This window comes from Streptomyces cavernae (assembly GCF_004023625.1).
In the GTDB taxonomy this organism is placed as follows: Bacteria; Actinomycetota; Actinomycetes; order Streptomycetales; family Streptomycetaceae; genus Streptomyces; species Streptomyces cavernae.
Window position 1 is genome coordinate 1 of sequence record NZ_RPDJ01000023.1, and the last position, 57671, is coordinate 57671.

At 70.1% G+C, this 57671-nt stretch carries 46 protein-coding genes and 2 pseudogenes (1 of these 48 running past the window's edge); 21 read left to right on the top strand and 27 right to left on the bottom strand.

The features are described from left to right. Positions 1 to 216: 216 nt before the first annotated feature. The 5 genes from EF387_RS29615 to EF387_RS29635 all read right to left on the bottom strand — a co-directional run bounded on the left by EF387_RS29615 (position 217) and on the right by EF387_RS29635 (position 5211). On the bottom strand, positions 217 to 1164 hold the full coding sequence (locus EF387_RS29615; RefSeq protein ID WP_238431773.1) for a CU044_5270 family protein: 948 nt from the start codon (positions 1162 to 1164) through the stop codon (positions 217 to 219). Position 1165: 1 nt separating this feature from the next. Further along, positions 1166 to 1798, bottom strand: a complete 633-nt coding sequence (locus tag EF387_RS29620) for an RNA polymerase sigma factor (RefSeq protein WP_202918404.1) — start codon at positions 1796 to 1798, stop codon at positions 1166 to 1168. Between the two features lie 277 nt (positions 1799 to 2075). Continuing rightward, positions 2076 to 2825, bottom strand: a complete 750-nt coding sequence (locus EF387_RS49480) for a D-Ala-D-Ala carboxypeptidase family metallohydrolase (RefSeq protein ID WP_162467236.1) — start codon at positions 2823 to 2825, stop codon at positions 2076 to 2078. A gap of 85 nt (positions 2826 to 2910) precedes the next feature. Beyond that, positions 2911 to 4257: a GH25 family lysozyme gene (locus EF387_RS29630; protein WP_128379708.1), complete on the bottom strand. Its 1347-nt coding sequence runs from the start codon at positions 4255 to 4257 to the stop codon at positions 2911 to 2913. A 246-nt stretch (positions 4258 to 4503) separates the two neighbouring features. Then, complete coding sequence (locus EF387_RS29635) at positions 4504 to 5211, bottom strand: hypothetical protein (RefSeq protein ID WP_202918405.1); 708 nt, start codon at positions 5209 to 5211, stop codon at positions 4504 to 4506. A 444-nt stretch (positions 5212 to 5655) separates the two neighbouring features. On the opposite strand from EF387_RS29635, the gene EF387_RS29640 reads away from it, so the two are divergent. After that, positions 5656 to 9216, top strand: coding sequence for an ATP-binding protein (locus tag EF387_RS29640; RefSeq protein ID WP_128379709.1), 3561 nt, complete (start codon positions 5656 to 5658; stop codon positions 9214 to 9216). Between the two features lie 44 nt (positions 9217 to 9260). Here the strand turns inward: EF387_RS29640 and EF387_RS47150 are convergent, their stop codons facing one another. Continuing rightward, a complete protein-coding gene (locus EF387_RS47150; protein WP_162467235.1) occupies positions 9261 to 9701 on the bottom strand; it encodes a hypothetical protein in 441 nt (146 codons plus the stop codon). Between the two features lie 86 nt (positions 9702 to 9787). Between EF387_RS47150 and EF387_RS29645 the strand changes: the two are divergent. Further along, a pseudogene (locus EF387_RS29645) lies at positions 9788 to 9901 on the top strand (DUF1152 domain-containing protein); the annotation flags it as partial. A 738-nt stretch (positions 9902 to 10639) separates the two neighbouring features. Continuing rightward, positions 10640 to 12535 carry a PA domain-containing protein gene (locus tag EF387_RS29650; RefSeq protein WP_128379710.1) on the top strand — a complete coding sequence of 632 codons (1896 nt, stop codon included), beginning with the start codon at positions 10640 to 10642 and terminating at the stop codon, positions 12533 to 12535. 133 nt (positions 12536 to 12668) lie between these two features. On the opposite strand, the pseudogene EF387_RS48655 reads toward EF387_RS29650, so the two are convergent. Further along, positions 12669 to 13024, bottom strand: a pseudogene (locus EF387_RS48655) (DUF6584 family protein); the annotation flags it as partial. Positions 13025 to 13635: 611 nt separating this feature from the next. Between EF387_RS48655 and EF387_RS29660 the strand changes: the two are divergent. Then, positions 13636 to 13857, top strand: coding sequence for a hypothetical protein (locus EF387_RS29660; protein WP_128379711.1), 222 nt, complete (start codon positions 13636 to 13638; stop codon positions 13855 to 13857). Between the two features lie 168 nt (positions 13858 to 14025). Here EF387_RS29660 and EF387_RS29665 read toward each other — a convergent pair whose 3' ends face one another. From EF387_RS29665 to EF387_RS29710, 10 genes are all read right to left on the bottom strand, one after another. After that, complete coding sequence (locus tag EF387_RS29665) at positions 14026 to 15213, bottom strand: ABC transporter permease (RefSeq protein ID WP_128379712.1); 1188 nt, start codon at positions 15211 to 15213, stop codon at positions 14026 to 14028. A 317-nt stretch (positions 15214 to 15530) separates the two neighbouring features. Next, positions 15531 to 16301 carry an ABC transporter ATP-binding protein gene (locus tag EF387_RS29670; RefSeq protein WP_128379713.1) on the bottom strand — a complete coding sequence of 257 codons (771 nt, stop codon included), beginning with the start codon at positions 16299 to 16301 and terminating at the stop codon, positions 15531 to 15533. Then, complete coding sequence (locus tag EF387_RS29675) at positions 16298 to 17821, bottom strand: peptidoglycan-binding protein (protein ID WP_238431774.1); 1524 nt, start codon at positions 17819 to 17821, stop codon at positions 16298 to 16300. The genes EF387_RS29670 and EF387_RS29675 overlap by 4 nt, the downstream gene beginning before the upstream one ends. Positions 17822 to 17983: 162 nt before the next feature. Continuing rightward, entirely contained in the window at positions 17984 to 18742 is a 759-nt protein-coding gene (locus EF387_RS29680; RefSeq protein ID WP_238431775.1) for a hypothetical protein, read from the bottom strand. A 564-nt stretch (positions 18743 to 19306) separates the two neighbouring features. Beyond that, positions 19307 to 20020 (bottom strand): DUF3152 domain-containing protein, encoded by a 714-nt coding sequence (locus EF387_RS29685; protein WP_338058138.1) that lies wholly within the window; start codon positions 20018 to 20020, stop codon positions 19307 to 19309. Positions 20021 to 20534: 514 nt separating this feature from the next. Beyond that, a complete protein-coding gene (locus tag EF387_RS29690; RefSeq protein WP_128379716.1) occupies positions 20535 to 21851 on the bottom strand; it encodes a DUF418 domain-containing protein in 1317 nt (438 codons plus the stop codon). A gap of 150 nt (positions 21852 to 22001) precedes the next feature. Continuing rightward, positions 22002 to 22778, bottom strand: a complete 777-nt coding sequence (locus tag EF387_RS29695; protein WP_128379717.1) for a calcium-binding protein — start codon at positions 22776 to 22778, stop codon at positions 22002 to 22004. A gap of 260 nt (positions 22779 to 23038) precedes the next feature. Continuing rightward, positions 23039 to 24373: a hypothetical protein gene (locus tag EF387_RS29700; RefSeq protein ID WP_238431777.1), complete on the bottom strand. Its 1335-nt coding sequence runs from the start codon at positions 24371 to 24373 to the stop codon at positions 23039 to 23041. 69 nt (positions 24374 to 24442) lie between these two features. Next, entirely contained in the window at positions 24443 to 25645 is a 1203-nt protein-coding gene (locus tag EF387_RS29705) for a CU044_5270 family protein (protein WP_128379718.1), read from the bottom strand. Beyond that, positions 25642 to 26202: an RNA polymerase sigma factor gene (locus EF387_RS29710; protein ID WP_128379719.1), complete on the bottom strand. Its 561-nt coding sequence runs from the start codon at positions 26200 to 26202 to the stop codon at positions 25642 to 25644. Before EF387_RS29710 ends, EF387_RS29705 begins: the two co-directional genes overlap by 4 nt. Before the next feature lie 416 nt (positions 26203 to 26618). Here EF387_RS29710 and EF387_RS29715 point away from each other — a divergent pair, with 416 nt between their 5' ends. Then, the gene (locus EF387_RS29715; protein WP_128379720.1) at positions 26619 to 29291 is read left to right on the top strand and encodes an RICIN domain-containing protein; all 2673 of its coding nucleotides are present in this window, start codon (positions 26619 to 26621) and stop codon (positions 29289 to 29291) included. Positions 29292 to 29513: 222 nt separating this feature from the next. Here EF387_RS29715 and EF387_RS29720 read toward each other — a convergent pair whose 3' ends face one another. Then, complete coding sequence (locus EF387_RS29720) at positions 29514 to 30182, bottom strand: response regulator (RefSeq protein ID WP_128379721.1); 669 nt, start codon at positions 30180 to 30182, stop codon at positions 29514 to 29516. Next, the gene (locus EF387_RS29725; protein ID WP_128379722.1) at positions 30179 to 31462 is read right to left on the bottom strand and encodes a sensor histidine kinase; all 1284 of its coding nucleotides are present in this window, start codon (positions 31460 to 31462) and stop codon (positions 30179 to 30181) included. Before EF387_RS29725 ends, EF387_RS29720 begins: the two co-directional genes overlap by 4 nt. Positions 31463 to 31619: 157 nt before the next feature. Here EF387_RS29725 and EF387_RS29730 point away from each other — a divergent pair, with 157 nt between their 5' ends. Beyond that, entirely contained in the window at positions 31620 to 32261 is a 642-nt protein-coding gene (locus EF387_RS29730) for a VanZ family protein (protein ID WP_128379723.1), read from the top strand. A gap of 85 nt (positions 32262 to 32346) precedes the next feature. Here the strand turns inward: EF387_RS29730 and EF387_RS29735 are convergent, their stop codons facing one another. The 3 genes from EF387_RS29735 to EF387_RS29740 all read right to left on the bottom strand — a co-directional run bounded on the left by EF387_RS29735 (position 32347) and on the right by EF387_RS29740 (position 35471). After that, positions 32347 to 34293: a glycoside hydrolase family 5 protein gene (locus EF387_RS29735; RefSeq protein WP_128379724.1), complete on the bottom strand. Its 1947-nt coding sequence runs from the start codon at positions 34291 to 34293 to the stop codon at positions 32347 to 32349. A 243-nt stretch (positions 34294 to 34536) separates the two neighbouring features. Further along, on the bottom strand, positions 34537 to 34674 hold the full coding sequence (locus tag EF387_RS46780) for a hypothetical protein (protein ID WP_155589791.1): 138 nt from the start codon (positions 34672 to 34674) through the stop codon (positions 34537 to 34539). Positions 34675 to 34730: 56 nt separating this feature from the next. Further along, positions 34731 to 35471 carry a DUF4232 domain-containing protein gene (locus EF387_RS29740; RefSeq protein ID WP_128379725.1) on the bottom strand — a complete coding sequence of 247 codons (741 nt, stop codon included), beginning with the start codon at positions 35469 to 35471 and terminating at the stop codon, positions 34731 to 34733. A gap of 174 nt (positions 35472 to 35645) precedes the next feature. Here EF387_RS29740 and EF387_RS29745 point away from each other — a divergent pair, with 174 nt between their 5' ends. The 9 genes from EF387_RS29745 (at position 35646) to EF387_RS29785 (ending at position 45684) form a co-directional block, all read left to right on the top strand. After that, positions 35646 to 37115 carry a helix-turn-helix domain-containing protein gene (locus tag EF387_RS29745; RefSeq protein ID WP_420802639.1) on the top strand — a complete coding sequence of 490 codons (1470 nt, stop codon included), beginning with the start codon at positions 35646 to 35648 and terminating at the stop codon, positions 37113 to 37115. A 46-nt stretch (positions 37116 to 37161) separates the two neighbouring features. Then, complete coding sequence (locus tag EF387_RS29750; protein WP_128379727.1) at positions 37162 to 37479, top strand: hypothetical protein; 318 nt, start codon at positions 37162 to 37164, stop codon at positions 37477 to 37479. A gap of 104 nt (positions 37480 to 37583) precedes the next feature. After that, complete coding sequence (locus tag EF387_RS29755; protein WP_238431778.1) at positions 37584 to 38084, top strand: DUF5994 family protein; 501 nt, start codon at positions 37584 to 37586, stop codon at positions 38082 to 38084. Positions 38085 to 38596: 512 nt separating this feature from the next. Then, the gene (locus EF387_RS29760) at positions 38597 to 38932 is read left to right on the top strand and encodes a helix-turn-helix domain-containing protein (protein WP_128379728.1); all 336 of its coding nucleotides are present in this window, start codon (positions 38597 to 38599) and stop codon (positions 38930 to 38932) included. Positions 38933 to 39162: 230 nt separating this feature from the next. Then, entirely contained in the window at positions 39163 to 39366 is a 204-nt protein-coding gene (locus tag EF387_RS29765) for a cold-shock protein (RefSeq protein WP_128379729.1), read from the top strand. Positions 39367 to 39615: 249 nt separating this feature from the next. After that, positions 39616 to 41151, top strand: coding sequence for a DEAD/DEAH box helicase (locus EF387_RS29770; RefSeq protein ID WP_128379730.1), 1536 nt, complete (start codon positions 39616 to 39618; stop codon positions 41149 to 41151). Between the two features lie 77 nt (positions 41152 to 41228). After that, a complete protein-coding gene (locus EF387_RS29775) occupies positions 41229 to 41636 on the top strand; it encodes a CBS domain-containing protein (RefSeq protein WP_202918407.1) in 408 nt (135 codons plus the stop codon). A gap of 56 nt (positions 41637 to 41692) precedes the next feature. Further along, entirely contained in the window at positions 41693 to 41980 is a 288-nt protein-coding gene (locus EF387_RS29780) for an SCO5918 family protein (protein WP_128379731.1), read from the top strand. A 485-nt stretch (positions 41981 to 42465) separates the two neighbouring features. Then, positions 42466 to 45684: an alpha-L-rhamnosidase gene (locus EF387_RS29785; RefSeq protein WP_128379732.1), complete on the top strand. Its 3219-nt coding sequence runs from the start codon at positions 42466 to 42468 to the stop codon at positions 45682 to 45684. 184 nt (positions 45685 to 45868) lie between these two features. Here EF387_RS29785 and EF387_RS29790 read toward each other — a convergent pair whose 3' ends face one another. The 4 genes from EF387_RS29790 to sigJ all read right to left on the bottom strand — a co-directional run bounded on the left by EF387_RS29790 (position 45869) and on the right by sigJ (position 51284). Beyond that, positions 45869 to 47542: a vWA domain-containing protein gene (locus tag EF387_RS29790; protein WP_128379733.1), complete on the bottom strand. Its 1674-nt coding sequence runs from the start codon at positions 47540 to 47542 to the stop codon at positions 45869 to 45871. Positions 47543 to 47606: 64 nt separating this feature from the next. After that, positions 47607 to 48836 carry an AAA family ATPase gene (locus tag EF387_RS29795; RefSeq protein ID WP_128379887.1) on the bottom strand — a complete coding sequence of 410 codons (1230 nt, stop codon included), beginning with the start codon at positions 48834 to 48836 and terminating at the stop codon, positions 47607 to 47609. A 166-nt stretch (positions 48837 to 49002) separates the two neighbouring features. Further along, positions 49003 to 50238: an NAD(P)/FAD-dependent oxidoreductase gene (locus EF387_RS29800; RefSeq protein ID WP_128379734.1), complete on the bottom strand. Its 1236-nt coding sequence runs from the start codon at positions 50236 to 50238 to the stop codon at positions 49003 to 49005. A gap of 101 nt (positions 50239 to 50339) precedes the next feature. Continuing rightward, on the bottom strand, positions 50340 to 51284 hold the full coding sequence (sigJ, locus tag EF387_RS29805) for an RNA polymerase sigma factor SigJ (protein WP_128379735.1): 945 nt from the start codon (positions 51282 to 51284) through the stop codon (positions 50340 to 50342). Between the two features lie 45 nt (positions 51285 to 51329). Here sigJ and EF387_RS49485 point away from each other — a divergent pair, with 45 nt between their 5' ends. The 6 genes from EF387_RS49485 to EF387_RS29830 all read left to right on the top strand — a co-directional run bounded on the left by EF387_RS49485 (position 51330) and on the right by EF387_RS29830 (position 57010). Continuing rightward, positions 51330 to 51461 carry a hypothetical protein gene (locus EF387_RS49485; RefSeq protein WP_274388962.1) on the top strand — a complete coding sequence of 44 codons (132 nt, stop codon included), beginning with the start codon at positions 51330 to 51332 and terminating at the stop codon, positions 51459 to 51461. Beyond that, positions 51458 to 51721, top strand: coding sequence for a DUF7660 family protein (locus tag EF387_RS29810; RefSeq protein ID WP_128379736.1), 264 nt, complete (start codon positions 51458 to 51460; stop codon positions 51719 to 51721). The genes EF387_RS49485 and EF387_RS29810 overlap by 4 nt, the downstream gene beginning before the upstream one ends. Positions 51722 to 52288: 567 nt before the next feature. Further along, complete coding sequence (locus EF387_RS29815; protein ID WP_128379737.1) at positions 52289 to 54388, top strand: bifunctional polysaccharide deacetylase/glycosyltransferase family 2 protein; 2100 nt, start codon at positions 52289 to 52291, stop codon at positions 54386 to 54388. A gap of 14 nt (positions 54389 to 54402) precedes the next feature. After that, a complete protein-coding gene (locus tag EF387_RS29820) occupies positions 54403 to 55683 on the top strand; it encodes an LCP family protein (RefSeq protein WP_128379738.1) in 1281 nt (426 codons plus the stop codon). A gap of 145 nt (positions 55684 to 55828) precedes the next feature. Beyond that, on the top strand, positions 55829 to 56020 hold the full coding sequence (gene tgmA / locus EF387_RS29825; protein ID WP_128379739.1) for a putative ATP-grasp-modified RiPP: 192 nt from the start codon (positions 55829 to 55831) through the stop codon (positions 56018 to 56020). Positions 56021 to 56035: 15 nt separating this feature from the next. Then, positions 56036 to 57010, top strand: coding sequence for an MvdC/MvdD family ATP grasp protein (locus EF387_RS29830; RefSeq protein WP_128379740.1), 975 nt, complete (start codon positions 56036 to 56038; stop codon positions 57008 to 57010). 54 nt (positions 57011 to 57064) lie between these two features. Here EF387_RS29830 and EF387_RS29835 read toward each other — a convergent pair whose 3' ends face one another. Next, a protein-coding gene (locus EF387_RS29835) for an SGNH/GDSL hydrolase family protein (protein ID WP_128379741.1) crosses the window boundary here: on the bottom strand, positions 57065 to 57671 show its 3' portion. The gene runs 197 nt beyond the window's last position; 607 of the gene's 804 nt are visible here — the last part of the coding sequence; its start codon lies beyond the right edge, outside the window; it ends in the stop codon at positions 57065 to 57067.

Sequence of the window (57671 nt, forward strand, 5' to 3'; positions counted from 1 at the left end):
CGCTGACGCAGCCGAACGAGGCATCCAACGCGTCTGCTCCAGCGAGCAACTCCCGTGGTCCTTCCTCACCAACACCGGCCTCACCATCCACCATCAGCCCCCACAGAACTAACGAAAAACTCAGTAGGGCTTGCCGGGAAATAACTTGCGTGCTCCAGGTCTTGACACCGCAGCTCAGGAGCGATGCTCGCCGACGAATTATTTATCGGAGAGCCCTTAGGGCTTCTCGCCGTCCCGGTCGACGAGGGACTGGGTCATCTTCATCTCGCAGAATGTGACCTCGCCCTTCTTGCGCGAGCGCCCAGCCGACGAGCCGTCCTCATACTTCTCCTCGTAGTCGCGCACCGCAACCGACTGGTTCCCCTGGTACTGGAAGGTGTCGGGGTCGAGGAGGTACTCCCGGCGCTGAACGGCCTTGCTGCCCAGGTCCGGGTATATGGCGATGGCGTCATGCCCCATGGGGTCCTTCACCAGGTGCGGGACCACCTCGATCCCGGGGTCCGCGGCCAGGGCCCGGTACAGCTTGGCCATTCCCTGCGGAGGCACGGGATAGGCCTCGTCGAGGGTCGCCAGGAGCGCGAAGGTCTCGCGCTGCTCACCCGTCAAGCCGGTGTCCTTGCCCATGGGGAACATGTCCGCCGCCTGCTTCCGGATCTCGGCGGGGTCGTCCGGCAGTGAGGCGAGCAGGCGATACAGCCGCCGCTGCGAGGGCTCGTTGTCGCCGTCCTTATCGTCCTCCCTCACGGGGCTGTCGTACTGGACCCACTCCTCGCTCACCTCGGGCTTGGCATCGGGCGCCGCGTCCGACGCTCCGTATTGGCACTGCGCGGTCTTCAGGTAGACCCACTGGCCGTCGCGCGGATGCAGATCCGGCTGCTGCGACACCACTTCCGCCGCCTGCTCCAGGAGTGCCGTCGCGGACGTCAGGTCCGGGCTGGCAGGCTGCACGCCGCGCTCGGGTCCATCGCCACCGACGAGCATGGTCACCAGCACCGCGATGGTGATCACCGTCGCGGCGACCCCCGCAGCCGTCACGCGCCAGTCCAGCCGCACCCTGCGGGCAGAGCCCTGCTGCGCTGCTCCCAGCAGCTTTTGGCGGCCGGGAACCAGCCGCACCCGGTCCGGCGTCGGCGCATCGGCGCGCAACTCGTGCATCTTGGTCATGTCATCCATGGGTTACCGCCCCGTTGTGGTCGCTTACGAGGGTGGGGTCGGCGCCGAGCGCCGTACGCATCTTGCGCCGCGCCCGGCTCAGCCGGGAGCGGACCGTGCCGACCGGCACCCCGAGGGCGTCGGCACACTCCTGGTAGGTGAAGTCCGCCCAGGCGACCAGCAGCAGCACATGCCGGTCCTTCCCGGGCAAGGCCGCGATCGCCCCGGCCAGCGCCTGCTGCGAGGCCTCGGCCGTCACCCGCTCGTCGGCCCGTTCCGACCAGGACTCGGCCACCGGGTCGACGCCGGTACGGGCCAGCGCCCGCAGCGCCCGCACTTCGGAGCGGCGGTGGCTGCCGATGAGGTTGCTGGCGATGCCGTAGAGCCACGGCCGGGCACTGGCGCGCGCGACGTCGTAGCGGGCGCGGTTGCGGAAGGCGATGAGGAAGGTCTGCGCCGTGATGTCGTCGGCGTGACTGTCGCCCAGCCGGCGCATCACATACCGGTGGATCTCGGCGGCGTGTCTGTCGTAAAGCCTGGCGAATATCTCCGGCCGCTCCAGGGATTCCTGGATGACCAGCGCGTCGTCGGCGGGTGGATCCCCCACGAGGCCCTCGCTTCTTCGTGCAGTAGGAGTGGAGTGCATTCCACTCCCTGTTGTCCGAAGCGGCCAGGAGGGTTCACGCGCAGGAGATGCGCCAGGGCCCGTGCTTCCGTCGCCGCCGTGTGGCGCCGTATCACCATCCGCATGCCGGCCCCCTCCGCCGCGGGAACACCCCTGCCGGCAGGGTCACCCGACGGGACGGCACACAATCCTCAGGCCCGCCGCTTCAGAGCAAGACCTGAACTCCAGCGGTGGGCCGGCACGCCGAGCGGCCCGGTCAGCCCATCCGGCCGACCGGGCCGATCACCCGAAAGCGGCGTCAGATCGTGCCGCTCTCCCACCACCAGTCGCGGCCGAGGTCAGCCCTGCTGTCGACGTGCTGGTGGTCCACGGTGTACCTCTCCAGTCCGGAGAACCCGCAGGTCTCCGCCTTCTGGTAGACCGTCTTGTTGGACACGCCGGGCACGTCGAGGTCGGCCGCGGTGCCGTACAGGTGCATACTGTCGCTGGCCCCGCCGATGTCGGCGTTGTGCGCGATGCTGCGGAAGCCGGAGGTGACCGTGATGGGCTTGTCGCCCAGCTTCTTGCGCAGCGCCTCCAGCTTGTACATGCAGCGGCGGACGTTCTCCTTCGTCTGCGACGCGCTCAGCCTGCCGCCGTTGAACGTTCCACTCGCCTGGTCCACGAACTCGCTCCAGTTGAAGTGGGTCGTGGAGCCGTCCGACTGCTCCAGCGCGTTGAGCTTCGCCTGGGTGTTGGGTCCTACGATGGCGTCGGCGGTGAGACCGTACGCCGTCTGGAACCGGCGGACGGCCGCCGCCGTGCCGGGGCCGAAGTCCCCGTCGATGCTGACCCGGCTGTGGGCGGCACTGTCCGCCGCCCAGCCCGCGACCCTGATCTGCAACTCGGTCACATCGGCGCCGCGGTCGCCCTGTTTCAGGGTGCGCGACCACGCATAGGCCTGTGCGACGCCCGAGAACAGCAGCTGACCGAACGTGGCGCCGACGCCGGCGGCCAGCGTGCCACGCAGCATGGCGCGGCGGTCGATGGGACGGAAGGAGGAAGTCATCGTCGTCCTTTCGGGGAACGGTGGTGCGGCAAGAGGGCGGTAGGCGATCCGGGACGTGACGTTCTGCTCCTCGGTCCGGCCGTGATCAGCGGTTGGCCAGACGGTCCAGATCGGCCTGGGTGCCGTTGAACACGTCAGCGGTCGCCGGTGCCTGGATGCCCGGGAAAAGCGCGGCGTCGGTGTACTGCCACATCGCCCAGGTCGTCGAGCCGTTCGGCAGCGGCGGCTGGGTGATCGACTGGCGGTAGTCCGCGAGTTGCAGCGGATACCGGGCGAAGGCGGTGGTCGAACCCAGGCAGTCGTCCAGGAAGGACTTCTGGGTGTAGATGATCGGGGTGCGGCCGAAGGCCGCCTCCACCCGGTCGAGCCAGGCCTTGGCGTCGTCCACCGTGCCGTAGGTGGGACACCGTCCGCTGCCGTCGTCCATGCGTTCCAGGTCGAAGATCGGCGGGAGGTCACCCGCACGCCGGCCGGTGTAGCCGGTCGCCCGCACGGCGGCGATGAACCGGTCGGCCTGCGCGGCACCCGTGTCGGGCGACGTGCCCGTGTAGAAGTGGTAGGGCGCGACGGCCAGCCCCGCGGCCCTGGCCGCCTCGAGGTCGGTGGCGAGGTATTCGTCGGTGACGTTCAGCCCCCGGGTCGCCTTGACCGTCGCGAACTCGACACCCGAGGCCCGGACGGCCTTCCAGTCGATGGGCGGGCCACCGGGGTGCTGGTACTTGGCCGTGTCCAGGCCGTCGATCGGGTAGCCGGCGGGGCGCGGTGGCGTGCAGTACGTGTTGCGGCCGGCCCAGTCCGCCAGTTTGGCCCAGGTATTCGGGCCCACGACGCCGTCGGCACTGAGGTTGGCGCAGTGCTGGAACTCGATGACCCGGGCCTCGGTCCCGCCCCCGAAGTCGCCGTCGATCGCCAGCGGCGGGTAGTGGAACGGCTCCATGGCCAGGTTCAGACGGCACTGCGTCTCCTTGACCTCACTGCCCTTCGCACCCCGTCGGAGCGTCGGGCGCGCGTCGGTGTGGCCGCACACGGTCGTCTGCGCCGTGCTCGGAACGCCCTGGTCTGCACAGGCGCGCGGTTGTGCGGCCCAGGTGTTCAGCGCCGCCCAGGTCTGCGGACCGAGCACACCGTCCACGCCCAGCCCGGCGCACCGCTGGAACTCCTTGACCCGGCTCTCCGTCGTCGGCCCGAACGATCCGTCCGTCGCGATCGGCGTGTACCGGCTCGGCTTCGTCGCCAGATTGAGCTCGCACTGCGCCTCGACCGCCGAGGCACCCGTCGATCCCCGCTGCAGCGTTGGCTGTGCGCTCGTGTGCCCACAGACCGCGACCGCGGTGGCTGCGGACTCCGCCGCCTGCACCGCCGTGGGCCCGTACAGGGGCAGGAGCGCTGCCACGGCGAGGGTCAGGCCCCGCAGAAGCGTCCTTCGTCCCATCTGGTGTTCCCCCTCTTGTGAATCGCCGGAAGCCCCGGCGCGGAGCATGCTGGCAGCGGTCGTTCCACGCTGGATCCCCTGCTCCCCGATGGGGACGCCGGGACAGTCACTCGTCTGTGACCTGCGGGGGCGGACCACCGCCGGGGATGAATACGGGATACGGACGGCGGAGCCGGCCGTGGCCCCCCGGGAGACGGCGGGCCACGGAGTGAGCGTGCGGCTCAGCCGTGCGCGTTTCAGGACGGGTCAGGAATCCAGGAACTGGCCGTGGCACGAGGCTTCCGTCACCCAGCGGTGGGAGCTGATCTCGTTGTCCACGTCGTAACCACTGGTGAAGCGTTTGTCCCGGACGAGGTAAGGCACGTACAGGGAAGACAGGTTCGTTGCGGTCTTCTCGATGCGGAACCAGGTCGCGAAGTCGCCGTAGAGCCGGTTCTTGGCGTCGGCCTGGCAACTGTCGCGAGGGGTCTGGACGGTGCCGCCGGCGGGAAGTTCGGCGGTCAGCATGCCGCTGGAGGGACCCCCTTCGAGCGCCGCGTTATAGCGGACGCGCTCTCTTTGCGGGAGTGCGTTGGCGTACGCGTTGTTCGGATCGTCGCGTTGGACGTTCTGGAGCTTGGCCCTGAGCCGGCTGCCGTAACCGTGTTTCCTCGCCCAGCCGACATCGGTGAGCACATATCCCTCGCCCTTGAGGTCGTCGACGGTCGGCAGCCAACCCACCCAGTACTTGAAGCCCTTGCCCTCCATGCACTGCTTCACGAGCAGCACCTCGGCCCGCTGGACGAGAATCTTTTCGGCGTCGGTCAGCTCCCGGCCTTGGGTCTTGGAACTCTGGGCTGTGGTGCCCTTCGGAGCGTGAGGGGCGGACTCGGGCCGGTGGCTCGCGGTGCAGCCGACCGCGGTGACGGCGACGATCAACGCGGAGACGCAGGCGGCAGTGAGCGCTCGCTTCATACTGGTATCCCCCTGACTGCGGCGCCCCCAGGGGCGCATGCTTCCTACGGGCCCACCGCTCGCTTTCCGCGAGCCTGCGGATACGCCGGCTCGTCACCATGACGATGCGCGGCGATCTGCAGGTGTCTCTCCCCGGCCTCGGATCCGGCAGCTCTCTGATCCGGTAGCCCTCCGCCTTTGCACGGGACGCGCGTGGATGCGTGCGTCCGGCTCGGGCCGAGCGGTCCTGCTACCGACACCGCCGGGCGACCTCGCCCCCCGTCGCCGGCCTCCGGACCTGTTCTTCGGCCAGGGGTGCCGGCCCGCTCGGCCGCTCGGCGGTGGATGCGTCGATGGTGGTGCCCCGACCTGGTAAGGATCTTGTCGAGACCTTGTCGGCCTCGCGTGTGCCTGCTGTGATGGACGCGCACCCAAGGTGGTGGGGCACCGATCAGACAGGTTGGCGTGACGGATTTTCGACTGCTGGGCCCGTTGGAGCTGCGGGTGGCCGGCCGGATCGTGGAACCGGGCCCGCCGCAGCGGCGAGCCGTGCTTGCCTCCCTGCTGGCAGAGGCGGGCCGGCCGGTCCCGGTCGACACGCTGATGGACCGGCTGTGGGGTGAGCATCCGCCCGCCGAGGCCCGGGCCTCGCTCTATGCGCACATCGCCCGGATCCGTCGGCTCCTGGAGGCAAGGCCGGGCGCCCCGGTTCCTGAGGACGACGACCTCACGGCGCCACCGACAGTCCTGCGCCGCGCCGACGGATACCTGCTCACCGCCGCCCCGGACCAGGTGGACTTGCACCGCTTCCGGCAGCTGGTCGAGAAGGCCCGCGGATCTGCCCGCACCCAGGGGGAACGCGCACGGGTGCTGCGTCAGGCATGCGCGTTGTGGCGGGGAGAACCCATGGGCGGGCTCCCCGGGCCCTGGGTGGCCCGGACCCGGGAGAGCTGGAAGCAGGAGTACATCGCCGCGCTGGTCGCCTGGGCGGACTGCGAGCTGGAGGCGGGCAACCATGCGGCGGTGGTCGGTCGGCTGCCTGACCTGATCGCCGAACACCCGCTGGTCGAGCCGCTCGCCGCAGCGTTGATGAGGGCGCTGCACATCGGTGGACGCGGTCCGGAAGCTCTTGCCTGTTTCGCCGCGTTACGGGAGCGGCTGGCCGAGGAACTCGGTACCGACCCGGGGCCCGAGGTGCGGCGACTCCACCAGGCGATCCTCCGCGGCGAGGACACCGCACCCAGCCGGGCCGACCGGCGCGAGGGCGTGGTGGGCACGCGCCACACAGCGGCGTCAGCCACCGTTGCGACGCGTCCGGAGGCGCCCGGCCGTCGCGGTGACCGGCTCGTGGGACGTGCCGAAGAGGTGGCGATGTTCGACCGTCTTCTCGGGGACCTGACCACCGGTGGGTCCGGCACCCGGGCGCCGGTGGTGGAGCTCGCCGGTGAACCGGGCATCGGCAAGACACGTCTGCTCGCCGAGTTGGGCGAGCAGGCGAGGAAGCGCGGACTGCTCGTGCTGGCCGGGCGCAGCACGCAGTTCGACCAGACCCCATACGGGGCCTTCGTGGACGCGCTGGACGACCACCTCGCTTCCGTGATCCCGGACGGAGGCCCTGTGGACGTCTTGCCGACGGCGGCGGTGCGACAACTCGGTGCTGTCTTCCCCGCACTGTGGAACGACCGTCTGGCAGCGCAGCCGGCGCGGGCTGAGCGGTACTGGCTCCATCGGGCCGTGCGGTCGTTGCTGGAAGCCATGGCCGGTGGTGGTCAGGGACTGGTGCTCACTCTGGACGATCTGCACTGGGCGGACGACGCGACCGCCGAGTTGGTCGACCACCTGATACGGCATCCGCCGAAGGCGCCGGTGCTGCTCGCGCTCGCCCACCGTCCGCGGCAGATCCCGCCTCGCCTGTCCGCGGCTCTGGCCTGGGCCGGGGCGGCCGGCCGGATGTCCCAGGCGGACCTGGGGCCGCTGTCGTCAACGGACGCGGCGGGACTGTTCGCGGGCGACATGGGGCCGGGGCGCTGGCGGCAGCTGTACGAGGTCAGCGGCGGCAATCCGTTCTACCTGGAGGCGCTGACCCGGATGCCCTCCGAACGGCTCGCTCCGGCCGTCCCTCTGGATCCGACAGCCTCCGTGATCGATGTGCCCCGACCGGTGCGGGACTCACTCCTGGCGGAATTACAGGGCCTGTCGGATCCGGCGCGGCTCTGCGCACGTGTGGCTGCGGTCCTCGGCGACTCCTTCGCGGTGACGATGGTCGCGGCCGTCGCCGGAAGCGATCACGTGCGTGCCCTCGCAGCCCTTGACGAACTCACCGCACACGACGTGGTGCGGCCCATGGGAGCCCCGGGCCAGTTCAGGTTCCGCCATCCGCTGCTGCGAGCCGCCGTTTACGAAGGAGCGGGCGCCGGCTGGCTGATCAGCGCGCACGGCCGCGCCGCTGAGTGCCTCGCGGCGCAGGGGGCCTCGTTGGCCACGCAGGCCTCGCACGTCCAACGATCGGCGCTTCCGGGTGACGAGAAGGCCGCGCATCTGCTCGCGCGGGCCGCCCGGGACGTGCTGACCATCGCTCCGGCCACCGCCGCGCACTGGACAGGGGAGGCCCTACGGCTGCTGGGTGACGAGGCCGGCCTCAAGCCGGAACTGTGGTTGCAGAGGGCCGGCGCGCTCGGCGCGGCCGGACGGTTGCGGGAAAGCCGCGACCTGCTGCGTGCCACGGCTTCGCTGTTGCCTGCTCAGGCCGGGGACATCCGGGTCCGCGTCGTCCTCGCCCAAGCCACGATGGAGTGGATGCTCGGCGACTGCGAGCAGGCGATGCGCTCGCTGCTCCGGGAGTTGGAGGACCGGGGCGGCCGGTCGGCGCACGACACAGCGGAGTTGCAGATGGCGCTTGCCGCCATCGCACAGCGCACGGATGAGTTCCCCACAGCCGTCCGCTGGAGCGAACGGGCACTCGTCTTCGCCGAGAAGGCGGACGATCCGCCACGGCTCGCCCTGGCCCGAGGACTGCTGGCGCTTGCGTACGCTTCGAACGGCGACCAGGCCCGCTCCCGAGTCCACCTGGCTCACCTGCTCAAGACACTCGGTGCGGCGCAGGGTGACCAGCCGGAGTACATCGACGCCCTCTCCGTGATCGGCTGGACGGAGCTGCTGCACGCCCGCTACGACTCGGCCCTGCACCATCTCGACCAGGGACTCGAGTTGTCCCGCCGTACAGGCAACAGCCTGTTGCTCAGTGACCTGTTCGCCGCCTCCGCGCACGTTCATCTGCTCCTCGGACACCTCGACGACGCGAGCAGATGCGCTGAGGAGGCACTGGAAGCCGCATCGTTCGTCGGCAGCGCCGAGGCATCCTCCTTCGCCTCCGCGGTGCTCGCCGCGACGCGCATGTGGCAAGGGGACTACGCCACCGCCCATGCCATCCTCGAGAAGCTGGTCGTCGCCCTGCGCGCGACCGACGATGCCGAGCCGGCACCGGTCAGGTCGGTCGCGCTCGGCATTCTCGGTCAGGTCATGCTCTTCAACGGTGATCCGGACGGCTGCATCCGCACCGTCACCCGGGCGGGCGGCGGTCCTGACCTGCTCAGGTTCGAGGCCCCGACGCGCAATCTGTGGTTCGCGCTGCTGTCCGGTGCCGAACTGGCCAGGGGCGACCGCGCCGCCGCCGACTCCTGGGCAGAGCGAGCCGCGGCCGCGGTGAGTCCTGAAGGACCACGACACCAGCAGGCCTTCGTCGCGCTCTCCCGCGCCGAGATCCATCTCGACCGGCGGGACACGGCGGTTGCGGCGCGGTCCGCACTGGATGCCGCCGAGGCGTTCGGTGCCTGTCGTATGCCGCTCTACGAGGCAATCGCGCGGGTGAAGGCCGGTGTTGCGCTGGCCGCGTCGCCCGAGCGCAGGATCGATGCCCTGGCTCAGCTGGAACAGGCTCAGTCACTGTCCGCGACACGTGGTGCCCACGGTCTGTCTGCGGCGGCCGAGGCCGAGTACCGTCGCATCGCCGAGTCGCCCGGACCCTGACCGGCCGGAACGGTCTGCCCCTCCTGACGGGTCCGACAGGGAAGTCAACGCGACGGCGGGGTCGGCCGGGACCGGCGGGCCGCCGGGCCAGGCTGTGGAGGCAGGGGAAGTGGCCCTGACCATTGATCTTCCATGGCTGCTCGAGCTTGCCCGCCCGCGTTAAGGCCGTACGTGGCAAGCACGGCCGTCGACCAGGGGTGGCCCTGCTGCTCCCCCTCGCGCTGGTCGCTGCCCGCCGCCTGCGCGTAGAAGGGCCGGTCCGCCACCGCCGTGGCCCCGCCCGGCAGTTCGGCGAGCTTCCGCCGTAGCTCCTCAGCGCGCTCCGGTGCCCACGGCGGGTTCTGTGCGAACACTCTCCGTCCGCGTCCCGCCGGGCTCTGCACCAGTACCGGCGCCCCCGCCAGTCGTTCCGGCACCCTCGTGCCGTCCGACAGCAGGACCAGCGCGCTCATGGTCACCACCGCGACGCCCAGCGCCACGGCCACGAAGGACCCCCAGGAAGGAGGTCCACCGTTCCCTTGCGGTCGCCAGGCTGATCACGGCCGTACCTCCAGGGCGGCCGTCCGCGCCCGAAGGCATCACACGCCAACTCGAAGAACGCGTCAGCCACTTGTCCCCGACGTCGATCGCCCTCTTGGACGTCGGCGGAGACATCCTCGCCCGCGGCGACGAACCAACACTGAAGTGGGGATCGCGACGGCCGATCATGGTCACCCTCAACCATCACTGGCTCCGAAGTCTCAAGCATCTCCCGGGACCGGACAACAAGGCCCAGCCGAAGTGTCGAGTCTCAGTTGACGGGTTGACGTCGGGTGATGCTTGACGTCGGCCGAGACAGGCCCTAAGGGGTCCTTGCACTATGCCCGCCCGGGTCGCGCGGCCTGGCACCGCTCCTCCAAGCTCTCGGCTGCGCTCGAGCAGGGGGCACCCCCATCGCCGCGTTGCCGAAAAGCCCAGGTAGCTCCTCCCCCAAGCTCTCGGCTCCGCTCGAGCAGGGGGCACCCCCATCCAGGGCTCTCCGGCGCCTTGCGATGCACGGCACCAGACCACGCGACCTCATCGGACGCTCATAGTGCAAGGACCCCTCAGCAGCTCCGCTGAGGTGTGGGAACCAAAAGTTCCCGAGGGCTTCGCCCGCGACAGCACCCGCGTACCGCCCCCCTACCGCCCCCCTTTGGACAACTCCCTGCCCGCAGCGTGGGGGTAGTCGAACCCGGCAGCAGTCACGCCGGTGGGCCCGCCCGACACGGTCCGCCCGAGCAGAAGTTCCCGGACCGCTACGAGAACTGACACCCCATCCGAAACTGACGATGAATACGATCACGTTAAGGCGGCTCCGCAACCCTTCTCTCACAGGCCACGCAAAGAGTAAATTCCCCTCGCTGCCCCCCGTGCCCTCTTCACTCTCAGACCAAGGAGAGCCATGGGAAGAGCCATGGGCAGAGCAGGGCTCCGCGTGCGCGCCGCAAGCTGTCTCGCCGCAGTGAGCCTCATCTCCGGCGCCTTCGCCGGTGCCGCCCGAGCACATGACGGTGTCTCCGCCGACGACGGCGGTATCGACAACGCCAAAGCCACTCACGATCACCACAGCCACCAGCACGGTGGTGACGAGGGCCACCTCCCCGCCGGCAGCGAGAACGTCCGCCTCGTCAGCAAACTCGGCCTGAAGAACGTCGAGCCGGAGAAGATCGCCGACGTCGGCGTCTTCAAGGGGTACGCCTACCTCGCCGCCTGGGGCGGCGCCACCTGCAAGTACAACGGCGTTCATGTGGTGGACATCCGCAAGCCCGCCGCGCCCAAGGAGGTCGCCTTCATCCAGGCGAAGGAGGGCAGCGCACCGGGCGAGGGCATCCAGACCCTGCACATCGACACCCCGTACTTCAACGGGGACGTGCTGGTCAGCAACAACGAGAAGTGCAAGGAGACCGCCGGCTTCGGCGGCATGAACATCTACGACGTCAGCGACCCGGCCCACCCGACCCCGCTCGCCGAGGGCGTCGGCGACCACACGGTCATGGGGCAGGGCAAGAAGGACGCCAACGAGATCCACAGCGTCTACGCCTGGGACGCGGGCAGCAAGGCGTACGCCGTCATCGTCGACAACGAAGAGGGCCCGGACGTCGACATCGTCGACATCACAAATCCCAAGAAGGCCAAGGTCGTCGCCGAGTACGACCTCGACGAGGCATTCCCGCAGATCGTCCAGGACGCCCCCGCCAACCTCAGCGAGATCTTCCTGCACGACATGGTCGTCAAGGAGATCGGCGGCCGGCAGATCATGCTCGCCTCCTACTGGGACGGCGGCTACGTCACCCTCGACGTGACCGACCCGACGAAGGCCAGCTACCTCGGCGACACCGACTTCGCCGCACTCGACCCCGAGGCGCTGGAGAGCGGATTCGAGGTCGCGCCCGAAGGCAACGCCCACCAGGCCGAGTTCACCCTCGACAACCGTTACGTCATCGGGGCCGACGAGGACTTCGGTCCATACGCTCTCACTGCCCGCAACCTCACCGACGGCACCGAGCTGACGGCGAGCCAGGGCAGCAACACCACGCGCCTGGAAGAAGGCCAGACCATCACCGGCGACTCCGTCTTCGTGGGAGGCGCCTGCATCGGCGACCCGGCGGTCCCCGCCGGCGACCCGAGCGCCGTGGACATCGCCGTCGTCGAACGGGGCGTGTGCACCTTCACTGAGAAGGTTGCGAACGTCATCACGGCCGGCGGCTACGACGCGGTGCTCCTCTTCAACCGCACTGGCACGGACGCCTGCGACCAGACGCTCGGGATGAGTGTCGAGGGCGACATCCCGACCTTCGGAGTCGCACCGCGCGGCCAGGGCTTCGCCATCTTCGGGCAGCCCTACGACGACGCGGCCTGTCTGGCCGGAACGGGCCCCGCGCGGCTGCCGGTGGCACTCGGCACCAAGGGCGACCGGCTCACCTTCTCGTCCTACTTCGACGGCTGGGGCTACGCGCACCTCTACCGCAACGAGAGCGGCAAGCTCACCGAGCTGGACACATACGCCGTTCCCGAGGCGCACGATCCCGCCCACGCGTCGGGTTCCGGCGACCTCTCCATCCATGAGGTGGCCGTCTCCGAGAAGCGCGCCGACCTGCTCTACTTCTCGTACTACGCGGCCGGTCTGCGCGTCGCCAAGATCGTCGACGACGAGATCGTCGAGGTGGGTCACTACATCGACGCGGGCGGCAACAACTTCTGGGGTGCCCAGGTCTTCGAGTCCGGTGGCAAGGAGTACGTCGCTGCCTCCGACCGAGACCACGGGCTCTACATCTTCGAGTACACCGGAGGACTCTGATCAGCGGACGCGGCCGGAAACGGGGCCGCTGACAGCACGGGGCCGCGCCGATGCGAGCGCGGCCCCGCGCGGTCGCGCTTCGAACACGCCGCGAGAAAAGGGATGCATGGCGGCCGTTCCTTACTTCCGGCCCGAGGCCCAGTTCCTCGGCGCAGGCGGTCCGCACCGCGACCAGCTGCTCCTCCGCGCAAGCGGTGGCAGCCATCGCCTCGGGGCCGCGCCAGGCGAGGGCCTTCATCCGCCACCCGGGAGACCCGTACCGCGCCTCGAAGGCGGCGGTCTCGTCGGCACTGCGGTCCTCTTCAAGGTACATCCAGCGTCCAGCCTCGGCGGCGTCGCCGTAGAGCCGGTACACCTCGGCCAGACGTCGGCGGAGCGTCAGGTCGTAGGAAAGGACGAAACGAGACCGCGCAAACGCTGGCGCGCGACGGGAACCCGGCCGGCGGCCAGGTCCGCATCGACTCGGGCAAGCGTCTCCCTCAGGGGCATGAACGCATGATCGGGTACCGCACTGATCTGCGTCGACCTGGTTTTGTCGCTCAGCACCCGCTCGCTCCTGGCAGCGACCGCCGCAGCACGGCGCCGTCGTCACGTTCGGACGCGGCGAGGGCGGCTCACCGAGGGCGGAGGAGACCTGGGTCGCGCCGAGGCATGGTGTCCGTCGCCGGGGACGAAGATCCGTGGTACTGACACAACCGGCCCGTGATCATCGGACACTGCACGCCGTTGAGTAATCTTGCCCGGCGCGCCGGAAGCTTACGGGGCCATGACCACTCGCCCCATAGCAGCCTGCCCAAAGTCGCTACGCCGACCTCTCGACCGTGTGCGGCTTGTACTGAGCTTGAGAAAGTATGTCTTGGCTGGTGTGCAAGATGATTACGCCTACTCAGTTGCATTCCGTTCCCGACGAGGCCTCAGCCGCGCCGTTCGCCCAGATCAGAGCCGCAGTACCTCAGAATGCCCAGCTTCCCAAGCTGAGAGCGCGAGTTCGATTCTCGTCACCCGCTCCATGTGAAACCCCCAGGTCAGGGACCCGGGGGTTCTTTGTTGCCCAGACTGCGGCTCGCTGACCAGGTGACGGCAGGCACTACGCTCAGCCCATGATCGATACTCCGCAGCATGGGGCCGTGCGTCATTTCTCGCAGGCCAACCCCGCCGGCCCGGGCTGCGACAGCGTTCCGGCCCTCCTGCGGCGGCTGGCCGATTCCATTGAGGCGTTGGGGCCCGTTGAGATCCAGGACGTGGTGATCGAGTCGGAGATGACCGAGCATGGCCCTTGGCGGTCGGGAACCGTTTACTTCCATTTGCCCGAAGACGGGTAGAGGTTGACCGGGTATTAGGAGTGGAGTCGGATCACCGGTGCCGCGGCGGTGGTGGAGAGCGCCGACGTCACGTCGATGTTCTTCGCCGGCCACCCCCTCCTGCAGGAAGCGCCCTCCGCCCCGGAGGCGCTCGTACGCCGCGGGGCCACGGGAGTTCGACGACCGGGCCTAGGAGCGCAGGGCGTCGACGGGTTCCATGCGGGAGGCCCGCAGTGACGGGTAGAGACCCGCCAGGAGTCCGACGAGGGCTCCGGCGACCGGGGCTCCGAAAGCGAGACGGACGTCCAGGACCGGAGTCCAGTCCCTGACGGCGGAGACGGCCACCACGACGACCATGCCCAGGACGGCGCCGATGATGCCGCCGAGGAGTCCGATGGTCGTCGACTCCACCAGGAACTGGCCGGCGATCTGTCGTCGCGAGGCGCCGAGGGCGCGGCGCAGCCCGATCTCCCCGATCCTTTCCATGACCGTCACCAGCGTCACGTTGGCGATACCGATGGCTCCGACCACCAGCGAGACCAGTCCGAGTACCAGGAACAGGCCGTTGACGTCGCCCTGCACTCCCTTGCGTGCCCTGACCGGGTCGGGCGGTGCTGTGACGGCGAGGGCGTTCTCGGCTCCGGGTGCCAGCGCGATCGGTGCCTGGTGGGCAACCTGCTTCGCCGCGCCGAGCGCGGTGTTGATCAGTACCCGGGTCACCATTCCGAGGTCCAGTTGGTCCTCGGCTGTCGTGGGCGGCAGGATCACCGAGGTGGAGAGCTGCTGTTCCCGCTCGACTTCGCCGAGAATCCCGATCACGGTGTAGGCCTGGCCCTTCAGGAAGACCGCGGGGGAGTCCCGTATCGAGCTGATGCCGAGGAGTTGTGCGGCCTGGTCGCCGAGCACCGCCACCCGGTCGTGCCGGGCGATGTTGCCGGCGTCGAAGAAGCGCCCGGCGGTCATCCGGCCGCGTACCGCGGCGGGCAGCGTGGGGGACGCGCCGACAACCGCCATGGTCTGGCCGGTGACGTCCCCGGGGGACACCACGTCGTTCGCACGTACCTGGACGCTCGCGGTGTCATCGGAGTCGGCGAGTGCCGCCACCGAAACGACCCCGGCCAGCCGCCGGACCGCGTCGACACCCGACCAGTCGACGAGCGGGACGGGGTCCTGGGACGGGGGTACCACCACCGTGACCGAGGTGGCGGTGAGGGCGTCGAACCGGCCGACGATCTGATTGCCCGCCGTGGCCGAGACCCCGATGGTGATGACCAGGGTGGTGATGCCCAGAACCGTGCCCAGCGTGGTCAGGGCGGAGCGCACCGGACGGGCGAGTACCCCCGCCAGCGCCTCGGTCCACAGATCCCGCACATCCATCCAGGGACGCTCGATCCCCCTGGCCTTCCCGCGGCGCCGTGCACGTCCCCGGCGAGCGGTGAGCCGTCTGCCGCTGTCCCGGTCGGCGAGCGGTGGATCGGCCGGTTCTGCCTGATCCATCCGTTCCGCCTGATCGGTCGGTTCTGCCGGGTCGGCTGATTTTGCCCGATCCACCGGGGCCGTCGGGTCGGCTGATTCTGCCTGATCCACCGATGCCGCCGGATCCACCGGCTTTGCCTGATCCACCGGGGCCGCCGGATCCGCCGGTTCTGTCTGATCCACCGGAGCCGCCGGATCCAGGGCGCGTGAGCGGGCCCTCATCGGCTCTCCTCCGTGAGCCGTCCGTCGCTGATCCTTACCCGCCTGTCGGCCCGCTTGCTGACCGCCTCTTCGTGGGTGATCACGACCAGGGTCATGCCCTGCTGCGACAGTTGGTCGAAGAGGTCCAGCACCGACTCGGTGTTCTCACTGTCGAGGTTGCCGGTGGGCTCGTCGCAGAGCAGCAGAGCCGGCTCGCTCATCAGCGCTCGGGCGATCGCCACACGCTGCCTTTCACCACCGGAGAGCCTGTCCGGCCGGAAGCCGAACCGGTGCGCCAGGCCCACCCGTTCCAGCGCCTCCTCGGCCCTGGCGCGGCGGCCGGCACGGCCGCGCCCGGGGCGCGGCCGACGGTAGGCCTCGGCCAGCATGACGTTCTCGTCCACCGTCCGGTAGGGCAGCAGATGGAAGGACTGGAAGACGAATCCGATCCGGCTGCCGCGCAGCGAGGTGCGCTCCAGGTCGCCGAGCGTGTTGGTCTCCACCCCGTCGAGCCAGTAGGCACCCGAGGTGGGGCGGTCCAGCAGTCCCAGGGTGTTGAGCAGCGTCGACTTGCCGGAACCGGACGGGCCGACGATCGACAGGTGCTCGCCGCGCCGGACGGTCAGGTTCACGTCCCGCAGGGCATGTACCGGCGGTTCGGAGTCGAAGGTCCGGTCGACGGATACCAGTTGGATGACCGTGTCCGCGTCGGGCACGATGACCGCGTCCGCACGGGGCACGATGACCGTGTCGTCGTCGGGCGGGACGGACGTCGGCAGGCCGGTCATTGCCCGATCACCACTTGATCGCCCGCCTTCAGGGCGTCACCGGACGGCTTGACCTCCACCTGCCCCTCCGCGGAGAGACCCGCCTTGACGGGGACATCCACCACTTTGCCGCCGCGCCGGATCTGCACCTTGGCTTGCCCGTCGGCCGCTGTGTGGAGCGCGGCGATGGGGACCGTCAACACCTCACCGTCCGACGAGCCGACCTTGATGGTCACCTTCGCGGATCCGTCGGCGTTCTTGGTCAACTTCCCCGAGGGGATGGCGATCTGCACCGGTACAGGAGCCGACGAGCCATCGCTCGCGCCATCCGATGTCCCCGATGGGGTTTTACCGTCTGCCGACTCGTTCTTCGGCACATCGTTGCCAAGTGCCACCAGTTCCCCCTGCACCTTCTTGCCGTCGGTGGTCTCCACCTGCGCTGCCATGCCCTTGTGGAGCAACTTGGCATCGTTGGCCTGCACCACGGCCTGCACCACGACCTTGGAGCTGGTCACCGTGCCGATAGGTCCGGACGGGGTGTCACCGACCTTCACCGACACCTTGTCCAACCGGGCCGGCAGTTCCGGCAGGAAGACCACCTCACCTGCGGGGATCTTGGTTCCGTAGCCGGCCCGGAAGGCGGAGAGCGCCGCGTTGGCCGCGTCCAACTGCTGCTGTGCCGCCTTGCGTTCCAGCCTTCCTGCTTCGCCACTGGTGTCGGTGCCGCTGCCGGTCCCCTTCGGTTCGCCAGTGGTGTCGGTGCCGCTGCCGGTCCCCTTCGGTTCGCCAGTGGTGTCGGTGCCGCTGCCGGTCCCCTTCGGTTCGCCAGCGGTGTCGGTGCCGCTGCCGGTCCCCTTCGTTCCGCCGCCCGAGTTCTGGGCCGCGAGGAGACCCTGCTGCGCGGCGGTCACACCCGCTTCGAGCGTTCCCAGCTGCTGCTTGTCCGCGACGCTGGGCTCCTGCGCCTGATAGCCCTTGCTCTTGTACCAGCGGCTGACCGCCGCTGCGGTCCCCTGCCCGTACTGCCCGGTGACCCCACCGGAGTTGAAGCCGAGCCGGTTCAGGGCCCGCTGGAGCTGCTTGACATCGTCTCCGGACGTGCCGGGACCCAGCGTGCGGTACATCGGAACGGATCCACGCAGCACGAGCACCGGTCGGCCGCTCAGCTGCATCAGCACGTCGCCCTCCTTCACCACCGAGCCGGCGACCGGTGCCTTGGTGACTCGCTGGGCGACGGCACCGTCGGCCCCGGAACCCCCGGAGCCGGAATCCGGGGCGCCGACGGCCCCGGCCAGGGCCAGATCCTGCGGTGAGGCGAACTCCACCGAGCCCTGGGCCACCACACTCGCGGTCAGGGACCGCTGCTCGACCGCGACGGTGACCGGTCCGGCCTTCGGTGGCTGACGTGCGGCGGCCGCATCCGCCGGCGACTGCATCTGCGATCCGGCGAACCATCCGCCCACGCCCACGAGGGCCACCACGGTGACGATGATCCCCAGCTGCTTGGGGCGGCTGCTCTCACCTTTCCGGGGTTTTCTCACCCGGCACCTCCGTGGAACGAACCCTTCGGGACCACGCGAGTCCCGTCGGGGTTCACCGTGGCGGGGCCCACGGTGCGGGATTCGGACATGCTCTTCCTTCGATCGCGAGACTGGGCGTTGACCCGGTGCCGGGACGGCTGCTCGGCCGGTTCCGGTGCTGAATCACCCGGCACCGGTGGACCCCGGGGCCTTGAAGAACTTCGGGAAGTAGGCGGCCCGGAAGTCCTTGCCGCACTCCAGGTCCTTCATCGCCAGTTCGATTTCCTTGGTGAGTAGCGGCAGCGCCTCCTCCTTGCTCATGGATTTCGGGGAAGGGGCCCCCGCGGGCTTCCCCCCATCCGCGTCGGGTGCCACCTCACCTTCGCCGGCGGCAGCGGAGTCGGCCGACTGGAACTTCACCTCATCCGCGATGTTGGTCGGTTGTGTGGTCGTGACGGAGATGCCTTCCTTCCTCAGGCACGAGGCGTACGACTGCGCCAGGGCGACCAACTCCGGGTCACCGTTGAGTGCCTGCGCGTTCCTCTGGTTCTCTGATGCCTGTGCTTCGCTCCGCTCCTGGACCGACGTGGAGCCGTAAACCTTCTTGTCGGCCGTTCCCGAGCAACCGGTCCAATCCTTCTCGCCGACCTTCGGGTCCGGGGGACCTCCCAGCGCCTTCTCGTAGGCGGCCTGCTGCGCGGGAGTGAGCGTCTCGCGGTACTTCGCGTTGGCCGAGGGCCCGTTCGCCTCCTTGTTCGACAACTGGGGATCGTTGGGGTAGACCGCCCTCGCCGCGTAGCCGAAGCCGTACTTCTGCCGGAACTTCTTGGTGAGCTCGTAGTCCGCCCCGCTGGTGGTGTAGGTGTCCCTGAAATCCGTGGGGGCTTGGGGGGTGTAGGGGAACCCTTGCTCCTTCATGCAGGCAGCGATCGCGTTCTCCACGAGGTACTCCTTCTTGAGGTCCTCGCTGGCGTCGGCGGGAATGTCGAGTTGTCCCGACGACCCGGACGACCCGGACGACCCGGACGACCCGGACGAACCGGCCGACTGCTTCCCGGCGGAGGCACTTTCGCCGCCCGTCCCGCAAGCCGCCAACACGGGCAACAGGCTCAATGCCACGGCAAGTTTCCGAACAGTGCGGGATCCAGACATTTCATTCCGTCCGATCGAATCGAGAAGGTTGAGGTCCCATGACGAGCCAGGGGGAAGCCACGGAGAACCTTGAAAACTTGAGGCGCTGCCCTGCGCTGCCCACTGCTCACATGGGGAGCAGCCGCGTCGCCGCGTCGCCGCGTCGCCGCGTCGGGCACACGGCACCGTGCGAGTCGCCCGACGGCCTTGACGACCACGGGGTTGGTGCTGAGTTCGAGACTGGCGTTCGCAGTTGATGGCCGTTGGCTCGGATGATGACCAAGCTGTAACACCGGTCTTCCGGCCTGCTGCCAGGGTCGCTCCGACCTGGGCCAGACAGTGGCCCGTTCCTGGTGCGCACCGTCAGCGGGCCCACTACGCGCTCGGCCCGGAGACGAGGTTCCCGCTCTTGTCATAGGGCCAGGCGTTGGCGACGCATCCGCGCAGGCCCTTGATCTGCTGCATCATCACGGGGGCCGGCTGCCCGGGACCCGCGCAGGTCTGGTGCGTGTAGTCCAGGAAGTGCCCCATCTCGTGGTTGATGATCAGCGCCCGGTAGTCATGGATGGGACCGTCGAACGTGGGCGAGCCCTCGACCCAGCGCTTGAGGTTCACCACCACCCCGTTGGGAACCTCGCAGTTGTATTCGCCTTGCGTGTCCTGGCGAATGCCCGCCCAGCACAGGGCGTCCGCCGTTCCCGGTGTCGCGATCTTCACCACGAGGTCGTGGGGCTGCCCCGCGCTCACCAACTGGAACGAGGAGACCCCGTTCCGGGTCCAGCCGCGGGGAGCGGCGAGTATGTCGGCGATCTCGTTCGCCGCTTGGGCCGGCGAGATGTCGAGCCCGGTCTCGACCTGCACCACGTAGCGGAGCAGCTTCTTACCCTGACCGACCTTCGCGCCACTGGCCTGCGCGGTGACGAACGTGCCGGGGCCTGTCGAGGGGACGTCGATCTTGGTGGAGGCCGGCGTCGGGGGCGGCGTCGGGGTGGGCGTCAGTTTGGGTGTGGATGTGGATGTGGGTGTGGATGTGGATGTGGGCTTGGGTGTGGGGGTGGGCTTGGGCGTGGGGGTGGGGGTGATGTGCACAGTGCTCCGCGGGCGCGGCGCAGCGCTTGACGCGTCGCTTCGTCCGCCGTCCAGGAAGTACGCCGCGGAGCCGAGCAGGCCGGCGGCCACCAGCGCGCCGACCAGGTAGGTCCGGCCCCGTCGGCCCTGGAGACTCGAACGCCCCCAGAGAGTCGAACGGGCCCGGCGACTCGAACGGCCCCGGCGGCGGGAGGGCCGGTGGCGGCCACCGCCCGGAGAGGGCGGGCGCGTACGGCCATCGCGGTGGGATGCCGCGGCGCTGCCTGTGGGCGGTGCGGATTCCCGCTCTCGTACCGAATGCATGGCAGTTCAAACTGGTCATTCCAAATGATGGCCATGAGCTCGGACGGTCACGAAAAGATAACGAATGATCTCCCGGTGGTTCTGATGCCACGAGGCCGATCGGCCTGGACCCGGCCCGGGCCTCGCGGGACACCCGCCCGTTTCACGTACAAGGCCGACCTGGCTGCTGGTTGCGACTCGGGCTGACCTCCCCGGGGTGCTTGTCCGAGGCTCATCGGACGGAATTCGCCAGCTTGGTGGCGCCGTTGAGCAGGTACTCCAGCGGTCCGCGGCGGAAGAAGCGAGACCAGATCGCCGCGAACAGGGTGGCCCCGGCGATGAACCAGAGCAGCAGCGCGGCGGAGGCGGATTGCGGCGGAGTGGCGGCTTCGCCGGGCAGGGCGAGGATGACGAGGATGTGGCCCACGTAGAGGGTCAGGGACATGGTGCCGACGGCGATGATCGGAGTTGCCGCCCGGCGCAGCCACGGGAGTCGGTCCATCGCCACCGTCAGGCACAGGAGCACGGTGATCGCGATCCCGATACTGCCGATGAGGTCGAACGTGGAACCGCTGTGCGGCTCGGCTGCCAGCAACCCCCATGCGTCGGGGCCCCACAGATCACCACCGACCGGCATGTCGAAGGATCCCGATGCCATGCCGGGGTCCTTCATGGCACCGGGGTCCTCCATGGCAGGTATCGCGGCCATGATCTTCTGAGCGCCGCCGGACAACCGGAGCGCCAGCCACGAGACGCCGTACCCGAACCCGATCATCGCGGGACCGACCACGGCCAGCCGCCGCTGCACCGCGCCGGAGGTCAGATCCAGCCGGCCCAACGTCATGCCGGTGACCACGAACGTCATCCAGGTGATCGCCGGGTAGAGGCCGGTGAGCAGGAGGTCGAGGACGCCCACGCCGGAGAGCCGCGCGATCGGGTCGTACGAGTCGATGGTGTTCACGATCGACTCGGTGAGCAGTGCCCTGAGGCCGAACGCCACCTGCGGCGTCACGAGGGCGAGCGAGACCGCGATGATCGCGAGCGTCCTGGCCCGCAGCCGCAGCAGGGGCAGGGCCAGCAGGAAGTACAACGCGTAGAAGTTGAGGATTCCGGCGCCGCCGAAGTTGGTCATCGCCAACGCGGTGCCCAGCGCCAGCAGGATCACGGCACGGATCACGATCCGGGCCCGCGCCTGCCGGCCGGCCAGTCCGGTCTTCGGCTCGCGGCGGCCGGCGATCAGCATCAACGAGAACCCGGCGAGGGTGGCGAACAGCGCCGATGCCCGGCCGCTCGCCAGGCCCAGTAACCAGTCGTCAACGCCGCCCCCGGGCGTTGGGAAGGGGCCGACGTGCACGGCGAACATTCCGAACACGGCCAGTGCACGGGCGAGGTCCACCCCGACCAGCCGTGCCATCGGCGCCGGGCGTTCCGTCGCCGTGGCGGACCCGGGTGCGGACCCGGGTGCGGAGTCGGGTGCGGAGTCGGGTGCGAGGTCGGGTGCGGGTACGGGCCGGGGAGGCGCCTTCTTGGCGCTTTCGATCTCAGTCACTTGGACAACGTTGCTGAGGCTGGGCCGGTCGACCATCCGGCGAGCTTCGGAAGGTGCCCCTCCGGTCGGCTGACCGACCCCCGCCGATTGGCGGGGGTCGGTCAGCCTTGGACGAACGGGTCAAGCCGGTGCGTGAATCTCGCCCGGCCGCTACGGCGCCTTCACATCGACGAAGTCGCTCGTGGCCTTGACCGGGGCGGTTGTCGTGGTGCCGGGGAAGAAGTAGCGCCAGTAGCCGTCGGTGGAGGCAGTGACTGTGGTCTTCAGGTTGCCGTAGCTGTTCGTGTAGACCGTCTTGACGGTGCTGAAGGTGCTGGCGCCCGCCTTGCGGAACTGCAGTTTGACCGGCTGGTTGGGGTAGGCCCGGTAGTCGAACGTCTCCCAGTCGGCGCGCGTGAGCCTGCCCGTGACGGTGATCGTCTTGCCTCTGGTGACGGGTTCCGGCGAGGCGTTGACCGACAGGCGGGAGTAGCGCTTGACGTGGACGGTCGTGTACGCGTTGACCGCGATGCCGCCGTTGCCCTCGTCGTAGGCGTCGACGGCCACGTACCACTTGCCCGCGACGGAGTTCCCGGGGAGATCCTGGGGGTCGATGGTCGCCGTGATGGCGCACTTGATCGTGGTGGCGTCGATGTCCGTGCAGGTTCGCCCTGCCTGCAACGAGTAGGCCTCGGGCTCGAAGTAGTCCGAACCGTGCCACAGGACCCAGCGGGCGAATGCCATTCCGTCCGGGTCGGTGACCGTCACGGAGCCCTTGATCGTAACGGTGTTCGTCGTACCGACGGCGATGTCCCTGCCACCGTTGACGTTGACATCGACGATGGTGGTGTCACCGCCCCAGATCTCGTCCGCGTGAGCACCCGCGCCGGTCAGGGTGACGAGAGCCAGTGCGCCGGAGAGTGCGGCGCCCACAGCGAGTTTGCGCATGAAGTCCCCAGGAGAATGAGTCCCGCCGTCACCCCCGCGGCAGGCGCCCCAACAGTGCACGCAGTCTAGGGACGCAAAACCAGATCCGTAAATCTGTGCACATGGGTAACTCCGCACCCGGGAATGCGCAGCCGCCGGCCCGGTTGTCGGCCCGGTTGCCGGCCCGCCTGTGTCCCGCGGCGGACGCCGCGGGCCACAGGCGGGTGTTGCGGTGAGGGACGGGGGCCGGTTCGAGTACGCCTTCCCGGGTGCTCGGACCGTCAGCCGGCCTGGCGCGAAACCACCAGACCGCACGCGCCCGTCGTGCTCTCACAGGCGACGTTTCCCGCGGCCAGTACGGCGCGGGTGCCGGGAACGCCGTCGATTCCGGAGAGTGAACTGCCCACGGTGGCCGTGATCTCCTCCGGAAGTTGCTCCTTCGTCCAGGAGACGCCGTCCCAGCGGGAGAGCACCGCATGGCCGCCGCCCGCGGGCCAGCCCGCGATCCACACGGCTCCGGAGCCGTCCGTGCCCGAGGCGCTCACCTCTTCGACGTCGGGCGCGGGGACCGGCCGCCAGGTGCGGCCGTCCCATCGTGCGGCCAGGAGCCCGTCGGACACCACCGGGTCGTTGGTCTTGCCGAACACATGGACCGTTCCGCGCTTCGTCGTCACGACCTTGTTGGCCACCCAGCCGGCGTCGTACTCGTAAGGGACGGGGATGCTGTCCACCGTCCAGCGCCGGCCGTCGAAGTGGTAGAGCAGGGGCGTCACGGTGCCGTCGGCGTCGGCGTCGGCGGTGACCCACACGTCGTCGGGGCCGGTGCCGGTGATGGCCCAGGGCAGTACCGGGCTGCCGTCCGGTGCCGAAGGAAGGGCCGTCCGCCGCCATGTGCGGCCGTCCCAGTGCTCCAGCTGTCCGGTGTACGCGTTCGTCACCGGGTTCCAGTCCATGGTGGTCAGCCACACGGAGTCCCGGCCCAACGAGGTCAGTTCGACGGGCGTGCGGATCCAGCCCTCGGCGGGTGCCGGACGCTGTACCCGCTTCCATCGGGTGCCGTCCCAGTGCTGGAGCACGATGGGGCTGGCGGCCGCGGGACGCGCGTCGCCGCCGCGGGACCGGTCGGCCGGAGAGTCGGCCGGACGGCCCGCAAGGCGGTCCGCCAGGCGGTCCGGCAGCTTCGCCGAGGAGGCGGAGGGGATCCCCACGTCGGTGTACGTCCCGGCGACCCAGACGTCGTCGGGGCCGGAGGCGGCCACCCTCTCCAATTGCGCGGGCCTGCCCCCGGTCGACGCGAGCTGGACGTCGCTCCACCGCGTGCCGTCCCAGCGCTTGGCCACCGGCTCCACCGAGAAGGCCCTCGTCTTCTGGCCGACCGCCCAAGCGTCGGTCCTGCTCCTCGCGTCGACGTCCCAGAAGTGCATGGAAGCCGCCTCGGAAAGCGGTAACGCGAGCTTCCAGGGCGTCTCCGTCTGCGCCTTCGTCCCGGTCTGTGCCTGGGCCTTCGTCCCGGCCTGTGCCTGGGCGGCCCACGGTGTGAGGGCGAGGACGCAGGCCGCGAGTGCGGTGGCCACGCCGATGCCGCGTGAGCTGGACCCTTGTGCGGGGGTTCTCATCAAGTCGCTCCTTCTGGGGGTGTGTTTTCCGTGACGGGCCCGGGCGGTGCCGGGCCCGCGTGGGGGAGTTCAGCGCCGGGCGTTCTGCGGCACGGTGATCTGCCGCTGCGCCCACTCCATCCGGGTGGTCGCCGAGTAGGACACCGTCGTGCCCGCGTCCAGCCCCGCCTGCCGCGCGGTGGCCGACGGTTCGGCCAGGACGGTGAGCTCGGCCAGCAGAGCGCCGGTGGACGCGTCCACGACCAGCCGCTCCTCCACGCTCCCCAGCGGGGTCTCCGGGTTGTCGGGAAGCGTGATGCCGATGCCCTCGCGGCCCAGCGGGTCGGTGACGGAGCCCTGGACCCGGATGCCCGGCAAGTCCGCGAGCAGGCGGTACGCGGCGGCCCGGGTGCCGGGCTTCACCGGCATGGTGATGAGGTTGGCCGCCTGGCGCAGCATCCAGGTCGTACGGTCGCCGCTGTTCTCGGCACCGCGGTCCCGCTCGTACAGCCGCTCGAACTGTCGGCGCAACCCCGCGCTTTCGGTGGGCAGTTGCCGCAGATCCTGGTACGAGACGTTGTCCGGGCCGAGGGCGTAGATCTTGTTGTCGTGGTCGGTGCGCATGACCATGGGCCGCCTGGTTCCGATTGTGAGCCCGACCCTCATCCCACCGTCGGCCCCTGCCGGGCTCACCACTTGCCGCGGTGAACCGGCGTCCCGCCAGCGTTCCTCGTCCGCCGCCGTGCGGGGCTCGGTCACGGCGTCCAGACCGTTGACCATCAGGCTCTGGCTTCCCGGGCGCACCCCCACCGACCACTCCTGCTTCTCGGTGGTCCGCACCGTGAAGCGCCGTCCCGGCTCACCGACGACATCCACGTTCTCCGCCCGCGTGGTCACCTGCCAGTACGTTCCCTCGGCAGCCGCCGCCTCCGCCGCCTTCGCCGCGCCGAGCAGCTCCATACGGCCGTCCAGCCCCGTCGCGGTGGCCGACGGCGGGCGGGTGCCCGGCTGCGCGCTCGTGGTTCCGCGCGATTCCTGCTGGACGACGGTGCCCATGACGATCGCGGACGCCGCCACGGTCGCGACGGCCCCGAGCGGCAGGAGCCGGGGACGCAGCCATGCCAGGGGGCCTCCGGTGGGCCCCTCCTGCATGGCGGCCGTGATCCGGGCCAGGTCCTCGCGCTGCCGACGGGAGCCCGCCAACAGGGACGGGTCCAGCTCGGCGGGCCGGGCGTCCGCGAGCGCCTTCATGACGTCGCGCCGCCGCGCGGACCCTTCGTACGTCTTCCTCATGCGAGTGCTCCTTCGCGGTCGGTGCGGCCGTCAGTGCGGCGCACTGACGGTGCGGGGGGTGCGGACACGGCCTCCATGGCCCGTTCCAGCCGACGACGGGCCCGGTGCAGCCGGACGGTCAGGGTCGCGGTGGTGCATCCCAGGACGTGTGCGGCCTGCGTGCGGCTCAACCCGTGCCAGGCGATCAGGGTCAGCAGTTCCCGGTCGGCGCCGGACAGGCTCGCCAGGGCCTGGAGCGCCGCCTCTCTGTCGGTCACGCCCGTGGCCACGTCCTGCGCCTCGGTCCGGGCGCCGGTACTGATGCGCTGGGCCTCCTCGGCGGCGAGGGCGTACTGGTGGCTGTCCCGGCGACGCAACTCCCGCACGAGGTTGCGGGCCACGCCCAGGAGCCAGGGCAACGCGGGTTGCGGAACGTCGTACATCCGCCGCCACGCGACCGTGAAGGTCTCGCTGGTGATGTCCTCACCGACCTGCCGTCCCACCTGGCTCGTGGCGTAGGCGAGTACACGCGGATAGCACTCCTCGTAGACGTCCCGGAAGCGTTGGACTTGAGTCACGCGCCGTCTCCTCGTATCGGGCTCTGTCACTGAGGAATGCGCGTGACGGCCGGGTTATTACAGGCCGGGCGGAATCCCTGTCACCGAGACGACATCGCGCCGCCCTCGGTCGCCTCGTCACGGAGGTAAGACGTCCCGGACGCGCAGCCGCACACCTGACTTGACCTGCCGCCCGTCGGCCGTCGCGTTCACCGCCTGCCCACGGTGTCCTCGGCCGCCTCCGGCACGGCGTGAACCTGCGTCACCGTCCCAAGGCGCCCGGAGGGGACACCTGTTCATGACCTGCCCGTCAGAAATTTCCCGGCTCGAGGCAACCCTTTGCGGAGCCTGTGACCACAAGGAGTCGGATTCCGGCCAACTCGCTGGCCGGATCCGCCCTTCCTCAGGTGAACGGCATGCAAGGAGAACCCCTCCCCATGAAGAACCCCACGAACGGCGGGCGCCGCGGGCGTCACCGCCGTCGCTGGACCGCCACCGCTCTGCTGCTCGGCGTGCCCCTCGCCGTCGTCCCGTACCTCCTGTTCGCGCAGGAGGACTCCCAGGCCGCGACGGTCGACGGCGATGCCTACTACAGGCTGGTTTCCGTGCGCAGCGGCAAGGTGATGGACGTCAACGGCTTCTCCACCGCCGACGGCACCCGTATCCAGCAGTGGACCGACCAGAACACCGCCAACCAGCAGTGGAAGCTGAGATCCACCGGGGACGGCTATTACGAGCTGGTGAACCGCAACAGCGGCAAACTGCTGGGCATAGCGGGCGACTCGACCGCCCGGGCGGCCGCCGCCGAGCAGCAGACCGACAGCTCCGCCACCTCCCAGGAGTGGCGGATCGACGATGTGAGCGGTGCCGACGCCGTCACCTTCACCTCTCGCAGGAGCGGCCAGGTCCTGGACGTCTCCGGAGGCTCCACGGCCCAGGGCGCCGCAGTCATCCAGTATCCGAGCCACGGCGGCACCAACCAGCAGTGGAAGCTGGTGAAGACGGCCGAGACCCAGTCGTCCGGGACCGGCAGCACGCAGTCCGGGACCGGCAGCGCGCAGACCACGGCCGCGGCCGGACCGTATGTGTGGAAGAACGCCCAGGTGGTGGGCGGCGGTTACGTCACCGGGCTGGTGTTCAACCAGCGGGAGAAGGGGCTGCTGTACGCGCGCACCGACATGGGCGGCGCCTACCGCTGGGACACCGCGGCCGAGCAGTGGATCCCGCTGACCGACTGGGCCGGCGAGCAGGACTGGAACCTGCTGGGCATCGACTCGGTGGCCACCGACCCCGTCGACCCCAATCGGCTCTACCTCGGGGCAGGCACCTACACCAACGAGTGGGCGGGCAACGGCGCGATCCTGCGCTCCACCGACCGGGGCCGCACCTTCCAGCGCACCAACCTGCCCTTCAAGCTGGGCGCCAATGAGCCCGGCCGCGGCGCGGGCGAACGACTCGCGATCAACCCCGCCGACAACGGCACCCTGCTGCTGGGCACCCGCAAGAACGGCCTGTGGCGCAGCACCGACCACGGCGCGACCTGGAACCAGGTCTCCTCGTTCCCGGTCAAGGACGGGGCGAGCAGCGGCGCGGGCATCTCCTTCGTGACCTACGGTCCCTCCGACGGCAAGACGGTCTACGTCGGCGTCAACGACAAGTCCACCTCCCTGTACCGCTCCACCGACGGCGGCGGCACCTGGCAGGCCGTCTCCGGGCAGCCCACCGGCCAGATGCCGCAGCACGGCGTGGTCTCCGGCGACGGCTCGCTGTTCCTGACGTACAGCAACAGCATCGGACCCATGGACGCGACGGCGGGCTCGGTGTGGAAGTACACGCCGGCCGGCGGGGCGTGGAAGAACGTCTCCCCGTCCCAGGGCGGCTACGGGTTCTCCGGTCTGGCCGTCGATCCGCAGAAGCCGTCCACGGTGATGGTCACCACCCTCGACCGCTGGTGGCCCGAGGACGAGATCTACCGGACCACCGACGGCGGTACGACCTGGAAGGCACTGGCCGACAAGTCAGTGCGGGACGCCTCCGCCGCTCCTTACATCGGCACCCACACCGGGCACTGGATGACCGCCCTGGCCATCGACCCCTTCGACTCCGGGCATGTGCTGTACGGCACCGGCAACGGCATCTGGCGCAGCAAGGACGCCAACGCCACCGACAGCGGTGGCACCAGCCACTGGACCGTGGGGGCCCGAGGGCTGGAGGAGACCGCGCTGCTGGACGCCATCGCCCCGCCCGGTGGCGCCAGCGTCGTCACCGCCATGGGCGACCAGGGCGGTTTCCGCCACGACTCCCTGACCGAGGTGCCCGCCGGGCGGCTGAAGAACCCGATGATGACCAACAGCACCGACATCGACTTCGCCCAGTCCAACCCCTCGATGATGGTCCGGGTCGGCCATGGCGGCGATCAGGACGGCGCCTACTCCACCGACGGCGGCAGCACCTGGAACGGCTTCACGGCAGAGCCGGTTGCCGGCGCCCAGGACGGCCATGTCGCGCTCTCGGCGGACGGCTCCACCATCGTCTGGACCGAGGCCGGTCAGGCCCCGTACCGCTCGACCGACAAGGGGGCGAGCTGGTCCAAGGTCAGCGGCCTGGGCACCGACGCCGTGGTCGTCGCCGACCGCTCCTCGGCCGGGACCTTCTACTCCCTGTCCGGCGGCACGCTCTACGCCGGCACCGACGGCGGCGCCACCTTCACCGCCCGCGCCACCAACCTGCCCTCCGGCCGGCTCACGGCCGTCCCCGGAATCGCCGGGGACCTGTGGATCGCCGGCGGTGGCAAGGGGCTGCTGCACTCCACGGACGGCGGCCGCACCTTCACCACGCTCGCCACGGTGCAGTCCGCCTCCGCCCTCGGCTTCGGCAAGGCCGCCTCGGGTGCCTCCTACCAGGCCCTGTACCTGATCGGCACCATCAAGGACGTCACCGGAGTCTTCCGCTCCACCGACAAGGGCGCCACGTGGGTCCGCGTCAACGACGACGCCCACCAGTGGGGCAGCATCGGCGGCAGCGGCGTCATCACCGGCGACCCCGACACGTTCGGCCGGGTCTACGTCGGCACCAACGGACGCGGTCTCCAGTACGGCGACCCGTCCTGACCCCAACGCCCGAGCGGGGCCGCAGGCACCACGGCCTGCGGCCCCGCCATGGCTGATCCCCGCCATGCCTGATGGACTCGCGGAGGCGTGTGCCGCGCCGGTTCACCGGCGGCGGCCGGCACCAGGCGGCCGAAGAGCCGCGCGGGCAGCGCGAGTGGGTACCGGCCGGTGGTCATGAGCCTGGGGCCGCGGTGCCAGGCATGATCAGGGCAGGTCGGGACCTCAGCGGTCGACGATGCCCGAACGCCAGGCCCATGCGGCGATCTCGACGCGGTTGCGGGCGGGGAGCTTGGTCTGCACGTTGCCCAGATGGGTCTTCACCGTGCCCACGGAGATCGACAGTTCTGCGGCGATCTCCGCGTTGGTGAGGCCGTTGGCCACGAGCCGCACCACGTCCGTCTCGCGGGCCGACAGACCGGACGACCGGGCTTCCCGGGTGGCGGGCGCGGTCGGGGCCGGCAGGCCCCGGAGCAGTCGAAGCGTGATGGACGGGCTGACCAGGGCCTCCCCGGACGCCGCGGCTCGGATCGCCTCGACCAGCAGCGCGGGGCCGGAGTCCTTGAGCAGGAAGCCGCAGGCGCCGTCGCGCAGGGCGCGGTGGACGTACTCGTCGTCGTCGAACGTCGTGGCCACGACGACCTTCGGGGGGTCGACCAGGCCGGGACGGGTCAGCCGGCGCAGCGCCTCCAGACCGTCCAGCCGGGGCATGCGGATGTCCATCAGGACGACGTCGGGGCGGTGTCGCTCGGCGAGTTCCACCGCCTCCAGGCCGTCTGCCGCATGTCCGACGACCTCGATGTCGTCCTCGGCGGCCAGGATCATCTCGAAGCCGGTCCGGACCATGGCCTGGTCGTCGGCCAGCAGCACACGGATCTTCGCCCGGCCCGTCATGCCGCGCTTCCCACGGACGCGTCCAGACGTGCGCCCACCGGCAGCGTCGCCTCGACGCGCCAGCCCCCGGCCGCTGCGGGGCCCGACTGGACCCGGCCGCCGATCATGCCCACCCGCTCCGCCAGCCCCTTCAGCCCGAAACCACCGCCGAGTGCCTGGAGGGCCTGGTGGCCGGCGCGGGACCGTCCGTCGTCGCTCACGGTCACGGTGACCCGCGGCCCGGAGCGGACCAGGCGCACCTCCACCTCGGTGAAGTCGCGGGCGTGCTTGCGTATGTTGGTCAGCGCCTCCATGACCACCCGGTGCAGGGTGGTGACCACCTCCACGGGCAGGTCCTCCAAGTCGCCCTCCGTCCGCAGGCTCGCCCTGCCGCCGCCGACCGGAGCGAACTCCTCGACGAGGGAACGCACTTCGGCCATGCCGACGAGCGGGGCGGTGACCGTTTCCCCGGTCTCGCCCGCGTCCGCCGGGGCGGTGTCGCGCAGCATCCCGACCATCGCACGCATCGACTTAAGCGCCTCCGCCCCCGCGTGCTCGATCCGTTCCAGTGCCGGCGGCACCAGGTCCGGGCGGCGGACGGCGATCGAGCGCGCCCCCTGTGCCTGGATGACGATGCCCGTCACATGGTGGGCGACGAAGTCGTGCAGGTCCCGGGCGAACTCCGCGCGTTGCTCCAGCCGTACGGCGGTCTCCCTGCGCTGCCGGTCCGCGACGACCAGACGTATGGTCAGGCCGATGGCCAGGGCGGCTACGGCCGCCAGGGTGAAGAAGAACGCCAGGACCATGCTGCCCAGATCGATCTCGACGGCCAGCGGGCGCAGGACGATCGCCGCGACGCAGGCCGGCGCGGCCACAGCCGCCCACCTCGGCGCGCCGCGCCATGCGGTCAGTGTCAACAACCCCAGCAGCGCCGCCGGTTCGGTGAATCCGACCGGTGGCTCCACGGGCGTGTACCCGTTCTCCTCCCGGACGGACAACACCCGGATGACGTGGACGGAGGCCGTCGTGCCGAGCGACAGCGCCGCCACGGTACCGGTCACGAGCGGCAGGCCCCGGGCGCCCAGCCGGGGCCAGAGCAGGAGAGCGGCGGCCGACAGCATCGCGGAGCCCAGCATCAGCGGACCGGCCGTGTGTGCGTCGACCCTGGTGAAAGCCTGGCCCAGCAGACCGAACGCGCCGATCAGGTAGTCGAATCCACCGAGACAGAGCAGCAGCACGCCCACGACGGGCCACACCGCCGTGCGCACCCACGACCACTGCCAGGATCGCCAGGACCTCATGCCGGGAGCGTAGCCGGGAGGTCGGCCGAAAGTCGTAGTGCTCCACCGAAAGATCTGACTATCGCAAGATCCGCAGCCCGGGTGCGGCGGACGAGAGTTGGCTTCGCCGCCGGACGCCGCCGGCAGTCAATCCCGTCAAACCGAGGAGCAACTCCCCATGGGCGACATCAACTTCGAGATCGGTGCCCCCACCGTGCTGGGGCCGCTGCTGGCCGCGTTCGGCGTGCTGATGGCCGTCCGGCTCCGGCAGGGCAGGCCCGGCTGGAGGGGAGGGCACGCCGTGACCTGCCTGCTGGCGGCCGGATACGCCGCCGGCGTCCTCGCCCTCACGCTCTTCCCGATCGTGGTGACCTACGGCAAGTACGCCAACCTGATGCCCTGGACCAGCCAGATCAACTGGATTCCGGCGCCCAGCCCCGACCCCAGCATCGTCGCCAACGTGATCCTGATGGTCCCGCTCGGCATGCTGCTCCCGTTGATGTCGGCCCGGGCCGGGTCGAAGGGGCGGGTCACGGCCGTCACGGCGGCGGTGAGTCTGTCGATCGAGCTGACCCAGCTCCTCATGTACATCGTGTGCAACAACGCCCGTCTGACCGATGTCACCGACCTCATGGTCAACACGCTCGGCGGGCTCATCGGTTACGTCGTCCTCCAGGGCGCGGCCCGCGTCCCGGCCCTGGCCCGCCTGCTGCACACCCTCGCCCTGCCCGGCTCCGCGTTCGCCGCGCGGGAGCCGGTGGTGCCCCGCCCCGCCGACGCCACCCGTCCCGCGGCCGAGGCCACCGCCGCCGAATCCTGACCACGGCCCGACCTTCCCTGGCCATAGTCCGCGCCGGCCCCGCTCACCGCCCTCGCCGCCACGCTCCGCAGCGAGGTGGGGCGGATCAGCTCCGCTGGCGGCAGTACAGGGCGTCGGGCGTCCGCGACGAGCCCACACGGCCCGTGACGGCGATCCCGGCCGCGTACTCGTCGTCCGCGCACTGGCCCTTGTAGTGGCCGAGCGCGAAGTCGCCGCCCTTGGGGGACGAGCCCCTGTTGTCGCCGCGGTCGAACCAGACGGTGCGGCCGCTCGTGCCGACGATCGAGCCGGGCGGGGCGGCTACGCACAGGGCGGCGGAGACGGCGGCGCCGCGGACGCTGTAGCCGGTCATGAAGTGGCCCTCGGGGCACTGGAGTTTGGTGTATCCGGTCGCCCAGTCCCGGCCCGGCGTGACGTACCGTTCGTCGACGATCACCTTGTGTCCGGCGGCCGGATCCCACACCGGGCCCGCGGACACGTCCGAGCACAGGCCGCGGTTGCCGGTGTGGCTGAGGCCGAGGAGCCGCTGCCCGTCCGGGCAGACGGCCTTGCGGGCTCCGGAGTCCCAGTCGGGCAGGGCACGCATCCGCCTCGATGCGACGAAGTCGCCGTGGTCGGGGCTGAGCATGGACCAGTCCGTCACCGGGCCGACGCGGCCGGTGCGGCCCTGGGCCCCGATGAGCCGGCTCCACGCGGTGGCACGCCAGTCGTCACCGTCGTACACGCCCATCCGGTTGCCCGCCGCGTCCCAGTGCAGCAGCGCCCAGCCGTTGCCGGTGCGGTTCTCGTGCCAGCCGACGAGGGGCCAGTACGCGAAGTCGGCGTCGGTGCGGATCAGGTGGTCGACGAAGTTCTCGAACCAGGCGCGCTGCCGGGCGCCGGTCTCCGCGCGGCCCCCGATGCCGAACTCGCTGATCCAGACGGGGGCGGTGAAGTGCTGGTCCTGTTCCGCGGTGACGAAGAACGCCTGGCGGTTCAGCACGTCGATCAGTTCGGTGGGCGTGAGGTCGCGGTAGCGGGGGTCGGTGGTCTCGCCCGTTCCGGTGGCGCCGCTGTGGTTGGGGCCGGTGTAGTCGTAGAAGTGTGCGGAGTACACGAGCTTGCCCGAGTCGACGAGCGTGTGCGAGAGGCGGCGTACGGGTTCCAGGGTGGGGCGTTCGTGCGGGAGGCCGTCGACGGGGATGCCGGTCCAGTTGATGCCCTCGACGATGATCAGCAGATCGGGATTGGCCTCCGTCAGGATGCGGTCGCCCACGCGCTGTGAGGCGGTGAACCAGTCGTGGTTGTCACCGAGGCCCCAGTTGGGGTCGTTCCAGATGTCGCGGCGCACCTCGTTGTAGAGGTCGGCGCCGACGACCCGCTTGTTGTCCTTGTAGCGACGGGCCATGAAGAGCCAGTCGTTCTCCCAGGTCTGGGTGGAACGGCTCGCGTTCCAGCGTTCGTTGCCGTCGACTCCGCAGCACCAGCGGGTCGTGTTGGTGTGGTTGTTGAGGATCACGGCGAGGCCGGCGGCGGTGAGTTCACGGACGACGACGTCGTACACCTGGAGTGGGGTCTTGCCGCGCAGGGAGCGGTTGGCGGCGACGGCGTCGTCCGTGACGGGGACGCTGTCGTGGATCATCTCGTTGGAGAAGGGCAGTCGAATGCTGTTGATCCCGATCTCCCGGAAACCGGCGATGATCTCGGCCATGGGGGCGCGGTCCAGGCCGAGCGGTATCCGGCCGGAGTTCTCGCCCGCGTGGTGGTTGGCGTCCTCATCAGCGCTTCCTGAACCGTTCCAGGTGCCGCTGGCTCCGTGCCAGTTGCCGGACCGCAGCTTGAAGCGGTCGCCGTCCGCGTCGACGATCCAGCGGCCTCGCGTGCTGAGCGGTGCCGTCCAGTCCGCCGCGGCCGCGGCGGACACGGTGCTGCCGGATGGCATGGCGGTCTCGGGGGCGGGATCCTGCGCGGCCGCGGGGACGGGCGCCAGGGGCACCAGGAGGAACACGGCGGCCAGCGTGGCCCTGACGAAGGATCCGCGCACGGTCACCATCCCGACATTGTTGTCATGGCGGCGTCATCATGGCCGATGGTGCGGCAGCAGTCCAGCCCCGCACGTACCGCATCCGTCACGAACTCGACGAGCTGTGGGCCATGGGGCTGTGGGCCATGGCCCATGGACACCGAGCCGCGTCCGCGGAGTCCTGTCCCCGCTCCATGACGAAGGCCCAGGTCGGAGACCCGGGCCTTTCCGCCGTACGTCGTGATCAGCTGCACGCCGTCACAGTCGTCGTGTTCACGCCGTGTGCCGGCGCCTGCGGACTCCCGCCTCCGCCGACAGGTGGCCCGCGCCGCCCAGGACGATCACCTGGAAAGCCGCGCCGACGTAGGCGGTCACGAAGCGGGAGATCCTGCGTGTGCGGGTGCTGCTCATGGTGGGTCACCTGCCTGCTCGGGTCTGTGGGCTGGTTCTCGACGCGCGCTCAGGCGTCACCAGGCAAGGGCGTCATCCATCGACTGCTGCCAGTACGTGACCTTGAGCGAGTCGTCGACATAGGCACCCTTCGCGGGCAGCGACGGGTGCGCGCCCGCGCCGACGCTCTCGTTGCCGGAGCGGCCGCTGAAGTAGACGGCCAGGGAGTTCACGGTGCGGCCGTTCGAGCCGCTGCCGTCGGTCGCGGACAGGCTCACCGAGGCGTAGCCGGACTCGCCCGGCGCGAGCGTGACGACCGCCTGCGGCTGCGAGTCCTCGATGACCGGAGGCACGGACTGGGCCTCGCCGAACTGGACGGCCGGGTAGCCGTAGAGGAAGCAGGTCTTGCTACCGGTATTGGTCACCGTCAGCAGCATGTGGTTCACGGGGCGGTTCAGCGGGGCCGCCACCGTCTTGGTGTTGGACCCCTCGCAGGTGACCGGTTTGCCGGCCGAGGGCGCCTTCGACTTCGCCGCAGAGGTGCCCGCGGCGTGCCCCGCTGTGCCGGTGGCGGGCTTGGCCTCCGGGGAGGAGGACTTGGAGCCGGAGCCGGAGCCGGAGCCGGAGCCGGAGCCGGCGGACGCAGCGCCGGATGACGAAGCGCCGGAAGCGGAGTTCGCGGTCGACGAGTTGCCCACCGGTGCACCCTCGTCCTGGACGCCTGTGTTGTCGCTGCACGCGGTCAGGGAGAGCGCGGCGAGAAGGACGGTCGCGGTGGCGCCGACGAAACGGGTGCGAGAGGTGCGGAAGTTGAACATGTGGCCAGGCCCCTTCGGTGTTCGGGTGGGGTGGTGATTGGATGACCGAAGCTTGTGGTGCGATCTGTCCCAGCCGCCACGAAAGGCGGGCAGTTGGGGACGCTGGAACACAGAAACGCGCTCTGAACAGGGAGAAGACCGAGGCCCTGGAACGCGGGACTGGAACACGAGGGGATGAGGGAACGGGTGCCAGGGGCAACAGGGGACAGCGGAACGGAGGCGTTCGCGCGGCTGCTGCGGGAGCTCAAGGACCGCTCGGGACTGAGCTACGGGGCGCTCGGCAAGCGGCTGCACATGAGCACGTCGACGCTGCACCGCTACTGCAACGGCACAGCCGTTCCCACCGAGTACGCACCGGTGGAGCGCCTTGCAAGGGTGTGCCGGGCAACGCCGCAGGAACTGGTGGAGTTGCACCGGCGCTGGATCCTGGCGGACGCGGCTCGAGGGAGCAGGACGGACCAGGCTTCGGCGACGGCTTCGGTGCAGGGGGCCGGTTCGGCTGACGCTCCTGATGGCCCTGATGTGCCTGATGCGGCAGTTGCGGATGCTGAGGCCGCTGGCGCCTCTGGTGCCGCTGCTGAGAGGGATGCCAGGGACGCTGAGGCGGCTGCTGCAGCTGAGGCGGCGGAAACGGTCCATACGGTGGATCCGGGGTCGCCGGCATCGCCCGGGCGGGGCGAGGGCGAGAACGGTGAGCTGGTTGTCGTCGGCGTGCCGGGCGAGCCAACACCGTCACGGCGTCGCCGTACCGTGCTGATCGCCTCCGTCGCGGTGGTCGCCGTGCTGGGAGCCGTCGTACTCACCGTCAGTCCGTTCGGCGGAAAGGACACGGGCGACCGACAGGCGGCCGGTGGCACACCCACGATCACCGGCACGGTGGACGCCGGGAAGCCGTCCGCCTCCCCTTCCTCGAGCGCGCGGGGGCGCAAGCCGCCCGCATCGGCCTCCTCCGCCGACCCCACCCGGTCCGAGGGCGCCGGGTCCGGCACTTCGAAGGACGGCGGCAAGCAGGGCGGGGACCAGCGGTCCGACGACAGCGAAAACGGCGCCGCCCCGCTCACTGTCCGCACCCGCCCCTACGTCTACGACAACCCGTGCAGCCAGCACTTCCTCGTCAACAGCGAACCCGAGCAGGTCGGCCCGCCGGCGAACGAGCAGGACGCCCCGCGCTGGGCCGCCGCGTACGGGGCGGTGTCCTCGGGCACACAGGAGATCGCCCTCACGGTCCAGGGCACCGGCGAGGAAACCGTCGTACTGGAGGCGTTGCACATACGCGTCCTCACCAAGGGCGCGCCACTCGCCTGGAACGACTACGCGATGGGCGTCGGCTGCGGCGGTGGCGTCGAGACCAAGTCGTTCGACATCGACCTCGACAACGGCAGTCCCACGGTCACCGTCAAGGGAGGTCAGCGCGACTTCCCGTACAAGGTCAGCGAGTCCGACCCGGAGGTCTTCTACGTCACCGCCCGCACGAAGGCCAACGACGTTCGCTGGGACCTCACCCTGGACTGGTCCAGCGGCAGCCGCCGCGGCACGATCCGCATCGACAACGACGGCACCCCGTTCCGCACCAGTGCGAACGTCAACCGCCCGGGCTACGACTACCCGCTGGGCGGCAGCGAGTGGATCGAACGGATCGGCTGACAGCTCGCGTTCCTATGTCTGGACGAACGCGTCGGCCTCGCACTTCTTGACAGGCACGGGACACGGGGGGGGCGCGCGTAACTCCGAACTGCGGGAGCTGCGGCTCAGGTCCGCGCGTCAGGCACTGGACACGGCGAACACCGCCCTCAGCGCGTTCCAGGCCGGCCACGGGACGAAGGTCCCGGTGGGCGAGGTCGTCTTCCTGCCGGAGCTGCCCGTACGACTGGACAAGGTGACCGTGCGTGCGGGGGACGCCCCGGCCTGGGGGGAGGGCGACCAGAACGCCCAACACCGTTCGGAGCGTTCGGCTGAGCATGCGTCCTGGCAACAGGACTCACTCCCGCTCAGTCTTCAGCAACGGTAGCCTGACCGTACCGAGAGCTTTTCGCGCAGCGCGACCGGCGGTGCCGTTCCCGGCGAGTGACGAAACGGGCGGTCGTCCAACGGCTCCCGGGACGGGACCGCACGATGGAACCCAGAACGCCGGCGGAAAGTGCGTCCGCGGCCGACGCGCACACATACCTGACGTACCGTATGCCCCTGCCCCGCCTGACCCTCACCCCGGGCGTCGGCCACGGCCCGCTGCACGGGGCCTGGTGGCCGCGGTGCGACGCGCTGGAACTCGAACTGCCCTCGCTCCTGGGCTCGTTGGGCCCCGGCTGGGGCTCCCCGATGCGGGTCACCGTGGACCCCGCCGACTGGCCCGACGCCCCGAACACGGTCATGGCACCCGGTCGGGTGATCGCCGTGGAACCGGCCGGGCCCGGAAGCGAGGCACACCTCCTCACCGTGGACTGCGCCGGCGTGGGACGCTGGGTGCTTCTGGTCGTCCCGCCCGAGGAGACCGCCGGAAACGCCGCGCGGCTACTGGCCGCCGCCGCCGACCCCGAGAACCCGCTGACCGCCGCACGGATGCTGACGCTCTCCGAAACCGGTCCCCTCGTAGGCACGGACGGTGACGCGGAATGAGGCACGCGATGCCTCGGGAGTCCACGGCCGGGACGGCTGCCGGGACGGCCGACCGGTCTCACCTGCCATCCAGCGTGCACCGTTGACCGCTCATCAGTAAGCGCGCGTGCTCTTCGACGAGTGCCGTTGTGCCGTAGTGCTGTGGTGCCGTTGTGCCGCGGCGCGGCATTCGTGCCGTAGTGCTTGCTGCATCGTCACCGCGCACGGCGAACCGGACACGCAGCCGTGACGCCGCTGGTCCACGCCCCGGTCGAGGCCCGTGCGGCGGCCCGTTCGGGCGCGGCCGTCGTGGGCCTGGCGGGCAGGACGCGCTCGGCAGCGTCACCGGTGGCCGACGACGACGTACGGCGGCTCGCCGGGCAGGGCCCGGCGGAAATCTGCCCCGGCGACGGCACATGTCCGCGTCTGTCGGAGTTAGGGTTGGGCGGACGGGGCAGACGGTGCTTGATCCTTCACAACGCGGGTGCCACGCACGCCCGGGTCCCTCGCCGCGTCCTCGAAACGAAGGTGCTATGCCCGCTGAGAACGCCCTCGCCGACAACCTCGACGACGACGACTATCCCGCCTACACCATGGGGCGGGCCGCCGACGTTCTCGGTACCACCCCTGCCTTCCTCCGGGCCGTCGGCGAAGCCGGGCTGATCACTCCGTTGCGCTCGGAAGGCGGCCACCGCCGGTACTCCCGCCGCCAGTTGCGCATCGCCGCCCGCGCCCGTGAGCTGGTCGACCAGGGCACCCCCATCGAGGCCGCGTGCCGCATCATCTCCCTCGAGGACCAGCTCGACGACGCCGTGCGGCTGAACCGGGAAATGTGCCGGAAGCTGGACGAGCAGGGTACGGATACCTAGTCTCGCCAGTACAGAAATGCAGACCCCAGCGGGATGAGAATTACCGGGCGATCCCCAAAGCGTTTGGCCGCTTCCGCCCGACCTGTGTTAACGTGATAGCAGTTGCAGTTTTGGTTACCAGAGATTCGTTTCTTTGCAGGCTTTCCGGATCTTTCCGGAGGGGTGATCATCGCGGCGACTCGGGTCCGTAAAAATGCGGAGCCCGGCACTGCCCCCCAAGGGAGATTCATATGGCATCTGGCACCGTGAAGTGGTTCAACGCGGAAAAGGGCTTCGGTTTCATCGAGCAGGACGGCGGCGGCGCTGACGTGTTCGCCCACTACTCGAACATCGCAACCAGCGGCTTCCGCGAGCTTCAGGAAGGCCAGAAGGTTACCTTCGACGTCACCCAGGGCCAGAGGGGCCCGCAGGCGGAGAACATCATTCCCGCCTGATATTGACGCGAACATGTGGCTGGGGCCCGCGCTCTTGGGGTGCGGGTCCCAGCTCATTGCTTCCCCCACTCTTTCCGCTCTCTCGCCCCTCCCTGACCTGTCGGATTCACCGGATCCTTGACAGCTCGGGCTCCGGTATCGAGAGGGCTGGCTTTTGGCATTTTTCTTCGGCTCATTCTTGTGAATCCCCGTGCGGCTGCCCGCCGCTGGCCGGAATTCCTCGATACGCCGCATCGAGGAAGGTTCCCCATGAACCGCACCCGCCGCACCGGCGGCAATTCCGGCCGCTTCCGCGCGGACAGGAACTCCGAGCACTCGACAGGCTCCGCTCGCGGCAGCCGCTTCCGTACGCAGGGGGCGAGCCGGCAAGGGTCTCGTCCGGGCACCGGGCGCAAGAGCGGCCAGGGAGTACGCTCCAGCACCCGCCGGCAGGAGTTCGCCCTGCCGGTCACTCTCACCGAACCGCTGCCGGCTGTCGAGACGTTCGCCGAACTGGACATGCCCGCACGTCTGCTGGCCGCGCTCAGCGCCGAGGGCGTGACCGTGCCCTTCCAGATCCAGGCGGCCACGCTGCCGAACGCGCTGGCCGGCCGGGACGTCCTGGGCCGGGGGCGCACCGGGTCGGGCAAGACGCTCGCCTTCGGGCTGGCTCTGCTGGCCCGCCTGGACGGACAGCGGGCCCAGCCCCGGCAGCCCCTCGCCCTCGTCCTCGTACCCACCAGGGAACTGGCCCAGCAGGTGACCGACGCGCTCACCCCCTACGCCCGCGCCCTGCGGTTGCGGCTCGCCACCGTGGTGGGCGGCATGTCGATCGGCCGTCAGGCGAGCGCGCTGCGCGGCGGCGCCGAGGTCGTCGTCGCGACGCCCGGCCGCCTCAAGGACCTCATCGAGCGGGGCGACTGCCGGCTGGACCAGGTCGCCGTCACCGTTCTGGACGAGGCCGACCAGATGGCCGACATGGGCTTCATGCCGCAGGTGACCGCTCTGCTCGACCAGGTGCCCTCCGGCGGGCAGCGGTTGCTGTTCTCGGCCACCCTGGACCGGAACATCGACCTCCTGGTGCGCCGTTACCTCCACGACCCCGTGGTGCACTCGGTCGACCCGTCAGCGGGAGCCGTCTCCACCATGGAGCACCATCTGCTGCACGTGCAGGACACCGACAAGCACACCGCCGCGACCGAGATCGCCGCCCGCGACGGGCGAGTGATCATGTTCATGGACACCAAGCACGCGGTGGACCGGCTGGCCAGGCACCTGCTGTCCGTCGGTGTGCGTGCCTCGGCCCTGCACGGCGGCAAGTCGCAGCCGCAGCGCAACCGGACGCTCGCGCAGTTCAAGGACGGCCACGTCACCGTCCTGGTGGCCACCAACGTCGCCGCCCGCGGAATCCACGTCGACCACCTCGACCTCGTCGTCAACGTCGACCCGCCCGGCGACCACAAGGACTACCTGCACCGCGGCGGCCGCACCGCCCGCGCCGGCGAGTCCGGCACCGTCGTCACCCTGGTCCTGCCGCACCAGCGGCGCGCGATGGACCGTCTGATGGCCGACGCCGGCATCACTCCGCATACTGTCCGGATCCGACCGGGCGAAACCGAGTTGCATCGCCTAACCGGCGCCCGGACCCCCTCTGGGGTGCCCGTGACCGTCACCCCGCCGGCCGCCGAACGAAGCGAGAGCAGGGGATCCGCCGACCGGAGTCGCAGGCGCCGGGCCGCCGGCCGCGGCGGGAGCGGTCGGACCGCCGCCCGAGCCCGTCGCTCCGCCCCGAAGAACAACCCGTAACCCAGACAGCGGACTCGCTCCCGCCAATCGGGGCGACCTTCACTCGTCCTGCCCGCCCCGACGAAGAGGAGAAGCCATTGACGCCGATTGCGCCGTGCGCACGGCAGGCCGACAGCCCCGACGGCACAGGTCTGACCGCCCGCGACGCCATGCACGCTCCCGGGCCACAGGTGGACGACCACATGTCCGTCGACGTGGCCCGTTCCGTGCTCATCGGTGCCCGGGTCCCGCACCTGCTCCTCCAGGACGAGGACGGGCGGTGCACGGGCCTGGTCACCCGGGCCCAGCTCGCCGCGCACCGCGGCGGCTCGTGGTACAGCGATCGGACGCGACTGCGGGACATCCCGCTGGACCGCGGACCGTTCACCTCGTCCGGGGTCGAACTCAGCGAGGCGGAAGCCGCCATGCGGGTCCGGGCGCTGGACGTTTCCCCCGTGATCGACGAGCACGGTTACGCCCTGGGCATCCTCGCCCTCACTTACTGACCGCCGTAGCGGAGCCGGCTTCTCCGGTGTTCTTCCCCATCCCTGTGGAGGCATCCATGCGCTGTGTCATCGCCCGTTTCCCCTTCGACCTCATCAAGAGCGAGGTCGAGCAGCAGATGAGCGGCATCACGCCCGAACCTGTCACCGGCGTGTCCGTGACCATCGGCCGCCGCGTCTACTCCGTCATGCAGGTAGGCGAAGTGATCACCCGGCAAAATCGCCGCGACTTCACCACGGGTGAGATGCGCCGGGCACTGACCCGACTCGGCTTCACCTGCCACGACGCGCGCCCGGTCGCACCGGCCGGGGACTGGCGAGGCGACGGGAGTGCGCTCGGCTGGTGACGCTTCCGCGGGCGACGGCAGGTGGAGGATCCGCCTGCCACCTGGCTTGTCGAGCTGGTCGGACCCGTGAACCGCCGCTGACTCCTTGCCCTCCGCGTGCCGTGAGAGGGAACGAGGGTCCGTGACGTGCGTACGGCCCACCTCCGCCATCAGGAGGGGGCGCGTCTTCGCGGGTCAGCGCCCGACTACCGGCCCGAGCGCCGTCGCTCCCCGAGCGGACGGCGCGAGTTGCGTCCTCGTCCCCCGCTCCATGTGAAACCCCCAGGTCAGGGACCCGGGGGTTTTTGTGTTGTACGGGCTCCCGATTGAAACGTTCAATCCTCTCGGTCCCACTGCGCATCCCGACTTGGCGCCGGCTGATCACGGATCAGGGCCGTCAGGAATTACCGTGCACAACGATTGACCCTCGCGTCGCACGGCCTTAGGTTACCCACGCCTCTCCTATTTGAATCGATTCATCCATTCCGTGCGAGTGAGGAGTCGTAGTGATCAGCAGGAGGAACATTCTCGCGGGGGCAGCCGCCACAGTCGCCGCAGTGACCACCGACGCGGTACCGGCGACGGCAGCGCCAGGAGCCGGGCATGTCCAGGCGCAGGCGCGGCGCAACGGCCTGCGCGTCACGGCACCGACCGTGGAATACGTCCAGCACCCCCTGGGTCTCGATGCGCAACGCCCCCGGCTGAGCTGGCCGTTGGCTTCCGACAGGCCGGGCATACGGCAGAGCGCCTATCAGGTGCGCGTTGCCACCACCGCCTCGCGCCTGTCCCGGCCGGACGTCTGGGACAGCGGGAAGGTCGCGTCCGGCGAGTCCGTCCTCGTCCCGTACAGGGGGCCTGGGCTCAAGCCCCGGACCCGCTACTTCTGGTCCGTGCGCGTGTGGGACGCCGACGGTCGAGTTTCCGACTGGAGCGCACCCTCCTGGTGGGAGACCGGCCTCATGGATGCCGGCAAGTGGACGGCCGACTGGATCTCGGCTCCCGCGAGCCTCACGGACGCGCCGTCCTTGGAGGGAAGTTCCTGGATCTGGTTCCCCGAGGGCGATCCGACCAACAGCGTTCCGGCAGCCACCCGTTGGTTTCGCCGCACCGCGGACTTACCCGAAGGCATCACGGCGGCGACGCTCGCCATCACCGTGGACAACGTGTACGCCGTCTCCGTGAACGGAGTCGAGGTGGCCCGCACCGACCTCGACTCGGACAACGAGAACTGGCGCCGCCCGGCGGTGATCGACGTACTGAACTGGATACGCGCCGGGAACAACGTTGTCGCACTCTCCGCCACCAACGCGAACCAGGGCCCGGCGGGAGTCATCGCCGTCCTCACGGTCCGTACCGCCTCCGGCGAGCAGAAGGTGGTCACGGACGCCTCCTGGAAGGCGACGGACAAGGAGCCTCCCGCCGGCTGGCGCGGCCTCGGCTTCGACGACGAGGACTGGCCGGCGGCGAAGGTGGCGGCCGAGTGGGGTGGCGGGCCTTGGGGAAGGGTCGTCCCGGTGTCGTACGCCGTCTCCCAGCTGCGGCACGAGTTCCGGCTCCCGCGCAGGAAGGTGTCACGGGCGCGCCTGTATGCCACGGCGCTCGGACTGTACGAGGCCCACCTCAATGGCAGCCGTGTGGGCCGCGACGAACTCGCTCCCGGCTGGACCGACTACCGCACCCGCGTCCAGTACCAGACGTACGACGTCACCACGCTCCTGCGGCCCGGAGCCAACGCCATCGGGGCCTACCTGGCACCCGGCTGGTACGCGGGCAACGTCGGCGTGTTCGGGCCCGGTCAGTACGGCAGGCACCCGGCGCTGCTGGCGCAGCTGGAGGTGGAGTACGCGGACGGGACGAGCGAGCGCATCACGTCGGGCAGCGACTGGCGGGCCGCTTCCGGGCCGATCGTCGCCGCCGATCTCCTGAGCGGTGAGACGTACGACGCGCGCAAGGAGGACCCCGGCTGGACCTCACCCGGCTTCGACGACGAGGGCTGGCTCGGCGTACGCGGCATGGGAGGCGTCGGCGACTTCGGCCCCGGTCTGATCGTCGCGCAGGTGGACGGGCCGGTGCGCGTGGAGCGGGAGCTGAAGCCGAAGAAGGTGACCCAACCCAAGCCCGGTGTCTTCGTGTTCGACCTGGGACAGAACATGGTCGGCTCGGTACGCCTACGGGTGTCGGGCGACGCGGGAACGACCGTCCGGCTCAGACACGCCGAGGTACTCAACCCCGACGGCACCGTCTACACCGCGAACCTGCGGGGTGCGGCGGCGACCGACACGTACACCCTCAAGGGCGGCCGGGAGGAAACGTACGAGCCCCGCTTCACCTTCCACGGCTTCCGATACGTCGAGGTGACCGGATTCCCCGGCACTCCCTCGGCGAAGGCCGTCACCGGCCGCGTCATGCACACGTCTGCCCCCTTCACGCTCGACTTCGAGACCGACGCAGCGATGCTCAACCAGCTGCACAGCAACATCACCTGGGGGCAGCGCGGCAACTTCCTCTCCGTGCCGACCGACACACCCGCCCGCGACGAGCGGCTGGGCTGGACGGGAGACATCAACGTCTTCGCACCCACCGCCGCCTACACGATGGAGTCGGCCCGATTCCTGGCCAAGTGGCTCGTCGACCTCCGGGACGGCCAGACCTCGGCGGGCGCCTTCACGGACGTGGCACCGGTGGTCGGCACGCTCGGCAACGGAACCGCCGGGTGGGGCGACGCGGGCGTCACCGTCCCTTGGGCGCTCTACCGGGCCTACGGCGACCGGCAGATCCTGGCCGACGCCTGGCCGTCCGTGCGGAAGTGGCTGACGTACCTGGAGAAGAACAGCGACCGTCTGCTGCGCCCGGCTGGGGGTTACGGCGACTGGCTCAACGTCGACGACGAGACGCCCAAGGACGTCATCGCCACCGCGTACTTCGCGCACAGCGCCGACCTCGCGGCCCGGACGGCCGAGGTCCTGGGCGAGGATCCCGCCCCCTACCTGGATCTCTTCGGACGGATACGGGACGCCTTCCGCGCCGCCTATGTCGGCTCCGACGGCAGGGTCAGGGGCGATACGCAGACGGCGTACGTCCTCGCGCTGTCGATGAACCTGCTGCCGGACACCCTGCGGAAGGCCGCGGCCGACCGGCTCGTCGCCCTGATCGAGGCGAGGGACTGGCACCTGTCGACGGGTTTCCTCGGCACGCCCCGCCTGCTGCCCGTCCTGACCGACACCGGCCACACCGATGTCGCCTACCGGCTGCTGGAACAGCGCTCCTACCCGAGCTGGGGCTATCCGATCGACCGGGGCTCCACCACCATGTGGGAACGCTGGGACTCCATCCGGCCCGACGGCAGCTTCCAGGACACAGCCATGAACTCCTTCAACCACTACGCCTACGGCTCGGTGGGGGAATGGATGTACACGAACATCGCCGGTATCTCGGCGGCCGGTCCCGGCTATCGCAAGATGGTCATCCGCCCCCGTCCGGGCGGAACCGTCACCTCCGCACGCGCCACCTTCACCTCGGTCTACGGCCCCGTCTCCACGCGATGGCGGCAGCAGGCCGGCCGCTTCACCCTGACCTGCACGGTGCCCCCCAACACTACCGCCGAGGTGTGGATCCCCGCGTCCGCCCCGGAGGCGGTCACCCGCGCTGACGGGACGTTCCTGCGCCACGAGGACGGCAGCGCGGTCTACCGGGTCGGCTCCGGCACACACCACTTCGCAGCCTGACGATTCCACGGAGGCCAGGGGCGAACACGTGTGAACGGGCTCGGCACCCTGCTCATTGCGCAGGAGGCCGAGCCCCGCTCACGTCTGCGACTGCGGCCCGGGGCGGTCGCTCGGCGTCCCCGCCCGGTGACGGTGACGGTGACGGTGACGGCGATGGCGGTTGCGGCTCGGCGGGAAGGCCGGGTCAGATCACGCGGAAGAGGTCGGCGGCTGTGTGGACGTCGGTGAGGTCCTCGACGGAGCGCAGGTTGTCGCACAGGGCGTCCAGTACCGAATCGGCCTCGGCGACGCGCGGGGCGCCGATGGCCAGGCCGAACACGCGGAAGCCCAGCCGGTGCTTGGCGTCGTTCCAGCCGCGCATCCATTCCTCCGTGACGCCGCAGTCGTCGTCCGTGAGCATCACGATGTCGCCGCGTGTGCGGGCGGTGTCGTTGAACTCCTCCTCCAGCAGTTCGCCGGCCGCGGTCAGCGGCCTCTGGTAGCTGGTGCCGCCGCCGAGGAAGGTCTCCGCGAAGTCGATGACCCGGGCTATGCCGGCGGGCCGGTCGGCCGGGAAGCGGAAGACCTGGAGCTTGTCGGCGGCGGAGAACAGGATGCCGACGAAATCGCGCCCCGCGTGGCGGGCCTGATCCAGCAGCGCCAGCGCACACGCCTTGGCCCACGCCTCCCGGGTGATCCCGCCGGGCCCCGCCTCGTACATGGAGTGCGAGGTGTCGACGCACGCGATGATGGCGCCCCGGCCGGTGGTCTGCTCTCCCTGGCTGTCGTAGAGCATCAGCTCCCCGGCGGCGTAGCGCGCGGCGAACACCGCACGCAGCTCGGGCACGCCGAGGCCGGCCAGCTCGGAGGGGATCACGCGGGAGAGGTCATCGCCGAGTGTGACGCCGACCAGTTCCCCGGCGGTGTTCTCCACTTTGCGGGCGCGTTCACCGTCGGCCATCTGCCGGAAGCGGCCGATCAGCTCGGCCCACTGCGCGAGACGGCCGGTGCGCAGCCGCTCGGCGAGCCGGGCACGCCGGTCGTACGGCATCCGCTCCAACTCGCCGGGGCCGACGCCCCACGCCCGCATCAGCGCCGTCTCCTCGCGTACTGCCGCGGCGGCCTTCGCCGCCGCGGTCCGCGCGGTGGCACGGATACCGGGGGTCGCCGCCGCGAGGGCCTGCGCGGCGGTCTGTGCGGCCTGCCGCGCGGCGGCCTCGGCGGCGTCGGCGGCCTCGATCGCGTGATGGACGGCGTCGGCGGCCGGGGCCGGTACGGTACCGCCCCCGTCGGACCAGTCCCCCTCGTCGGCGGCCTGCTGGAGCGCCTCGCCCACGGCGGTCGCCGCGCCTTCGGCGGCTCGCTGAGCATTCTTCGCCTGCTCGGCCTGTTCCTGTGCCTGCCGGGAGTGCTCCAGCATCCGGCGCAGCGCGGTGGCCTGGGCGAGCACGGCCATGGCGGCGGCGTAGGGGTCGCCGGCCGTATCCCGGCGCAGCTCGGCGGAGTCCGGTGACTCCACCAGTGACGCGATGACCTGGTGGTTGACCAGCCGGGACGGGTCCATCTCCGCGCGCTCGCGCAACCGCGGGCGGGCCTTGTAGGCGGCCAGGAACGCGTCGGTCAGGAGGTCGGTGGTGTGGTCGTGGCGTCGGCTCAGCTCCTCGGCCAGCTCGCGCAGTCCGGCGGACTGCGCGTAGGTGTCGCGCCATGTGATCCGGTCGAACCGGTCCGCGACCACGGCCGTGGTGTGCCGCTCGGGGGCGGCGGTGGACAGGCCCAGCCACTTCCCGGCCCGGCTCGTCAGCTCGTCGAGCTTGATCGGTGTCTCCTCCACGGTCCTGCTCAGTGCCTCCACCTGGTCCTGATCCCTTGGTCTCATCCCCTGGTCCTGATCCCCTGGTCGTGATCCCTTGGACGTGGTCCCTGGTCCTGATCCCCTGTGTTCAAAGCTGCGCGGCCTGCACCATGCTCGCGTCCACGCCGAGGGCCTCGGTGAGAACGCGGGCGCGGACGGCGCGTTGGCGGCCGGCGATCCGGTCGATGGCGGCGGTGGAGCGGCCGGCGCCCGCCGCCTCCTCACGCAGCTTCTCCAGCCGCTTCCCCGCCATGGCGAGCTTGTTGTGGGCGTTCTTGATGACCCACTCGCTCAGTGCCTCCCGGGACTGCCCGGCCATGGCGTCGAGCTGGGTCTCCAACTCCTCGATCGTGTCCGCGAGTTCGAGCGCCTCCTTGGCGTCCGGGTTGATCAGTTGCAGCACTTCGCGCTCGACGGTCGGGCGTTCGGCGGGGGAGTTCCACAGCACGTGAGTCAGCACCGAAAGGTCGGTCTCGGCGACCGCCGGACGGCCGTCGAGGTATGCGGACGCCTGGAGCAGGCCCACCGCCTGCCGCCAGCGGCGGTCGGAGGCGACGAGCTCCTTGCGGCGCAGGGCGGCCCGCAGCGTGCACACCGCGTCCACGATCACGTCGGGGACATCCACGGCCGGGACGGTTTCGGTGACGGCGTGCCGCAACGCGGCCAGCTCGATGGTCGTGCGAGTCGGGGCCACCGGGCGGCTGACGGCGGAGCGGACCAGCGCGGCGAAGTTCGAGGGGTCTTCCAGGTATCCGACCTCGATCCGTACCAGCAACCGGTCGTAGATCGCGGCCGAATCCTCTCCGTCGGGCAGTTCGTTGCTCGCCGTGATGGCCCCGATCAGGGGGCAGCGGATCGGCTCGCCGCCGTTCTCGGGATGGTAGATCCGCTCGTTGAGGTAGCCCAACGTCTCGTTCAGCGCCGCCGTGGAGCACTTGAAGATCTCGTCGATGAACGCGACGTGCGCGGTCGTGGCGCGGCCGTCGTAGACCTGGCGGTACTCACCCCGGGCCAGCGCGGCGACGTCGATGGGACCGAACATCCTCGTCGGCGCGGTGAATTTCGACAGGAGGATCTCCCAGTAGGCCGCCCCGGCGATCCTGCCGGTGAGTTCGCGGGCCATCTCGGACTTCGCCGTGCCGGGCGGGCCGAGCACTAACGAGTGCTGTCCGGCCATCAGTGTCACCACCAGTGTCCGCACCACGTCATCCCGCTCGTAGAAACGGTCCGACAGCTCGTCGCTGATCGCCCGCAGTCTCCTGGCCGTGTCCTGCGCGTCCTGTCCGTCCAGTGCGTCCTGTGCGTCCTGTGCGTCCATGGTCAACTCCTTGCGCTCCACGCCCTGATGGGCTGACGAGACGGCCGATTGCCCGAGCAGGACAATCTTCCAGTACGGCACCTCGCGCAGGTCGGCGATCGTGGTCACGTAGACCGATGACGAAGCGGGCGCCCTCGTGTCGAGGGCGCCCGTTCCGCTGTGCGAGTCAGGCCGGCGCCTTGACCGCCGAACTCGGCGAGTCCGCTGAGCCCGCTGAGCCCGCCTGGGCCGGCACCCGCACGACGCGGCGGCGCCGGACAGGTATCCCGAACGTCGGGTTGGCTACGCCCCAGGCCGCGCCTTTGCAGACCAGCTCCTTGTAGACGGCGGCGAACCGTCCTGTCAGGGCCGCGCGGACGGCACGGTCGTCGGCGGTGACGTACTGGATCAGGCCTTCCTTGCGGCCCAGCGAGATGCACTGGTTGAAGTAGCGGAGGGGCACGTTCGGGAGCTTGCCGCCGGTCAGGCGGGCCGCGATGGCTTCGGCGGCCTGCCAGGCCATGGGGGTGCCCGAGGCGCACGACATCCGCAGGGGCTTGTCGCCGGGGCCCGTCGCCATGGCCGTGTCGCCGATGGCGTACACGTCCGGGTGCGAGACCGAGCGCATGGTCCCGTCGACCACGATCTGGCCGGTCTCGGCGACCTCCAGGGTGGTGGCCTCGGCGATCGGGTGGACGGCGAAGCCGGTGGTCCACACGGTGACCGCGGCGGGGATCGTGCTGCCTTCGGCGGTGGTGACGCGGTCGGTCTCGACGGCGGTGACGGCGGTGTGCTCGTGCACGGTGATGCCGAGCCTGTCGAAGACCTTCCGCAGGTGCCGGCGGCCCTTGGGGGAGAGCCAGTCACCGAGACCGCCGCGGACGGCGAGGGCCACGTCGAGGTCCGGGCGGGCCTCGGCGATCTCGGTCGCGGCCTCAATGCCGGTGAGGCCGCCGCCGACCACCAGCACGGGCTGTCCGGCGTCCAGGCGGGCCAGGCGCTCGCGCAGCCGGAGCGCTCCGGGGCGGCCGGCGATCTCGTGGGCGTACTCGGCGGTGCCGGGGACGCCCTGGTCGTTCCAGCCGCTGCCGAGGGCGTACACGAGGGTGTCGTACTCCAGCTCCTCCTCCAGGCCCTCGGCGCCGTGCGCGCCGACGACGGCGACGGTCTTGCGGTCGACGTCGACGCCGGTGACCTTCGCCAGCTTCAGTTCGACACCGGTGCCCGCGAACATCTCACTGAAGGGCCGGGACCTGAGCTCCTGGCCGACCGCGAGCTGGTGCATCCGGACGCGCTCGACGAAGTCGGGCTCGGCGTTGACGAGGGTGATGGCGACGTCTTCGCGGTGCAGCCGCCTGGCGAGGCGCCCGGCGGCGACGGCTCCGGTGTAGCCGGCTCCGAGGACGATGATGCGGTGCTGCATGTCTCGCTCCTGTCTTCAGCGGGTTCGCCCCTTGAACCGGGCGGTCCGCCGTTTCCTGACAGGTGAGCGATGTGAAGCACGTCACATCGGGGTCGGCAGGGTCAGAAGGCGTGGAGCAGGGGGTCGCCGTGGTCGGCTGTCGCCCACCGCTCGGTCGCGCGTTCGAGCTTGTCGGGGTTGACCTGGTTGCGGAACGCGGCGATGCCCTCCTCGGTGATCTCCAGGCACATGACGCCGATGACCCGGCCGTCCAGGACCGCCACGATGGCGGGGTCGCCGTTGGCGGTCGTGGCGTAGATCTCGGGCGATCCGCCGGCCAGGTCGCGCTTGGCCTTGCTGGGCTTGAACAGGCCCCGCATGAACTTCGCGACCGCGAGGGCGCCCTCGAACGCCTTGGCGCGGGCCGGGACCTTCCCGCCGCCGTCGCCGATGGAGACGGCGTCCTGGGTGAGCAACCGCACGAGAGGCTCGGTCCGGCCGCTGGTGGCCGCCGCGAGGAACTCGTCGATGACCCGCCGGGCGGCGGCCTCGTCGATCTCGGTGCGGGCCTTGCCGGCCGCGACGTGCTTCTTGGCGCGGTGGAAGATCTGCTGGCTGGCGGCCTCGGTGATGTCGAGGATCTCGGCGATCTCCCGGTGTGGGTAGTCGAAGGCCTCCTTCAGCACGTACACGGCCCGCTCGTTGGGAGAGAGGCGCTCCAGCAGCGCGAGGACCGCGTACGAGACCGATTCGCGCTGTTCGGCGGTGTCGGCGGGGCCGAGCATCGGGTCTCCGGCGAGGAGCGGCTCGGGGAGCCATTGGCCCACATAGGTCTCGCGCCGCGCGCGGGCCGAGGTGAGCTGGTTGAGGCACAGGTTGGTGAGAACCTTCGTCAGCCAGGCCTCGGGGACCTCGATGTGGTCGACGTCGGCGGCCTGCCAGCGCAGGAACGTCTCCTGCACGGCGTCCTCCGCCTCGCTCGCCGAGCCGAGGAGGCGGTAGGCGATGGCTTCCATACGGGGCCTGGATGCCTCGAACCGGTCCACGTCGTCCATGGTCAGGGCCATGACCCGGATCCTAACTCGCGCGGCGCACGACGGCCGCTGCATAGTGTGGACCTCCCCGTCAACGTCGTGAAGGCGACGCCGCGCGAGGTGGAGCGGGAGCGCGGCGGCCCCAACGGATACAGGACGACGGAGATCCGGGACGGCCTGGAGATCTTCGTACGAGAAGGAAAGGGATGACACCCGTGGACGAGTGGCCGGAGGCCGACCGCTTCAACAGCCGTCAGGACGTGATCGACCTCATCGCGTCGGCGCGCGCCGACCTGGCGGAACACCCGGAGCACTGGAACAACAGTGACCTCGACTCGTTCCTGGAGGCCTGGGGGGCGTTCCTCAACGGGCTCCAGTACGAGTACGCCAACCGCAATGTCGAGGAACCGGCCCAGCCGGACTGGCAGTTGGTGGCCCGCATGATCATCGCCGCTCGCTCCTACGAGTAGCGAAACCACTGAGGGTCCTTGCGATGTGCCCGCGCAGTGCAAGGACATGACTGGCCCGGGTCGCCGCACCCTGACCCACCGGGCGATGGCTGAAAACCATCGGTGAAGTGAGGTTGTGACCGCAGAGGTTCCGCTCCGGAAAGGGCGGTACAGGGACAGACTTCACCGCAGCCCACTACTCCAGCGCACCGGCAGGGCTTGGTGTCACAGTCCCCGTGGTGCGATGGCCGCCCTATCGTTTCGGACACATCAGCGGTACGGGCCGTGGCTACACTCGCCGCCCATGCAAGAGCTCGACCGGAAGAAGAAACCGCGGAAAACCCATGCCCGTTGGGCGGGCGCCGACGCCCCCGACCAGCGCGGCGAGCCCGTGGGGCCCAGGACCGCCCGCGCTGTCCGTACCGCCGGGCCGACGCCCTCCGACGCTCCGTGTGGCGTTGCTCGCAGACCCGGACCGAGCTGGAAGTGGGACCCGGTCATACACCGGACGGCGGCCGCCGTCATCGCCGACTCCCGTCCAACGGCCCCCAACCCGACTGTGATTAACGTCATGCCCGGGATGGCGGCGTGAGCCGCGCGGCAGGACGCCGGCACGCCCGCTCCCGCGATCCCCGCGGGCACTGGCTGCTGCTGGCGCTGATCCTGCCCGTGGTCTTCGCCGCCCTGCTCTTCGAGGGCTGGACGACCCACGCGGTGGACACCGCCAAGACGCGGCGCCCGTGCACCAGACCCGTGCCCGCGGCGGTGGACGAGAGCGGCCCCGTCCTGCGTCGTGTCAACGGGGACCGGGTGTCCTCCGAGGTGGTGCCCGCGCGCACCGTCGCCCTCACCTTCGACGGCGGACCCGATCCCGTCTGGACCCCCCGCCTGCTCGATCTGCTGCGCAGGCACCACGCGCACGCCACCTTCTTCGTGTTCGGCGCCCAGGCGGCACGCCATCCGGAGCTGATCCGCCGGATCCTCGACGAGGGCCACGAAATCGGCTCCAACACCTACACGGGAGCCGACCTCGGCTCCTCGTCGAGCGTCCGTGCCGCGATGGAACTGACGCTCACCCAGAAGACGCTCGCGGGTTCGGCGGGCATCCGCACCAACCTGTTGCGGATGCCCATGACCACCCAGGTGGACACCCTCTGCGGCGCCGAGTGGAAGGCGGCCCGGAGCGCCTCCGCGGACGGCTATGTGCTGGTCGCCGCCGACCGGCCGGACCGTGATCCGGTGCACGGTCTGGTCCGGCAGTTCAGCCAGACGGAACTGGCGTACCAGGAGACGAAGAAGCTGCTCGGCGACCCGCACGCCGACCGGTTCACCACCGTGACGGACGCGGTCGGCATGCCCTCCGCCGAAACCCGGGTGTCCACCGCCGAACGGTGGCAGGGCAGGGCTGTGAACTGGACCGTGAGGGCCGGTCACACGTTCACGCACGCCATGACCTGGGTGCTGGGCGTGGCGGGCACGCTGGGCCTGCTGCGGCTGATGATGCTGACCTTCTTCGCCCGTGCCCATGTCCGGCGCCTCACCCGCCTCCGCCCCGGCGCGCCCTGGCTGCGGGAGGTCAACGCACCGGTGACGGTGCTCGTGCCCGCCTTCAACGAGGAGGCCGGCATCGAGTCCACCGTCCATTCGCTGCTCGCCTCGACGCACCCGTACCTCGAGGTCATCGTCATCGACGACGGCTCGACGGATCAGACGGCGGACCTCGCCACCTGGATCAACGACCCCCGCATACGGGTCATCCGGCAGCCCAACTCGGGCAAGGCGGCCGCCCTCAACACCGGTCTGGCCAACGCGTCGTACGACATCGTGGTGATGGTCGACGCCGACACGGTCTTCGAGACCGACACCCTGCACCGGCTCATCCAGCCCCTCGCGCATCCGGCCGTCGGCGCCGTCAGCGGCAATACCAAGGTCGGCAACCGGCGCGGGCTGCTCGGCAGATGGCAGCACCTGGAGTACGTCTTCGGCTTCAACCTCGACCGGCGGATGTTCGAGGTGCTGGAGTGCATGCCGACGGTTCCGGGAGCCATCGGGGCCTTCCGCCGGGACGCGCTCATGGGCGTCGGCGGGGTCAGTGAGGACACCCTCGCCGAGGACACCGACCTCACGATGGCCCTCTGGCGGGCCGGCTGGCGGGTGGTCTACGAGGAGTCGGCCGTCGCCTGGACCGAAGTTCCGGCGTCCTTGCGGCAGTTGTGGCGTCAGCGTTACCGCTGGTGCTACGGCACGCTCCAGGCGATGTGGAAGCACCGCCGAGCAGTCGTCGAACTGGGTCCGGCGGGACGCTTCGCCCGCCGCGGGCTGTCCTATCTGACCCTGTTCCAAGTGGTCCTGCCGTTGCTCGCGCCGGTCGTCGACCTCTTCGCCCTGTACGGGCTGCTCTTCGCCGATTCCGTGCTGTCGACGGGCGTGTGGCTCGGTTTCCTCACCGCTCAACTTGTCTGCGCGGGTTACGCGTTGAGGCTCGACGGGGAACGCCTGCGGGCCCTGTGGTCCATGCCGCTGCAGCTGTTCGTCTACCGGCAGCTGATGTACCTGGTCGTCATCCAGTCCGTGGTCGCCCTCGTGCTCGGCACCCGGCTGAAGTGGCACCGCATGCACCGATCCGGCACGGCGGCCACCGAGCAGCTCAGGCAGCCGGTCACCGCGCGACAACTGTCATCGAGGTGAGGGTGGTTCAGCCCATGGGCAGTCGGCCGGACGCATGGCTCGACACCAGCCGGCAGCACGGCGACGGGAAGACACCGGGGGCTCTGGTGATCACGGGCCAAGTGTGGCACCGCGGCACCCCCTGGCCGCAACAGGCGCCCGCAGGACCGTACGGCGGCGGCAATCCAGAACCGCACGGCAGCCGCACCGTCGAACCGTACGGCAGCCGCACCGTCGAACCGTACGGCGGCAGCGGTGCCGGCGGACACCTCCGGCACAACGGCGGCGGCCCCCGCCGCCCTGGCACCAGGCCTCCCCGGGTGCGCCCGAGCCGACTCCGGCGGATCCTCTGCCTGTCGGCGTTCCTGCTCTGCGCACTGCTGGTCACCGCTGCCGGCACTTACGCGTGGGCCTACTACAGGCTCGACAGGGCGGTGGACCTGGGCTGGTCTGCGGACCGTCCGCCGGACGGGAGGGGCACCACGTACCTCGTCGTGGGCTCGGACACTCGCGACGGGCTGTCCGAGCAGGCAAGGAAGGACCTGCACACCGGCTCGGCCGGAGGCGGCCGCACCGACTCGATGATGCTCCTGCACACCGGCGCGCACGGCACCACCATGGTGAGCCTGCCGCGCGATTCCTGGGTGACTGTCCCGTCGTACCTCGATCCGGAGACCGGCAAGCGGCACCGCGCGTCGAAGAACAAGCTGAACGCGGCCTACTCCCTCGGCGGTCCCCGGCTGCTCGTCCGGACCATCGAGCTGAACACCGGCGTACGTGTCGACCACTACGCGGAGATCGGCTTCGCGGGGTTCGTCGGCGTCGTGGACGCGGTCGGCGGCGTGGAGATGTGCCTCGACCGGGACATCAGGGACCCGAAGTCCGGAGCGAACCTGAAGAAGGGCTGTCACGATCTCAACGGCATCGAGGCGCTGGCCTTCGTCCGTCAGCGGCACCAGGAGGCGCAGGGCGACCTGGGGCGCTCCAGGAACCAGCGGAAGTTCCTCTCCGCCCTGGCCCACAAGGCCGCCTCACCGCGCACCGCCCTCGATCCGTTCCGGGTCTGCCCCGCCCTCAGCGCGACGCTGGACACCCTCGTCGTGGACAAGGACATGGAGCCGTCGACCCTCGTGTCGCTGTTCCGGGCGATGAGAGCCGTCTCGGGCGGCAACGGCAAACAGCTCGGCGTCCCCGTGTCGGACCGCGCCCTCAGCACGCCCCGGGGCAGCGCCGTGCGGTGGGACACGGCGGAGGCGGAGAAGCTCTTCACCGAGCTGGCGAACGACCGGCCGGTGAGCCTTCACGAGGAGGGCTGACCGGCCGGCCGGCGGGAGTCCCCGGAGGGCGCTCAGTGACATTGCCGATGCCTGATCCGATGTGTGACATGTGGGGTTGGTGATGCAGGGGTGCAGAAACGGCAGGAACTGTGACACAGGCAACGTCTGATCTTGGAGGCTTCGAGTGCGACCGTTCACCCTCAACTACACCCTGCCCAAGGCGCTTCCGCCCGTGGTGATGTCCTACAGCTTCGACGAGTCCCGTCAGCTGAACGTTCTTCCCGACGGCCGCCCGGCCGTCAGTGACCCCGAGCTCCTCCTGATGGTCGGGACGACGACGTCCACCGCCGGTTCCCAGACGCACTTCGACGACTGAACGACCGGTGACCGAATGACCGTACTGATCCTCACGTCCGAGGAGGACGTGACCGCCGACATGGTGGTGGCCCAGCTGCACGCCACGGGGACACCGATGATGCGGCTGGACCCCGCCGACCTGCCGGGCAAGGCCGTGCTGTCCGCGGAGTACACGCACGGCGGCTTCGACGGCCGGCTGTCGGTCAACGGGCACGTGGTCAGTCTGGGAGGCCTTCGCTCCGTCTGGGTGCGCAGGCCCGGCGAACCGGCCGCGCACGCGGCCCACCCCTCACCATGGCTGACCGCCGAGACGCGGCAGGCGCTGTTCGGTGTGCTCCACTCGGCCTCGACACGATGGATGAACCATCCGCGCAACGCCGATCAGGCCCGTCTGAAGCCATGGCAGTTGAGGGTCGCTCACCTCAGCGGTTTCGCCGTCCCGCCAACCGTCTTCACCACCTCGCCACGGCTGGCACAGCAGTTCGCCGAGGAGCACCGGGACGTGGTGGTGAAGTCCGCTTCCGGACCGCCGCCAGGTGACCCCGCCCTGGCCCTGCCCACCACCCTGATCGGCCCGGACGCGGACTTCTCCGACGTCGCGGCCGGTCCTGCGCTGCTGCAGCGGTACATACCCAAGCGCGCCGACATTCGGCTGACCTGTGTCGGTGCCCGGCTGTTCGCCGCGCGGAAGACGGCGGAGCCCGGCCAGGTCGACGGCCGCTACGGCGACACCGGGCACTCGTGGCAGGGGATCCCGGTTCCCGAACGCATCGGCAGGTCGGTGCACGACTACGTCGACCGTGCCGGACTGGCCTACGCGGCCTTCGACTTCGCCGAGGACGAGGACGGGCACTGGTGGTTCCTCGAGTGCAACCAGGGCGGCCAGTTCGGCTTCGTCGAGTTGGAGACCGGGCAGCCGATCTCCGAGGCGGTCGCCCTGTGGCTTTCCCGGCGCGAGGACGTCGGTGACCGGCGGTGTCACCGGCCACGGCGAAGAAGCGGGGTCTGAGCCGCACCGCCCGACGGCCGGGACGGGTGCCCCGGCCGTCGAGGGGTCAGGGCGTCAGCCCCAGACGCTGCTGAGCTTGGCGGCGTAGCCCTTCGTGTGGCCCGCCGTGTTGGGGTGGAAGATCGAGGTCGGGTCGGCCAGGTTGACCCCGTTGATCCACGGGTCGGAGCCGCACGCCTCGTGCCCGCTGAACTGCTGGCGCATGTCGATGAAGTAGACGCTCGCGGCGACCGACGCCGCCCGGGCGCCCTCCGCCAGGGCGTCGGCCATTCCGTTCATGGCGGTGCGCTTGGCGGCGCTGAGGTCGATGGCGCCGCACGATCCGGTCGAGGAGAGCGTCCGCGGGTAGCCGAGCACCAGGACCAGGGCCCGTGGCGCGCGGGCCTTGATGTCCTTGTACAGCTCGGTGAGCTGCGTCATCAGCCGGTTCTTGGCGTAGTCCGACATGTAGGCCGTGGCGGACGCGCAGGCGGAGTCGTTCTTGGTGAGGCACAGCTCAACCACCGGCGCGAACTGGGCGTCGTTGCCGCCCACCGTGAGGGTGACGAGGGAGGTCTTCTCGCTCAGGGCGGACAGCTGGTTGTTCCGCACGTCCGCGATGGTCGCTCCGCTACAAGTGACGTCCTTCAACGTGTACGTGGGGTGAGTGGCCGCGTACTGG

Coding starts and splice junctions, on each gene's coding strand:
- EF387_RS29615 (WP_238431773.1), bottom strand. CDS start 1,164: ATGACCAAGATGCACGAGTTGCGCGCCGATGCGCCGACGCCGGACCGG.
- EF387_RS29620 (WP_202918404.1), bottom strand. CDS start 1,798: ATGCACTCCACTCCTACTGCACGAAGAAGCGAGGGCCTCGTGGGGGAT.
- EF387_RS49480 (WP_162467236.1), bottom strand. CDS start 2,825: ATGACTTCCTCCTTCCGTCCCATCGACCGCCGCGCCATGCTGCGTGGC.
- EF387_RS29630 (WP_128379708.1), bottom strand. CDS start 4,257: ATGGGACGAAGGACGCTTCTGCGGGGCCTGACCCTCGCCGTGGCAGCG.
- EF387_RS29635 (WP_202918405.1), bottom strand. CDS start 5,211: ATGAAGCGAGCGCTCACTGCCGCCTGCGTCTCCGCGTTGATCGTCGCC.
- EF387_RS29650 (WP_128379710.1), top strand. CDS start 10,640: ATGGGAAGAGCCATGGGCAGAGCAGGGCTCCGCGTGCGCGCCGCAAGC.
- EF387_RS29660 (WP_128379711.1), top strand. CDS start 13,636: ATGATCGATACTCCGCAGCATGGGGCCGTGCGTCATTTCTCGCAGGCC.
- EF387_RS29665 (WP_128379712.1), bottom strand. CDS start 15,213: ATGGATGTGCGGGATCTGTGGACCGAGGCGCTGGCGGGGGTACTCGCC.
- EF387_RS29670 (WP_128379713.1), bottom strand. CDS start 16,301: ATGACCGGCCTGCCGACGTCCGTCCCGCCCGACGACGACACGGTCATC.
- EF387_RS29695 (WP_128379717.1), bottom strand. CDS start 22,778: ATGCGCAAACTCGCTGTGGGCGCCGCACTCTCCGGCGCACTGGCTCTC.
- EF387_RS29700 (WP_238431777.1), bottom strand. CDS start 24,373: ATGAGAACCCCCGCACAAGGGTCCAGCTCACGCGGCATCGGCGTGGCC.
- EF387_RS29705 (WP_128379718.1), bottom strand. CDS start 25,645: ATGAGGAAGACGTACGAAGGGTCCGCGCGGCGGCGCGACGTCATGAAG.
- EF387_RS29715 (WP_128379720.1), top strand. CDS start 26,619: ATGAAGAACCCCACGAACGGCGGGCGCCGCGGGCGTCACCGCCGTCGC.
- EF387_RS29720 (WP_128379721.1), bottom strand. CDS start 30,182: ATGACGGGCCGGGCGAAGATCCGTGTGCTGCTGGCCGACGACCAGGCC.
- EF387_RS29725 (WP_128379722.1), bottom strand. CDS start 31,462: ATGAGGTCCTGGCGATCCTGGCAGTGGTCGTGGGTGCGCACGGCGGTG.
- EF387_RS29730 (WP_128379723.1), top strand. CDS start 31,620: ATGGGCGACATCAACTTCGAGATCGGTGCCCCCACCGTGCTGGGGCCG.
- EF387_RS29735 (WP_128379724.1), bottom strand. CDS start 34,293: ATGGTGACCGTGCGCGGATCCTTCGTCAGGGCCACGCTGGCCGCCGTG.
- EF387_RS46780 (WP_155589791.1), bottom strand. CDS start 34,674: ATGAGCAGCACCCGCACACGCAGGATCTCCCGCTTCGTGACCGCCTAC.
- EF387_RS29740 (WP_128379725.1), bottom strand. CDS start 35,471: ATGTTCAACTTCCGCACCTCTCGCACCCGTTTCGTCGGCGCCACCGCG.
- EF387_RS29745 (WP_420802639.1), top strand. CDS start 35,646: ATGAGGGAACGGGTGCCAGGGGCAACAGGGGACAGCGGAACGGAGGCG.
- EF387_RS29755 (WP_238431778.1), top strand. CDS start 37,584: ATGGAACCCAGAACGCCGGCGGAAAGTGCGTCCGCGGCCGACGCGCAC.
- EF387_RS29760 (WP_128379728.1), top strand. CDS start 38,597: ATGCCCGCTGAGAACGCCCTCGCCGACAACCTCGACGACGACGACTAT.
- EF387_RS29765 (WP_128379729.1), top strand. CDS start 39,163: ATGGCATCTGGCACCGTGAAGTGGTTCAACGCGGAAAAGGGCTTCGGT.
- EF387_RS29770 (WP_128379730.1), top strand. CDS start 39,616: ATGAACCGCACCCGCCGCACCGGCGGCAATTCCGGCCGCTTCCGCGCG.
- EF387_RS29780 (WP_128379731.1), top strand. CDS start 41,693: ATGCGCTGTGTCATCGCCCGTTTCCCCTTCGACCTCATCAAGAGCGAG.
- EF387_RS29790 (WP_128379733.1), bottom strand. CDS start 47,542: ATGAGACCAAGGGATCAGGACCAGGTGGAGGCACTGAGCAGGACCGTG.
- EF387_RS29795 (WP_128379887.1), bottom strand. CDS start 48,836: ATGGACGCACAGGACGCACAGGACGCACTGGACGGACAGGACGCGCAG.
- EF387_RS29800 (WP_128379734.1), bottom strand. CDS start 50,238: ATGCAGCACCGCATCATCGTCCTCGGAGCCGGCTACACCGGAGCCGTC.
- sigJ (WP_128379735.1), bottom strand. CDS start 51,284: ATGGCCCTGACCATGGACGACGTGGACCGGTTCGAGGCATCCAGGCCC.
- EF387_RS29810 (WP_128379736.1), top strand. CDS start 51,458: ATGACACCCGTGGACGAGTGGCCGGAGGCCGACCGCTTCAACAGCCGT.
- EF387_RS29820 (WP_128379738.1), top strand. CDS start 54,403: ATGGGCAGTCGGCCGGACGCATGGCTCGACACCAGCCGGCAGCACGGC.
- EF387_RS29830 (WP_128379740.1), top strand. CDS start 56,036: ATGACCGTACTGATCCTCACGTCCGAGGAGGACGTGACCGCCGACATG.